Below are 56034 nucleotides of genomic sequence, written 5' to 3'. Positions count from 1 at the left end.
ATATTCCCGATCGCACCCATCGCGCGGCTGGACGAACAGCCCACGCGGCGCGGCGTGATCGTCGACCTCACCTGCGACTCCGACGGCCGCATCGACCACTACGTGGACGCCGAGGGCGTGGACGTCTCGCTGCCGCTGCACGCGCTGCAGGACGGCGAGAGCTACCGCCTCGGCATCTTCATGGTCGGTGCCTACCAGGAGACGCTGGGCGACATCCACAACCTGTTCGGCGACACCGACGCGGTGAACGTGCGCGTGGACGGCGACGGCTGGGTGTTCGCGCACAGGCGTCGCGGCGACACCACCGACCTGATGCTGGACTACGTGGGCTACGACCTCGCCGCGCTGCGCGCCAGCTACCGCGAGCGCATCGCCGCCGCCGGCGTCGCGGGCGGTGAGGCCGAGACGCTGTACGCCGCGCTGGACGGCGGCCTCACGGCCTACACCTATCTCGCCGACGACGCGGGCTGAATCCCCCGGTTCAGCGCCGCCGCTGGCGCGACGCCCCCAGCTTGCGCGTGAGCGTGTTGCGGCCCACGCCCAGCGCCATGGCCGCGTTCTGCCGGTGCCCGTCGTGCGCGGCCAGCGCCGCCTCCAGCAGCACGCGATCCAGCGTTTCGCGGGCGCGGGTGTGGATGTCGGCTTCGCCGTCGGCCAGCGCCTGCGCGGCCCACGTGCGCAGCGCGTCGCTCCAGTCGCCCGCGATGCCGGGCGACGGCGAGGCGCCGAGGTCGGCGGGCAGGATTTCCGCGCCGGGCGCGATCACCGCGAGGCGGCGGCAGAGGTTTTCCAGTTCGCGCACGTTGCCGGGAAAGTCGCGTTGCGCCAGCGCCTTCAGCGCGGCCTTGGCGTAGCGCTTGGGCGGCAGCTTGAGCTCCTGCACGGCGGCGGCGAGAAAATGCTGTGCGAGGAGCGGGATGTCCTCGCGCCGCTCGCGCAGCGGCGGCAGCGCGATGCGCACCACGTCGAGGCGGTGCTTGAGGTCGGCGCGGAACTGCCCGCCCGCCACGCGCGCGTCGAGATCCTGGTGGGTGGCGGCCACGATACGCACGTTGCAGCGGATCAGCTCGCGCCCGCCCACGCGGTAGAACTCGCCGCCGGCCAGCACGCGCAGCAGGCGCGTCTGCAGCGCCAGCGGCATGTCGCCGATCTCGTCGAGGAACAGCGTGCCGCCCTCGGCCTGCTCGAAGCGGCCGGCCACGCGCCGCGTGGCGCCGGTGAAGGCGCCGGCCTCGTGGCCGAACAGCTCGCTCTCCAGCAGCTCGGCGGGAATCGCCGCGGTGTTGAGCGCCACGAAGGCCTGGTTGCGCCGCGCGCTTTCCTCGTGCAGCGCGCGCGCCACCAGTTCCTTGCCGGTGCCGGTTTCGCCGGTGACCAGCACGTTGAGGTCGCTGGCCGCCACGCGGCCGATCAGGCGGAACACCTCGCGCATCGCCGCGCTCTCGCCGAGCAGCGCATGCGTGGATGCCGCCGCCGGTTCGGCTGGCGCCGCAGCCTGCGCGCCGTCGGCCAGCACGCGGCGCACGGTGGCCACCGCGTGGTCGAGGTCGAAGGGCTTGGCGAGGTAGTCCGCCGCGCCCGCGCGATAGGCCGCCGCGGTGGTGGCCACGTCGGTGAATGCGCTCATCACGATCACCGGGCCGATGCCTTGCGCCTGGAGTTCTTCGAGCAGGGCCAGCCCGCTTTCGCCCGGCATGCGCACGTCGGTGAGCAGTAGCGCGGGGCGCGCCTTGCGCAGGGCAGCGCGCACCGCATCGGCCGCGTCGAATTCGCGCACGGCGAGGCCGGCGTCGCGCAGCGCCGCGGCCAGCACGAAGCGCACGCCGCGGTCGTCGTCGGCGATCCAGATGTCGTTACCCATGTCCACGCTCCAGCGGCAGGTACAGCGAGAACACCGTCTCGCCCGGACGGCTGGCGCAGCGCAGTTCGCCGCCGTGTTCCAGGGCGATCTCGCGCGACAGCGCCAGGCCCAGGCCGGTGCCGTCGGCGCGGCCGGACACCAGCGGCTCGAACAGCGTGTCGTGCAGTTCCGCGGGCACGCCGGGGCCGTCGTCGATCACGTCCACGCGCAGGGCGCTGCGCAGCACGCGCGGGCCGGCGCGCACGCCATGCTCGGCGCGCGTGCGCAGCACCAGCGTGCGCGCGCCCGCTTCCACCGCGTTGCGCGCGAGGTTGAGCAGCACCTGCTGCAGGCGATCCGCGTCGCCGCGCACGTCGGGCAGGCTGGGATCGTAGTCGTGGCGCAGGCGCGGCGGCCTGGGTTCGGCCTGCAGCAATTCGCTCAGGCGGTCGAGCAGCTGGTGGATGGCCACCGCGCCCAGCCGCGCGGCGCCGTCGTGGTGCAACAGCCGGTTCGCCAGCACGGCGAGGCGATCCGCCTCGTCGATGATGAGCCCGGCCAGCGCCTGCAGTTCCGCGCAGTCGACGCGGCGCTGCAGCAGCTGCGCTGCGCCGCGCAGGCCGGCCAGCGGGTTCTTCACCTCGTGCGCGAAGCCGCGCAGCGTGGCGGACAGCGGCGAGGCCGTGCGCGTGCGTTCGGCCAGCGCATGCACCTCGACCAGCAGGCCGCCTTCGCCGTCCGGCTGCAGGCCGACGTCGGCTTCGAGCGTGCGCTCGTCGAACGCGAACAGCGCGGCCTCGCGCAACTGCACGAAGCGCGACTCGTCCAGCGCGCGCCGCGCCTGCGCCAGGTCGTCGGGCGAACACAGCCACAGCGCCAGCGGCTGGCCGACCGCGCTGCGCATGCCGCTGCCCAGCAGTTCCGCCAGCGCGCCGTTGAGCCAGCGCACGCGCAGGCCGGCGTCGACCCAGGCCACCCCGGTCGCCAGCCGCTCCGCCCATGCCTGCCATGCTTCGTCGTGCATTGCACCATCATGGGACGTGCGCGAAATTGGTGCAATGATTATTTCATCAGCGGCAGCACGAGTTCGTCGTGGCCGGGGCGCGGAGCGTAGTAGCGCATGCGCAGGAAGCGGCCGTCCGGATCGATGCGGATGCTGCGGCCGCCGCCTTGGCGCAAGGCTGGCAAAGCCTGGGCCAGTTGCCGCTGCCAATCCGCTGCGCTGGTGGCGCGGGTGCGCAGCAGCCAGGCCGTCACGCGCAGGCCGGCGGCATAGTCCTCGTTGCGCGCCGCGTATTGCGTGTAGGCCGGCGTGGCGATGCGCGCGAGGACGAGGCCTACGGGATTGGAAACGGCGTCGAAGAAGTCGTAGCGCACCGCCGACATCTCCGGCATGGGAATCGGCCGGTCGGCGAGTGCGGCCTCCTGCACGTCCCGCCGGCAGGCCCAGGCGAATGCGGGCGCGAGCAGGCGCCGGAAGCCGCGTGCATCGAACAGCACGGCCGTCTGCAGCCGCTTGAAACCGTGCTGCCGGTCGGGATCCATTGCCGCCACGGCAGCCGCAGTCCCTTCGAACTCGTATCGCATCGGCGCACACAGGCTGACGTCCGCCGGCGCGGGTGGCGCGAAGGCTTGCGTGCACGCATCCGGTACGGCCTGGCCGGCCGGCAGCTCGCGTAGCATGCCGGCCAGCACGCGCTCGTCGGCTTCCATCCAGGCGTTCGCGATCATCGCGGTGATCAGCGTGTTGGTCTGCGCGTGCAGGCGGCGTACGCCGGCGGCCTGCCGGCAGGTGGCGGCCAAGGCCTGCGCTTGCCGACCGTCCACGAAATCCACCGCGGCGGCGGTGAGCAGCAGGTCTTCCGTGTTGGCGAAGCCGGGCAACTGCGCGTACATGAAGTTGCCGGCCGGCAAGTCGTCCCACAGCGCGTCGGCGGCGTTGATGGATTCGACCTGCGCCAGCCGGCCGGCCTGGCGCGCCAGCAGGTCGCGCAGGGGTTGGCCTCCGGCGCGCGCCTTGGCGAGGCAGTCGTCCTCGCGGCTGGCGCACAGCAGCTTGTGTTCGGCCATGTCGATGGCGGGCCGCTTCGGATAATGCGCGGCGACCAGCGGCTGGTAGATGAGCGCTGTCGTCGAGGGGCTGGCCGGCATCTGGCTGATCCAGTCCCGCATGTGCGCGCGCTCCTGCGCGTACACCGCGTCGATGCGGTCGGCGGGCACGTCGTAGTCCAGCAGCCACAGCCTGGGCCAGGCATTCTGGCCGGCAGGCACGGGCTTGGGTTGCAGCAGCGCGAGCGCCTCGGCCTGCGCAGGCGTGGGCGGGCGCAACCGGCCCCAGGCGAATGCCGCGGCCAGCACGGCGAGCAAGGCGCCGACGAGCCTCGCCGTGATCCTCAAGGCGTTCCGCATGGCATCCATCCCTTCCTTTCGCCAGTATTCCGGCAGGTTTGCATGTGCCGGGCGCGGCTCACCACGCGTAGCCCAGCCGCTGCATCATCGGTTGCAGGATCGGCCGCACCGGCTCGAAATGCTCGCGATAGGCCTGCCAGCGGCCGACCGCGTTGCGGTGGATGCCCTGCGTCACCTGCGCATAGCTGGGCGTGCTGATATAGCCCTTCGCTTTCGCATGATCGGCGAAGCCCGCCAGGGGCGCGGTGTCCTCGATGCCGAGGAAATCGCCCAGCCGCGCGACGTGCTCGTCGAAGCGGCTCACCACCGATTCGTAGCGCCACTCCAGCACGCGCGGCGCGAACACTTCCACGTGCGCGAGCCATTGCTCGAAGGCCTGCACGTAGCCGCGCGCCAGCCGCGGCAGGGACGAGCACAGCGTCATGAAGGACGGTGAGCGGAACGGCAGCATGTAGCAGCTCAGCAGCACGTCGCAGGGATGGCGCAGGCACAGGATGAAGCGCGCCTCGGGATATAGCCGCGCCATCATCGGCAGAGTCAGCATGTTGAGCGGGTTCTTGTCCACCAGGCGGGCGCGGCCGAGGTCGGGCAGCACCTTGGCGACCATGCCGTCGTAGGCCTGCCGCAGCATGCGCGTCTCGTCGGCCTGCAGGCTGGCCAGGGCCTCGGGATAGGCTTGGCCGACGTGCTCCATGCGTTCGATCAGGTCGTAGATGAAGGCGCGCTCGTCCATCGAACGGAAGTCCGGATGCGCGTCGATCATCTGCTCCAGCAAGGTGGTGCCGGAGCGCGGGAAGCCGACCACGAACACCGGGCTCTGCTCGGCGCGCGGCGCGGGCAGCGCCGTCCAGGCGTCGCGCGCGCTTCGCGTGACGCGGTGATCGACCATGGGCAGCGACTGGGCCCGCTCGTCCAGCAGTTGCGGCACGATGTGGCGCACGCTTTCGCATTGCAGCGCATGCGCCATTTGCAGCGCCTCCCACGCCTGCGCGTGCTGGCGCAGCTTGTCCCGCGCGGCGGCAAGGCCGAAGGCGGCGGGGACGCGCAGTTCGGCGAGCGGCGCATGGTCGAGCATGTGCTGCCAGAGTTCGGCGGCGCCGCGGTGATCGCCAGCGCGCGCCAGGAGCGTGGCGCGCACGCTCCAGACGCGGCAGCGCACGGCTTCGTGTTCGTCGGGCAAGGCGGCGATGGCGTCCATCGGCAGCTTCGCCAGCTCGGCCTTGGCCTGTTCCAGCTGGTTGCCGCGCTCGTGCAGGGACGCGCGCATGGCGGCGATGCGCCAGGCGAGGAAGCGGCCTTCTTCGCCAGTGGGCAGAACGGCCTTGTCCAGCACCTCGAACGCCACGGCCTGCTCCCCACGCGTGGAGAGCATGGTGGCCAGCGACAACGCCTGCTCGGCGGGCTGCGGCGGCCAATGCGCCACGTCCTGCAGCATGGCTTCCTCGCCTGGCAGGTCGCCGCAGACGTGGCAGGCGAGCGCGCCCTGCAAGCGGGCATCGATGAAGCCGGGCGCCCGTTCCACCGCATCGAACTGGCATTGCCGCGCCTCGCGCCAGCGCCCTTGCCGGGCCAGCAGCAGGCCGTGGTTGTGGTGGAACTGCGCGTTGCCGGGCGCCAGCGACAACGCTTGCCGGAATGCGTGTGCGGCCTCGTCCAGCGCCCCGCCCAGCTGCGTGGTGATGGCGAGGTTGTTCCAGTAGTCGGGGGTCGCCGGGTGCTCGCGCACCAGCTGGCGGAAGCAGGCGGCGGCCTCGTCGTTGCGCCCGCTCGCATGCAGCGCCAGGCCGAGCAGCAGTCGCGCGGTTTCGTGCGCGGCGACGGGTACAGGCAGGGATTGCGCCTGTGCGATGACCGCCGCCATGTCGCCGTTCCGGTACGCGGCCGCGATGCGTTGCAGGGCTTGCTCGCCGGCGGGTGACGGAGACGACGCGTGATCGGTCATGGCGGGCGGATGTGTTGGGTCGTGCTGCCATCATGCAGCAAAAAGCGGGGGCAGGCCCCCGCTTCGTTGCGACCGCCGTCCATGGCGTGCGTGCTTCCGATGGCCGCTGGCGCGATCAGAACTTCAGCGTGGCGCGTGCCCAGTAGTAGCGGCCCAGCGTGTCGTAGGTGGCCGTGTCGACGTTGTAGTTCACGCCGTTCTGGTAGATCAGCGGCGGCAGGCGGTTGGTCAGGTTGTCCACGCCCACGTCGAACGTCATGTGGATGGCCGGCGCGGTGTAGCCCAGCTTGATCGAGTCGTAGGTGGCCGAAGAACGCGGGATGCTGCCCGGCACGTCGTAGTACGCGTTGAGCAGGGTGAAGTGGCCGATGTAGCGCGTCTGCCACTGGGCGTTCCAGTTGCCGCGCACCCAGTTCAGCGTGGCCGATCCGCGCCAGCGGGCGATGTTGCCGAACTGCGCCGAATAGGTGCCGGCGTAGTCCTGGGTCGGCGTGCCCGGCATGCCGATGCGGTAGGTGTCGGTGTAGGTGCTGTTGAACGTGAGCTTGAAGCGGCCCGGGTCGAAGGCGCCGAGGTCGAAGTGCGGGATCACGTAGCTGACGTTGAAGTCGATGCCGCTGGTGCTCAGGTTGCCCAGGTTCACTTCCGGCGTGTAGATGTAGTACAGCGCGCCGGGCGTGGCGCTGTTGGCCGGGTTGCGGTTGATGTAGGCGCAGTAGGGGCTGCCGTCGTCGCCCGCGCAGACGTTCAGCACCGTCTGCGCGCTGACCGCCTGCAGGTAGTCGGACAGGTTGATGCGCCAGAAGTCCAGCGTGCTCGACAGGCCGGTGGCCCAGCTCGGCGAATACACCAGGCCGAAGTCGAAGGACTTGCCCTGCTCCGGGCGCAGTCGGGTGCCGGCGTTCGCGCCGCCCTGGTACAGGGCGGTGATCTGCGCGGCATAGCCCACCGAGTAGCCGACCGGGACGTTCTTGCAGAGGTTGGCGTGCTGCGCCAGCTCGGCCGCGCTGAGGTTCTGGCAAGGGTCGGTGACGGTCGGGTTCAGCACGGTCAGGCCGTCGTACAGCTCGTCCAGGTTCGGCGCGCGGAACACCTGCGAGACGGTGCCGCGCACCAGCAGGTCGTCGAACGGCTTCCACTCGATGGCCACCTTCTTGTTGGTGGTGGTGCCGGTGGTGTTGTAGTCGGACGAGCGGATGCCCAGGTCGAGGTTCAGCGACTTGGCGAACGGCGCGTCGCTGAGCAGCGGGATGAAGGCTTCGGCGTACAGCTCCTTCACGTTGAAGCTGCCGCGGCCCGGCGAGGCGCAACCTTCGGCGGCGATGCCGCAGTTGAGCGTCTCCGGATCGAGGATGGCGTCGCTGGTGACCTGGTAATCCATCTGCTCCTTGCGGTACAGCGCACCCGCGGAGAGCTGCACGGCGCCGGCCGGCAGATCCCACAGCTCGCCGGAGGCGTTGAACGAGATCTGCTTGGAGCTGTTGTTCTTCGAGTAGACCGGATTGTCCGTCACCGAGGTGGGCAGCGTGGTCTGGTCGAAGATGTTGGCGCCCGCGTCGATGGCGGCCTGCAGGCCGGCGACGTTGAGTTCGTTGTAGTCCTTCTGCACGCGCTCGGAGTGGCCGTAGTCGACGTCCAGATCCCACGTCCAGGTGCTCTGGCCGAAGTTGCCGCGCAGGCCCGTGATCACGTCGTAGGTGTTGGTGGCGTAGGTGTGCAGGCGGTTGCCCGCGCCGGTCAGTCGCGTGTTGTAGGCGCCGCCGGTGCAGCTGGCCAGGCTGGTGTTGCAGAACGGAATGCCGAAGGGGTTGTTGGGGTTGTCGGCGGCGATCGTCCAGCCGTCGCTGGTGCTGGTCGGTTCCGGCGCGTCCTGGCCCGCCGAATCGGTGTGGTTGTAGAACGCGTCGACGTACCAGGTGAGGCTGTCGCTGATCTTGTAGTTGCCCAGCACGAAGGCGCTGGTGCGCTCCTGCGAGGTCTGGATGTAGTTGTAGGCGTTGTAGTTGTAATAGTCCGCGTTGGCGAAGCAGCGGTAATCGCCGAGCGACGAACCGGAGCCCGAGCCGCGCGTGAGGCGGCTGCAGCCGAACTGATCCTGCAGCGCGCCGGCGGGCAGCGTCACCTTGCCGGTGGGGATGTTGGACGAGCCTTCCTGCTGCAGGCCGGAGCTGTACAGGTAGTACTGGTGCGAGGAGTAGCCGCGCTGGCTGGCCAGCACCGCGTCGTACTTGTTGTAGTTGAGGCCGCCGACGATGTTGCCCTGGTCGCCGCTGGCGCCCACGGTGAAGCTGGCGCCGTGGCGCTGGCCGTCGCCGTGGCTGGAGACGCCGTCGTTGATGCTCAGTTCGCCGCCGCTGAAATCCTTGCGCAGGATGAAGTTGGCGACGCCGCCGATGGCGTCGGAGCCGTAGGCCGTGGTGGCGCCTTCGGCCAGCACGTCCACGCGCTCGATCATGTTGGACGGGATCATGTTGAGGTCGGGGTTGGCTAGGCGTTGGCCGTCGACCAGCATCAAGGTGCGGGTGAACCCGAGGCCGCGCAGCGACAGGCGGGAGGCGCCGTCGCCGCCTTCCAGGGTGGGGCTGGCGATGCCGCCGCCGTTGCTGTTGTTCGAGGGGTTGGTGGCCAGGCCCGAAAAACTAGGCAACGCCTGCAGCACGCTGCCCAGGGTGGGATTGCCGTTGTTGGCCAGTGCGGCGCTGTCCAGGGTCACCACCGGGCTGGCCGTTTCGGCATCCACGCGGCGGATCAGCGAGCCGGTGACCACCACGGCCTGCAGGTTCTTGGCCTCGCTCGATTTGGCCTGGGCGGTGCCGCCGTCCTGTGTGTTCTTCTGTTGCCCACTCCCCGCGCCCTGGCTGGCGTCCTGCGCCCATGAAAGGCCCGCGGTTGAAACAAGTCCAAACGACAACGCCAAACGCACAGCCACGGAAAGGCGGTTCTGGTTTCGCATGATTGTTCCCCTCAAATGGTTGGGGCAACGCGTCCGCGTTGCCCCAACACCGCTCCAACAGGCGCGGACAGGCCGCGTCCGCGCCGCCTGTCACAAAGCGTAGTACATCTGGAATTCGAGCGGGTGCGTGCTGGCGCGGTAGCGGGTGACTTCCTGCATCTTCACCGCGATGTAGGCGTCGATGAAGTCATCGGTGAACACGCCGCCGGCCTTGAGGAAGTCGCGATCCTTGTCCAGCGCTTCCAGCGCCTGGTCGAGGCTGGAGCACACCTGCGGGATGTTCTTCTCTTCTTCCGGCGGCAGGTCGTAGAGATCCTTGTCGGCCGGCGCGCCCGGGTCGATCTTGTTGAGGATGCCGTCGAGGCCGGCCATCATCAGCGCGGTGAACACCAGGTAGCCGGAGTTCATCGGGTCGGGGAAGCGCACCTCGATGCGGCGGCCCTTGGGGCTGGCCACGTAGGGGATGCGGCAGCTCGCCGAGCGGTTGCGCGCGGAGTAGGCCAGCATCACCGGCGCCTCGAAGCCCGGCACCAGGCGCTTGTAGCTGTTGGTGGTGGAGTTGGCGAAGGCGTTGATCGCCTTGGCGTGCTTGAAGATGCCGCCGATGTACCACAGCGCGGTCTGGCTGAGGCCGCCGTACAGGTCGCCGGCGAACAGGTTCTCGCCGTTCTTCGCCAGCGACTGGTGCACGTGCATGCCCGAGCCGTTGTCGCCCACGATGGGCTTGGGCATGAAGGTCACGGTCTTGCCGTTCTGGTGCGCCACGTTCTTGATGACGTACTTCATCGTCAGCAGCTCGTCGGCCTTCTTCACCAGCGTGTTGAACTTCACGCCGATCTCGCACTGGCCGGCGTTCGCCACTTCATGGTGGTGCACTTCCACCACCTGGCCCAGCGACTCCAGCACCTTGCACATGTCGGCGCGCAGGTCGCCCAGGGTGTCCACGGGCGACACCGGGAAGTAGCCGCCCTTCACCCCGGGACGATGGCCCATGTTGCCGTCTTCGTACTTGAAGCGCGTGCTCCATGCGGCCTCGTTGGACTCGATCTCGTAGAACACGCGGCCCATGTCGTTCTGCCAGCGAACCGAGTCGAAGATGAAGAACTCCGGCTCCGGCCCGAAGAAGGCGGTGTCGGCAATGCCGGTGGACTTGAGGTAGGCCTCGCCGCGCTTGGCGATCGAGCGCGGGTCGCGGCCGTAGGCCTGCAGGGTGCTCGGCTCCAGCACGTCGCAATGCAGCACCAGCTGGGTGTGCTGGCTGAACGGGTCGAGGTAGGCGGTGTCCGGGTCGGGCATCAGGATCATGTCCGACTCGTTGATGCCCTTCCAGCCGGTGATCGACGAACCGTCGAACATCTTGCCGTCCTCGAACGTGCCCTCGTCGATGGCATGTGCGGGGAAGGTGACGTGGTGGTGCTTGCCGAGCATGTCGGCAAAACGGAAGTCGACGAACTCGACCTCGTGTTCAACGATCAGGTCGAGCACTTTCTTGGCGGACATGGCAAACCTCGTGGGTGGATGACGGATGACCCACAGCAAACGACATGCCAAACGAACAAGCCCTGCTGTTGAGCCAATTCGCCGGTGCGGGCGGCGCCGCGACCGGTTCATTTGCCCAAAAGTAGCGCATTGATTTGCCCGATGTCACCGGATTGGTGCAATCAGAATGCCTTGGCGACACTCAGCAGCACGGTGGCACGGCCGAGGTAGTCGCCCTGGGCGTTGGTGTATGCGGCGCGGGAGGCGTTGGTGTCGTGCCAGTCCAGCGCCAGCGACCAGCCCGGCCCGAAGGCGCGACTCACGCCGAGTTGCCAGTCGGTGTAGTTCGCGCCGGGGTGCCCGGCCACGCGTTGCCGCCCCAGGTGCGCCGCAAGTGTCCAGTCCGGCGCCAGCGGCTGCTGCCAGGCCAGTTCGAGATAGCCGCTGCCGTGGCTGTCGGCCACGCCGAACAGGTTGCCGAAGCTGCGGGAATATTTCAGCGTCAGCGTCTGCCAGCCCAGTGCGGCATAGCCTTCCAGCGTGTGCGGACGGGTGTAGCCGGACGGATAGTCGCCCGGGTAGGCGTATTCGTACAGGCCGGCGTCGTAGCGCCAGCCGCCGCCCAGGTTGCCGCGCCAGCCGGTGTAGGCGTCCAGTTCCACGCTGCTGGATACCGGTCGCGACGGCGTCGATCCGTCCGACAGCCAGCTGATGTTGCTTCCCCAGCCGCCGAGGTACCAGCCGCTGTCGCCGCCGTATTCGACGCCGGCTTGCACGGCGGGATGGCGGTCGGTTTGCGAGATGCCGCGGAACAGGTAGTCGCTCGTCAGCGTGAGGTTGCCGGTGAGCGCATCTGCCGCGTCTGCCGTGGTTGCGGCAAGCGCGAGGGCGAACACGAGGATCGTGCATCGGTGCATCGTCGTCTCCTTCAGTGGCGTGGCGCTTGATGGATGGACGTCTGGACGTCCATATGCACGGTTTCACCTGGAGGCAGGCCGCATGGCGCATGCCGGGCGGGCAAGGTCAGCAAGTTGCATGCCGATGCTCCGGGCGCGCCGCGATGCGGCCTTGCACGGGTTGCGGGCTGGCGCGTGCGCCAGCGCGGGGAAAGCGCAGCCTCGCGATGGTGCAAGCGCCGCCGCGGGCCAGCGCAAGATGAAGCGCCGGCAAACGGCCCGCCTTTTGCCCTGCGTCACGCCTTGCTCCGGCTCCGTCCGGCTCCGGGCAGGCTTTAAGCTATGCCGTCTTCCGGCCGGCCGAGCTTGTTCCGGCGCCATCCCCGCAATGGATCAGTACTTGTGACCGACCTGCTCAACGTCATCCTGCTCGGCATCATCGAAGGCATCACCGAGTTCCTGCCGATCTCTTCCACCGGCCACCTGCTGATCGCCGAGCATTGGCTGGGCGCGCGTTCCGACCTGTTCAACGTGGGCATCCAGGCCGGCGCGATCCTGGCGATCACCCTGGTGTACTGGAAGCGCATCTGGCAGTTGCTGACGCAATGGCGCGACCCGGCCACGCGCGACTACCTGTTCAAGCTGGCGGTGGCCTTCCTGATCACCTGCGTGCTTGGCCTGGTGGTCACGCATTACGGCTTCAAGCTGCCGGAGACGGTGACGCCGATCGCCTGGGCGCTGATCATCGGCGGCTTCTGGATGATCGGGGCCGAGGCGCTGGCCGCGCGCCAGCCGGATCGCCGCGAGGTGACCTGGACGGTGGCGATCCTGGTCGGCATCGCGCAGATGGTGGCGGGCGTGTTCCCCGGCACTTCGCGCTCGGGCGCCACCATCTTCGCCGCGATGCTGTTCGGCACCAGCAACCGCGCCGCCGCCACCGAATTCGCCTTCCTGGTGGGCATCCCCACCATGTACGCGGCCACCGGCTACGAGCTGCTCAAGGTATGGAAGGGCGGCGGCGCGGCGCACGAGGATTGGGCCGCGCTGGGCGTGGGCTTCCTCGTTTCGCTGGTCGTTGGCTTCATCGCGGTGAAGTGGCTGCTGGGCTACATCCGCACCCACCGCTTCACGGCCTTCGCGGTCTACCGCATCGTGCTGGGCGCGGCCTTGCTGCTGCTGATGCCGGCCGGCGTCTGAGCGGCGCCGATGTTGATGCCGCCGGGCGCCTGAACGGCGCCCTTGGACGGTAGCGCCATGCCCAGCTTGCACGCCGGCAGGTTGGTGCGCTCGAACAGCTCGTGCACCCATTCCAGGAAGGCCTGCACGCGCGCGGAGAGGTGCTTCTTCTGCGGATAGACGATCCACACCGGCGAACCGGTGCAGATGGTGTCCTCCATGATCACCTTGAGCTTGCCGTAGCCGATCGCGCCGGCGGCCAGCCAGTGCGGCACCTGGATGATGCCCAGCCCGGCGATCGCCGCCTGGATCACCGACTCGCCGTCGTTGATCAGCAGGTGCGCGTCCACGTCCAGCGCGATGCGCCCGTCGGGCGTGTCGAACTGCCACTGGTAGGCGCGTCCGCTGGTGGGGTAGATGTAGTTGATGCAGCGGTGCTGCTTGAGGTCTTCGATGGTGACCGGCGTGCCGTGGCGCTCCAGGTAGGCCGGCGCGGCGCACAGCACGTTGCTGAAGTAGCCGAGCTTGCGCGCGACCAGGTTGGAATCCTCCAGCTCGCCCATGCGGATCGCGCAGTCGATGCCTTCCTCGATCAGGCCGATGTTGCGCTCGCTCATCGACAGCTCGAGCCGGATGTCCGGGTATTTGGTCTCGAAGTCGGCCAGGTTGGGGATCAGTGCGGCGCGCCCCACCGACACGTTCATCGCCACGCGCAGCTTGCCCTTGGGCTTGTTGCGCGCATAGTTCAGCGCGTCCACTGCCTCGCCGAGGTCGGCCAGGATCGCCTTGCAGCGCTGGTAGAACGATTCGCCGTCGTCGGTGAGCCTGAGCGCCCGCGTGCTGCGGAACAGCAAGCGCACGCCGATCTGCTCCTCCAGCCGCGACACCGCGCGGCTCACTCCGGACGGGGTCATGCCCAGTTGCACGGCGGCAGCCGCGAAACTTCGGGCCTCCACCACGCGGACGAAGCTCGATATTGCTGAGAAATCTTCCATGACGGGCATTGTGTCGCCATTCATGCCTGGCTGTCACGAGTGGAGTTCATGAAATAGGGTTTTTCTGTACCAGTCGGTATACCTATTATTCGCCTCCCCATCGTGCTGCAGCGCCGCACGATCCGACCTCAGGGAGCGTGAACATGAAGAAGAACCTGATCCTGTCCGGCCTCGCCGTCGCGACCATCGCCGGCAGCTGGGCCTTGCTCGGCGAGCACGGCGGCAGCCATGCCCAGGGCGTCGGCGCCGGCACCGCCCTGCCCGAAGTGACCGTGGCCCGCGCCCTGCTGCGCCCGGTGAGCAACAGCGCCGATTTCACCGGCCGCGTGCAGGCGGTGGACAGCGTGGAGCTGCGCCCGCGGGTGGGCGGCTACGTGGAATCCGTGGCGTTCAAGGAAGGCGCGCTGGTGCACAAGGGCGACGTGCTGTTCCGCATCGACCCGCGGCCGTTCCAGGCCGAGGTGGATCGGCTCACCGCCATCCGCACCCAGGCGTTCGCCGAACAGGCGCTGGCCGAAGCCAACGCCCTGCGCGCGCGCCGCCTGCTCGACCAGCGCGCGATCTCGCAGCAGGAAGCCGACCGCCTTGCCACCGCCGCGCAAAGCGCCAGCGCGGCGCTCGCCGCCGCCGATGCCGCGCTCGCCACCGCCAAGCTCAATCTCGGCTACACCGAGGTGCGCTCGCCCATCGACGGCCGCGTCAGCAACGTGCGCATCACCCCCGGCAACCTGGTCGGCAGCGGCGACGTGCTGACCAGCGTGGTTTCGGTGAACCCGGTCTACGTGTACTTCGACGTGGACGAGCACACCTGGCTGAAGTTGGATCACCTGCGCGCCAAGGCCGCGCACGACGGCAGCAGCCCGCGCATCGAGGCCGCGATGGAACTGGCCGACGAGAGCGGCTACCCGCACACCGGCCGCATCGACTTCGTCGACAACCAGCTGCATACCGACTCCGGCACGATGCGGCTGCGCGCGGTGTTCGACGACAAGGGCAGCCTGTTCACTCCCGGCCTGTATGCGCGCATCCGCCTGCAGAGCGGCCAACCCCAGCCGCGCCTGCTGATCGACGACCGCGCGGTGGGCACCGACCTCGGCAACCAGTTCGTCTACGTGGTCGATGCCCAGCACAAGGTGGAATACCGCAAGGTCAGCACCGGCGCGCTGTTCCACGGCCTGCGCGTGATCGACAGCGGCCTCGCACCCGGCGACGTGGTGGTGGTGAACGGCCTGCAGCGCGTGCGCCCCGGCGCCGAGGTGAACCCGCAGCAGGTGGCGATGGATTACCGCCTCGACGCGCGGGACAAGGCGGTGGTGGAGGCGGGCGGGCATGACGATTCGCGCACCGCGATGACTGCACCGCCCAAGCCGCACGAACCGCAAGGCTGAACTTGCCCTTCCTCCTCTCCCCTCCGGGGAGAGGATCGAGGTGAGGGGCCAATCTTGCGCAAGCGCTGCCTACCCATCGAAACCTGAAAAACGCATTGCCGAAGCCCGAGCGCTTCGGCAAGCCCCCGACCCCTCACCCCAACCCTCTTCCTCGCTCCTCAAAGCAGGGCCATCCATGGCCCTTCCCCGCGTCCCGGAGGGGAGAGGGGGTCGGCACCCTGGAGTCATCGAGACAAACCATGAAAAACATCGCCCAGTTTTTCGTCGACCGGCCGATCATGGCCGCTGTGCTGTCGCTGCTGTTCGTGATCACCGGCTCCATCGCGGTGTTCCAACTGCCGATCAGCGAATACCCCGAAGTGGTGCCGCCCACCGTGGTGGTGCGCGCCAACTACCCCGGCGCCAACCCCAAGGTGATCGCCGAGACCGTCGCCACCCCGCTGGAAACGCAGATCAACGGCGTGGAAGGCATGCTCTACACCTCCTCGCAGGCCACCAGCGATGGCGTGATGACGCTTACCGTCACCTTTGCGCTGGGCACCAACCTCAACGAGGCGCAGGTGGAGGTGCAGAACCGCGTGGCGCAAGCCTTGCCGCGGCTGCCGGAGGAAGTGCAGCGGCTGGGCGTGACCACGCAGAAGAGCTCGCCCGACCTCACCATGGTCGTGCACCTCACCTCGCCCGACCAGCGCTACGACATGCTGTACCTGTCGAACTACGCGCGGTTGCACGTGAAGGACGTGCTGGGCCGCCTGAACGGCGTGGGCGACGTGCAGATCTTCGGCGCCGGCGAATACTCCATGCGCGTGTGGCTCAACCCGGACAAGCTGGCCCAGCGCGGCCTCACCACCGGCGACGTGGCCAACGCGATCCGCGAGCAGAACGTGCAGGTGGCGGCCGGCGCGCTGAACGCGCCGCCGGTGCGCGGCAACGCCGATTTCCAGCTCAACATCAACACCCAGGGCCGGCTCAGCACGGTCGACGACTTCCGCAACATCGTGCTGCGCACCGACGCCGACGGCGCCGTGGTGCACCTGGGCGACGTGGCGCGGGTGGAGCTGGGCTCCGACCAGTACGCGCTGCGCAGCCTGCTGGACAACCAGCCGGCGGTGGCGATCCCGATCTTCGCGCGCCCCGGCTCGAACGCCATCCAGATCTCCGACGAGGTGCGCGCCACCATGGCGCAGCTGAAGAAGGAGTTCCCGCAGGGCATCGACTACCACATCGTGTACGACCCCACGGTGTTCGTGCGCGGCTCCATCGAGGCGGTGGCGCACACCCTGCTGGAAGCGATCCTGCTGGTGGTGCTGGTGGTGATCCTGTTCCTGCAGACCTGGCGTGCGTCCGTCATCCCGCTGATCGCGGTGCCGGTGTCGCTGATCGGCACCTTCGCGGTGATGTACCTGGTCGGCTTTTCGCTCAACGCGTTGAGCCTGTTCGGCATGGTGCTGGCGATCGGCATCGTGGTGGACGACGCCATCGTGGTGGTGGAGAACGTGGAGCGCCACATCGAACTGGGCCAGTCGCCGAAGGAAGCCACGCGCAAGGCGATGCACGAGGTCACCGGGCCGATCGTGGCCACCGCGCTGGTGCTGTGCGCGGTGTTCATCCCCACCGCCTTCATCAGCGGCCTCACCGGCGAGTTCTACCGCCAGTTCGCGCTGACCATCGCGATCTCCACGGTGATCTCGGCGTTCAACTCGCTGACCCTGAGCCCGGCGCTGGCGGCGATCCTGCTGCTGCCGCACGGCGCGCCAAAGGATCGCCTCACCCGCGCCATCGACCGCCTGTTCGGCTGGCTGTTCCGTCCGTTCAACCGCCTGTTCCACCGCGGCGCGGAGCGTTACGTGGCCGGCACGCGCAAGCTGCAGGGCAAGGGCGGCGCCGCGCTGGTGGTGTACGCGGCGCTGATCGCGCTCACCGCGTTCGGTTTCTGGCACGTGCCCACCGGCTTCGTGCCCACGCAGGACAAGCAGTATCTGGTGTCGTTCGCGCAGCTGCCCGACGCCGCCTCGCTGGATCGCACCGAGGACGTGATCAAGCGCATGAGCGCGATCGCGCTGAAGCAGCCCGGCGTGCAGAGCGCGGTGGCTTTCCCCGGCCTGTCGGTGAACGGCTTCACCAACAGCAGCAACGCCGGCATCGTGTTCGTCACGCTGAAGCCGTTCGACGAACGGCGCAGCGCGGATCTTTCCGCCGGCGCCATCGCGGGCGCATTGAACGCGAAGTTCGCGTCCATCCAGGACGCCTACATCGCGATCTTCCCGCCGCCGCCGGTGATGGGCCTGGGCACGATCGGCGGCTTCCGCATGCAGGTGGAAGACCGCGGCCAGCTCGGCTTCGACGAGCTGTACAAGCAGACACAGAACCTGATCGCGGCCAGCCGCAAGGATCCCGCGCTGGCCGGGCTGTTCTCCAGCTTCCAGGTCAACGTGCCGCAGGTGGACGTGGATGTGGATCGCGAGAAGGCCAAGGCCGAGGGCGTGAACCTGGGCGACGTCTACCAGACCATGCAGGCCTACCTCGGCTCGCTCTACGTCAACGACTTCAACCGCTTCGGCCGCACCTACCAAGTGAACCTGTCCGCCGAGCCGAAGTTCCGCAGCGACCTGCAGGACATCAGCCAGTTGAAGACGCGCAATGCGCGCGGCGAGATGGTGCCGCTGGGCTCCTTCGTCACCGTGACGCACGGCGCCGGCCCGGATCGCGTGCAGCACTACAACGCCTATCCCACCGCCGAGATCAACGGCGGCCCGGCGCCTGGCTACAGCTCGGGCCAGGCCCAGGCCGAAATGGAGAAGCTGGCGCGCCAGGTGCTGCCGAACGGCATGAGCTTCGAGTGGACCGACCTCACCTACCAGCAGATCCTCGCCGGCAACACCGCGGTGCTAGTGTTCCCGCTGTGCGTGCTGCTGGTGTTCCTGGTGCTGTCCTCGCTGTACGAGAGCTGGTCGCTGCCGCTGGCGGTGATCCTGATCGTGCCGATGGTGCTGCTCTCCGCGATCGCCGGCGTGTGGCTGTCGGGCGGCGACAACAACATCTTCACCCAGATCGGCCTGATCGTGCTGGTGGGCCTGGCCTGCAAGAACGCGATCCTGATCGTGGAGTTCGCCCGCGAACGCCAGCATGAAGGCATGAGCCGCCACGAGGCGGTGCTGGAAGCCGCACGGCTGCGCTTGCGCCCGATCCTGATGACCTCGATCGCCTTCATCATGGGCGTGGTGCCGCTGGTGACCTCGCACGGCGCCGGCGCGGAGATGCGCCACGCGATGGGCGTGGCGGTGTTCTCCGGCATGCTCGGCGTCACCCTGTTCGGGCTGATCTACACCCCGCTGTTCTACGTCGTGATCCGCGCCCTGGTGGAGCGCCGCGAAGCGCGCAAGCGTGCGCAGGCGAACGGTCTGCCGGCGCTGGAGGGACATTGAGATGAAATCAAACATGATTGATTCGCAGCGTGTCGCTCTTGCTCGTCATCCCGGCGAAGGCCGGGATCCAGCGACTTTGAATGACCGCAAGCACAGGCACTGGATCCCGGCCTACGCCGGGATGACGAGCATGCTGAGGCACTCCCTGCTGTTCGCTGCGCTTGTACTGGCCGGTTGCGTCAGCGTGGGGCCGAACTACAAGGCACCGGTCACGCCCGCGCCGCAACTGCAGGCCCTGGATGCGGCGCGCGAAAGCGCCGCGCAGTTCCAGGCGCAGTGGTGGAAGCAGTTCGGCGATCCCACCCTGGATGCGTTGATCCGGCGCGCCGCCGCCGGCAACCTCGACCTGCGCATCGCGCAGGCGCGGCTGGCCGAGTCGCGCGCCCTGCTCGGGGGCGCCAGGTCGCAATACCTGCCCGACGTGCAGGCCGATGCTTCGTACAGCCGCAGTCGCGAGCAGTCGCCCGGCTTCAGCGACCAGCGCAGCACGGTGACCGCCTACCAGGCAGGCTTCGACGCGAACTGGGAGATCGACGTGTTCGGCGGCGTGCGCCGCTCGGTGGAAGCCGCGCGCGCCGACCTCGGCGCCAGCGAGGCGCAGCTGCAGGGCGCGCAGGTGAGCCTGTTCGCCGAAGTGGCGCGCAACTACTTCGACCTGCGCGGCACGCAGCAGCGGCAGGCGATCGCCCAGCGCGACATCGCCAACCAGCAGGACACGCTGAAGCTGATCCGCGCCCGCGCCGAAGTGGGCACGGCCTCCGACCAGGACGTGGCCAGCGCCGAGGCGCAACTCAGCGCGGCGCAGGCGCAATTGCCTTTGCTCGACATGCAGGCGCACGCCGATGCCAATCGCCTCGCCGTGCTGCTGGGCGAACAGCCCGGCGCGCTGGACGTCGACGTCTCGCCACAGACGTTCAAGCCCATCGACGCCGTGCTGCCGATCGGTGCCGCGGGCGACGTGCTGGCGCGGCGGCCCGACGTGCGCATCGCCGAACGCGAATACGCCGCCGCCACCGCGCGCATCGGCGTGGCCAAGGCGGACTTCTTCCCGCATGTCTCGTTGGGCGGCTTCCTCGGTTTCCTCGCCGGGCGCAGCAACGACTTCGGCGGGCCGTCCTCGCGGGCCTGGTCGATCGCGCCCAGCATCACCTGGAACGGCCTCAACGTGCAGCGCGTGCGCAGCGAACTGCATGCCGCCGAGGCACGCACCGATGCCGCGCAGGCCAACTACCAGCGCACCGTGCTGGAAGCCGTCGAGGACGTGGACAACGCCGTGGTCGGCTACAACCTGCAGCACGAGCGCGTGGAGAAGCTGCGTGCGCAGGCGCAGCAGAGCCGCCACGCCGCCGAACTGGCCAAGGTGCGCTACGAACAGGGCGCCACCGGCTACCTCGAACTGCTCGACGCCCAGCGCGTGCAGCTTGCCGCGGACGACGCGCTGGCGCAGGCGCAGGCCGCCATCGACACCCGTGCGGTGGCGCTGTACAAGGCGCTGGGCGGCGGCTGGCAGGCCTGCGGCGACGACGTGCATTGCGCGCCGGTCGCCACGCCGGTGGCCGCCGTGCCATGAGCGCCTGCACTCCGAGCCCCGGCTTTTCCAAAGCTCGTCATCCCGGCGGAAGCCCACTGCTGTCCGGAATAATCCGGGGATGGTGTCGAAGGATGAAGGCCCGCGCCGCTTGCAAGAAGCATTGCGAGAAGGCGACTTCATTTCCGATAACGACCACCTATCCAGACCGTCATCCCGGCGAAGGCCGGGATCCAGTAGCGACCATGTTCGCTCAGGCCGCACGGCCACTGGATGACTCGCTTCGCTCGCCCCTTCGGGGCCGCCCTGCGGGCGTTCTGCGCGCTTCGCGCTTGTCCGGCCTGCGCCGGAATGACGAATCGGGAGTCTGAGGTACTGCCATGAGCACGGCGCGCCGCCGGTCGACTGTGCAAGCGTCGAAGCCATCACCTGTGCATCGCGTGGCCCTGGTCACCGGGGCCAACCGCGGACTGGGCTTCGAGGTGGCGCGCCAGCTCGCCGCGCGTGGCTACAGCGTGCTGTTGGGTACGCGCGATCTCGCCAAGGGCCGACAGGCGACGAAGCAGATCGTCGGCGACGCCGTCGCGGTGCCGCTCGATGTCACCGCCCCCCAGCAGATCGCCGAACTCGCCGCCTGGATCGAGCGCGAGCACGGCCGCCTCGACGTGCTGGTGAACAACGCCGGCGGCCACGCCGACAGTGATGGACGCGCCGAGAATGCCGCGCCCGCCGACGTGCGCGCCGCGCTGGAAACCAACCTGCTCGGCGCCTGGCAATTGACCAGCGCATTGCTGCCGCTGATGCGCCGGCGTCGCTACGGCCGCATCGTCAACGTCACCAGCGGCTGCGCCGGTGCCACCGCGCCCGACGCCATCGGCTATCCCGCCTACCGCGTCTCCAAGGCCGCGCTCAACGCCTATACCCGCGCGCTCGCCGCCGAACTCGCCGGCAGCGGCATCCTGGTCAACGCGGTCTGCCCCGGCTGGCTCGCCACCGGCCTGGGCGGCCCCGGCGGCGGCCCGGTGGAACGTGGTGCCGCCGGCGTGGTCGCTGCCGCCTGCCAGCCCGAGCCGGGCATCAACGGCGCACTGCTGCGCGACGGCCAGCGCATCGCGTGGTGAGGCTCAGTTCTCGCCAAGCCTGGTGTGCGCCGAATACAGCGCGCGCCAGCGGCCATCGACGTAGACGAACACGTCCGAGGAATACAGCTTGCCCTTGGTCGCGGGCGCGCTGCTGACGAAGCTGAGGATCGCGGTGTCGCCCTGCAGCGCCACCTGCTGCTCCACCGGATGTGCCGCCTGCCATGCGGCCACCTGCTGCTTCATCTTGTCCGAGCCGCGGTTCTCCGCGGCATGCGCCAGGATGGCGGCCTTGGTCGCGAACGTGCCCGCCACGCCCACCGAGCGGTAGCCCGGCAGCAGCATGCCGTCCAGCCAGGCGGCATCGCCGTTCTCCTCGGCCTCCAGCCAGTGCTGATCCACCGCCTTCACCGCGGCGGCGGTGTGCGCGGTTTCGTCCGCGCCCGTATCGGCAGCAACGGCAGGTGAGCCGATCGTGGCGACGCCCAGCAACAAGCCGATGCAGGCAAGGCACCCACGGGCACGGCGGCAAGTTGGATATGGCATGACGTAGTCCTGTTGATGCGGCGACAGTGCCGCGGCAACAGCCTGCGCGGCGCGTGCGCGGCGTGCTCCGGTCCCGGGGCGAGCGACGGCATGGCCGTGACGAACGGCCGCCGCGGGCAGGCCGGCGGCGGGCTGCAGCCTCCCGTCCGGCCGCACACGCCGCTGGTCACGGCAAGCGGCCCGGCCATCACGCGGCGCGCGACAGCCGTTGCCGCCTGCGCCAGCTTGCCTCCACAGGTGCGCCCAGCGCGGACGCATCACCGGCCAGGAGAGATGGCGATGCGCCCGTCCACAGCGTTTGCGGCATGGCTGAGTCTTGCGGCTGCGGCGGCGACGGCCGGTCACGCACCGACGACGGCCGTACCCGCGATCTTCGCCCCGAATGCGATTCCCACCAGTGCCGACGATGGCGCGGCCGCGTTCGCGCCGAGCGGCGCTGCGGTCTATTTCATGCGCGCCACCGGCGACGGCTCGACGCTGATGGAGTCGCATCGCCGCGACGGCCGCTGGTCGCCGCCAACGGTGGCGCCTTTCTCCGGCCGCTGGCACGATCTCGACCCGTCGATGGCGCCGGATGGTTCGTACCTGCTGTTCGCCTCCAACCGCCCGGCCGCGCCAGGCGACCCGCCGCTCGACGCGGTGCATGGCGGCAAGCGCCTTGTCGGGCAGGGCATGAACCTGTGGCGGGTGGATCGGCAAGGCGACCACTGGGGCACGCCGGTGCGCCTGCCCGATGTCGTCAACCGCTGTTCGCTGATCGCCTCCCCAAGCATTGCCGGCGACGGCAGCCTCTACTTCATCGGCTGCGCCGGGCCGCGCGGCGACTTCGCGCTGCTGCGCTCCGCGTACTGCAACGGCCACTACGCGACGCCTCGCGTGGTGGCGCTGGGCGATGCGGACGCCACGATCCGCGATCCTGCCATCGCGCCCGACGGCTCGTTCATCGTGGTCAGCATCAGGCACGCCGCACAGCAGCCTTATCGCCTCGCCATCGCGTTCCGCACGCCGGACGGCTGGAGCGCCCCGCAGGATCTTGGCGACGCGGTCAACGGCGGCAAGGAAAGCATGGGTGCCCAGCTCGGCCCCACCGCCGCACGCTGACCTTCTACAGCAACCGCGCCGCCACTGGCACGCAAGCGAAGGCGGCGTGGAACAACGGCCACGACCACATCTGGCAGGTGTCGCTGGCGCCGTGGTTGGACGCGCACGGCGGGCGCGCCCGTTGAGATTCTGGCATCCTTCCTTCCCTCCGCGAGGAGCAGTTCATGCATTGCCGATACCTGGCTCCGACCCTCGCGCTGGCCCTGGGCATCACTGTCGCCACACCGCCGGCGCGGGCAGCCGCGGATGCCGTGACGCTCCCCGCCGCCGGCCCCTGGACGGCAGCGCACGACGCCTCGCCCGCCTTCGCACCGGATGGCGACACGGTGGTGTTCACCCGCGGCGTCGGCATGGCACGTCGCCTGTACGTGGCCCATCGTCGCGACGGTGCGTGGTCGTCGCCGGTGCGCGCGCCGTTCTCCGACCGCTGGATGGATTTCGAGCCGGCGATGGCGCCGGACGGCAGCTACCTGGTGTTCGTTTCCAACCGTCCGGCGAACGGCGAAGGCAAGGCGCTGGACGGCGACTGGGGCAGCAAGCCGCAACCGGGTCGTGGCGGCAACCTATGGCGGGTGGATCGCCGCGGCGACGACTGGGGCACGCCGGTGCGCCTGTCCGGGAGCGTGAACGCCAGCAACTCCACCTTCTCGCCCGCGGTGGGCAAGGACGGCAGCCTCATCTTCGTGCGGGTGAACCCCGGCAACGGCGCGTTCCGGCTCTACCGCAGCCGCTGCGAGCAGGCCGCCTGCCAGCCGGCGCGGCCACTGGAACTCGGCGCGGGCGGGGATCGCTCGGACTACGACCCGGCGGTGGCGCCGAACCAGTCCTTCCTCGTCTTCAGCTCCGACCGGCCGCCAGCGCCGTCGAATGGCGGCGACCTGTTCATCGCTTTCGCCACGCCGGACGGCTGGAGCGCGCCGACCGACCTCGGCGTCGCCGGAGACGAGGCGCGCCTGGGCCCGGATCACGCCACGCTGTACTACAGCGCGTCCGACCACCGCATCCATCGCCTCACGCTCACGCCCTGGCTGGCGCGTCATGCGGGAGCGAAGCCATGATCCGTCCGCGATCGCCCCGCGCGCGGCGCGGAGCATCCGTCGCCCTTGCCGTGCTGGCGGGCGCAACCGGCGTGCTCGCCGGCACCGCACCCGCGTATGCCGACACGACGCCGGCGCTGGCGCCGCTGGCCTGGTTCGCCGGGCATTGGCGCTGCACGGGACGGTTCGCGAACGGCAAGCCGATCACTTCCCGCGAAACGTTCGCCGTCGAACTCGGCGGCCAGTGGCTGCACATGCGGCACGCGGACGATCCGCCGAACCGTTACCTCGCGGATTCGTGGTGGGGCTACGACAAGGCCGCGAAGCATTTCACCGCGACGGTGTTCGACAACTTCGGCGGCGACCGGCGCTACGCCTCGCCCGGCTGGGCGGGCGACACGCTGACGCTGGAGAACATCGCGACCAGCGGCTACCTCGACCGCTTCGCGTTCCAGCGCCGTGGCGACGATGCCTACCGCGTCACCTACACCTACCGCGACCGCAGCGGCGCGTGGCGGCTGGGCGACGCGCAGACGTGCACGCGCGACACGCGGATGCCGCGATCCTAGGCCGGTGCCGGCAATGTCTTCAGGCACTGTCGCGCATCGCCGTCGCCGCGCACACTGGGCCGCCATTGGGCGGTACGCCAGCGAGGATCCCGTGCCTGACCGCAGCGCAGCGCAGCGACTGAAAACCTGGGGACTGATCTTCGGCTTCTGGACGCTCCTGGCGCTGTCCTATGCGCTCAGCGGCGGGCTGTCGTCGATCAGCGAGGGCGATCCGCCGAACTGGCTGCGCAACCTGGCCTGGAACCTCGGCAATTTCTGGCTGTGGATGGCGCTGGTGCCGCTGCTGGGCCGGCTGGGACGGCAGACCGCGGGGCGTGGCTGGCGGCGCTTCTGCGCCGTGCACGTGCCGGCCTCGCTGGCGGTGGGGCTGGCGCAGATGCTCGCGCACCTGGTGCTGTTCTGGTTCCTGTGCGGCCCCGGGCGCATGCCGGTGCACACGCTGGGCCAGTACCTGCGCATGGAATTCGCCTACAGCTATCACCTGGCGGTGCTCACCTACTGGATCGTGCTGGCGGCGCTGCGCGGGCTGGAGTCGCGTCGTCGCCTGCGCGACGAGCAACTGCGCAACGTGCTGCTGGAGTCGCAGCTGGCGCAGGCGCAACTGCAGGCATTGCGCATGCAGCTGCAGCCGCACTTCCTGTTCAACACGCTCAACGCGATCTCCGCGCTGGCGCTGGCCGACCCGCTGCAGGCGCGGCTGATGATCGCCCGGCTCAGCGACTTCCTGCGCCTCACGCTGGAGGAACGCCACGCGCCGCAGGTGCCGCTGGCGCGCGAGCTGGAGTTCCTGCGCTGCTACCTCGACATCCAGCAGGTGCGCTTCCAGGATCGGCTCAGCACGCGGCTGGAGGTAGCCGAGGACGCGCTGCGCGCCGCCGTGCCCAACCTGATCCTGCAGCCGCTGGTGGAGAACGCGCTGCGCCACGGCCTGCTGGCCAAGGCCGAACCCGGCAGCCTGCAGGTGGCCGGTCATCGCGAGGGCGACGAACTGGTGCTGCGCGTGGACGACGACGGCCTGGGCCTGCCGCCCGACGGCGCCAGCGAAGGCATCGGCCTCGCCAACACCCGCGCACGGCTGGCGATGCTGTTCGGCGCCGACGCACGCATGGAGCTGCAGCGCCGCGACGGCGGCGGCACGCGGGTGGAACTGCGCCTGCCGTTCCGCGAGCTGGCCGCATGAGCGCCGCGGCCATCCGCGCCCTGCTGGTCGACGACGAAGTGCTGGCGCGCCTTGCGTTGCGCCAGGCGCTGGCCGCGCATGCCGACGTGGAGATCGTCGGCGAATGCGGCAACGCCGCCGAGGCGCAGCAGGCGATCCAGGCGCTGGCGCCCGACCTGCTGTTCCTCGACATCCGCATGCCCGGCATGGACGGCTTCAAGCTGCTGTACCAGCTCAAGCCGCAGTCGCTGCCGATGGTGGTGTTCACCACCGCCTACGGCCAGCACGCGCTGCGCGCCTTCGACGCCGGCGCGCTGGACTACGTGCTGAAGCCCATCGACCAGGCCCGCTTCGACCAGGCGATGGAGCGCGTGCGCCGGCACTGGCACGGACTGCAGTCGCCCGCAGTCACATCGGCGCACACCGCCCACCTGCAGCGCATCAGCGTGCGCGTGGGCGAGCACATCCGGGTGGTGGCGGTGGATGCCATCGACTGGATCCGCGCCGACGGCAACTACGTGCAGATCCACGCCGACGGCGCGCATTACCTGCACCGCGAGACGCTGAGCCATCTGCTGGCGGCGCTCGACCCCGCGCGCTTCCTGCGCATCCACCGCGGCGTGATCGTCAACGTGGAACGCATCCGCGAAGTGCACCCGCTGTTCAACGGCAATGCGGAGATCGTGCTGCGCGACGGCACGCGGCTGGATTTGAGTCGGCGGTTCCGGGCCGGGGCACGGGCGGTGCTGGGGTTGCCTTGATGGGGCGGGCGTCGATTCGCCCAGGCGGAGGTATCGGCCGTGCGACGTGAGGTGATCGAGGACGCTGGCGAATAAAATTGAATTTGCGAAGAGGGATGGCCGCTTTAGACTCGAAGCGGATATCGCGTGGATTGTGAATATTAATACAGAGAGTACCGTATAGTTTCCGACAGGAGTGTGCACAACATGAAGTTTTGGATATCCGTCTTCGGCCTGTTTTCTTTTGCTTTGTCCTCTTCGCTTGCCCAGCCGGCTGATGCGGTCATACCGGCTCCGCGAGGGCTAAGTGCATGTGCCACCAATAGCACACTATCGAAAGCGTTAAAGCTTGTTGCGTTCAAGTCTGGCACGCTTGCTGGATGCTTTGTTTCTTCTGAGCAAGCGCCATTACACGGTATGGACAGGCCCCTGGAGTCGGCGTTTGCTATTACTCTTTTTCAAAGAGCATCAGGCCCGTATACCGTGGCTAGTGTCGATCAGTTCTATGCTACGACAGAGCATCAATGGAAAAACGTCACACCACTTTGGGACAAGGACAAATCGACGTATGAGCAACGCGTACGTAAGCTAATACAGGAAGTGTCTTCCTCCACTCCGGTGCAGGGCGGCATGTCGATCAGTCAGCCTGTGCTTGTTTCCATGCGACGCATCGATCCAAGCTCGTACACGGTTGTTTCAATAAGACGCCGCAAGATTTCCAAGGATGGAACCGCGTTCTCGTTAGATACTGCCGAAGGCTATGCGCTAATTCTCAACGACGGGAACCTCATGCGCTTGACGATTCAGCGGCAGCTGCGCGGGCAGCGTGATGTGGACTCAGTAAAGAGTGAAATCGCAGATTGGGTGCAAAAAATCAGTAAAGCGCCGCTAGCAAACAAGCAAAGATAGTGAGCGTCTGCTTTCGCCATCCAGAGCGGTCATTCAACATGTACTCGGCGACGGCACGCTAAGAGCATTACGTGCATCGAGTGAGTCTTTCATGGTGCCCGGCGGTCATCTTTATAGCGAGCCAATTTAACTATTGGCGAACGTGATTTCCCGCGACTCATCCCAAGGCTCAAGCCTGCCGGTAGTTGCTCAATGGCGATGAGCTCTACATTGTCAGTGATGATTTTGTTATCGGTCAGAACTGCGTATGACGGGAACCAAACCGCCGCTTCATTATCAAACTCATAGACTAATTGCCGCGCCACCATTCCTCGCGCTTTGAGCTTTGCAACCAATTGCGCAGCGTGGGTCGCCGCATTAGGTAGTGCGTCGTGCGCAGCATAGTTTTGTTTTACATTATTGCCTCGGAACAGAAATGATACTTGGCAGTTGTCGTGAAATGCGTGGATATCGACTACCGGGTTACGCCGGTCGGCCAGCTTTTCGAGTAGCTTACGGATCCACTTGTGGATCGCGGCATAAGTATCTTTGCCAGCCTCGGAAGCGACCGAGGTTACGAAAGGATTCCAGACGAGGGTGACAAAGAGAACGCCTACCCTGATCAACTCTTGTGAGGATTCTGCTGCGTTGTGCGAGAGTTCTGTGCTTTCGAGAGGGAGTGGGGCGTCGCTGACGACTTGTTCCAGCCACGTTCCATCGACTTCTCGGGGATCCGTTGCAAACTCAATCCAAAGGCCATCCGGCAACGTTGGAAGCATTTCCGGTGGCGGCGATGATACCTTTGTGTCGAGACCCAATCCTTGAAAGGCCAGTACTTCGCCGCCCGCGTAAAAACCCAAAATGGCAACAACAAACTTTTCGCCGCTTTCACTCTCGAAAATTGCGCCCTCTAGAACCTGACCTTTGGGTCTTCCGGGATCGTGGCCGTGTAGAAGGATCAGTGAAGTACTGTTGATTCGAGCTACGTATTCTACGGGGTCGACGGGTACTAAAAGTTCGCCGTCGTCGCCTCGTCTATCTGACCAGATCACTGCGGGCTTGAGTTTTCCAAATATTCCCTTCGAATGACGCCGAATCGCGTGGTCGGCCCACTCAAGGGCGGCAGGAGTATTCAACAAATCAGACATTGGTGTTTCCTCCGCATCATTTCTTTCTACCAGTCGAAAGATGGCTTAACGCGCACCCTACGACAGGATGTTCCCATCCAGTATTGCACTTCCGTATTGAGTTGCTCTATCCCGAAGGGAGTTCCTACATCATCGACGCTGATGGTGGTTAATTTAGTCACTGGTGAATGTCCGGAGTTGGCTGATTCCGGTCGCCGTTCAGTCCACCCGAACAACTCGTACCGTGCCGTACCGCTGTCGGCGTCGATGAGGCCGGCCAGGCCCACGCCGACCTCGGCGGGGCGCTCCACCCGTTCCCGCGGTACGCAGGCGATCCCGGCCAGCGCGTGTCTGGAAGCCAGGCGCTGTTTGGGCAGTGCGCAGGCCGGAAGCGGCCGGGTGACTCCGTCGGCATCGGCGTTGAGGCAAAAAGCCTCATCGGTGAGGTAGCGGGGGCTCAACGATGAGGCAAAAAGACTCATGCATGAGATCCGGCATGTCATCGCTGAGGCAAAAAGGCTCATCGATGAGCCAAAAAGACTCGCGCGTGAGCCTGTGCAGCCTCAACGTTGAGTATCCGCAGCCTCAGGCTTGAGTCTTTTCGGCTCAGCGTTGAGGCAAAAAGACTCATGCGTGAGCCAAAAAGCGTCATCGATGAGATCCGATGGCCTGATCGATGACACTCCGGGACTCAAGTGCCCATGAGAAAGCCTGATGGGGCACCCGGAGCGCGCGTCGCGCCAGGCGGAAGAGTTCAGCGGTGCGGGGCTGCGGCGGCGGCGACTGGCCTGCGGGCGCGCGCGTTCAGGCGGCGGGCGCAACGGCGAGGCGGCGGGCCTTGGCGAAGCGGATGGGCGGCTCGACGCCCCCCGGTTTGGAGTGGCACGGCGGTTTCAACTCCCATCCCGTCCGGTTTCGATGGCCGACCGCTGCGGCTGTCGTCCAGCCCCCTCGCCTGTCTGCAAGCGGCCGGCCGTAGGCATGCAGCGCACGACAGCATCCTGGCCTCGATGCCCGGATGTGGCCAGGCCACTCGCCCCGCGCCGGCGACCGCTGGTCACGAGCCGCCCCCGCTCGTCACGGAAGCGCGGCGTGCGGCGCAACCACGGCGCAGATTCCACGGCATCGCCATCTTGCCGAGGAATCTGCATGCTCCATCGCCTGCTTGCGCTGCTCGCCGGTCCGCTCGCCCTGATCGGCACGTTCGCCGCCGTTGGCCTCCACGCCGCCGAAGCGGCCTCGCCGCAGCCGGAGATCTTCGCGCCCGGCACGCTCTCCGGCCCCGCGAGCGTGGACTGCCTCACCTTCGCGCCGGACGGCGCCACGGTGTATTTCGACCAGCAGGCGGGTGCGAGCGGCTTCATCATGGAAGCGCATCGCGTGGGCAGCGGCTGGTCGGCGCCGCGCATCGCGTCGTTCTCCGGGCAGTGGCTGGATCACGACCCGGCGATGGCGCCGGACGGCTCCTACCTGGTGTTCACCTCGAACCGCCCCGACACGCCCGGCGGCGCGCCGGTGCATGGCGGCCACCTGTGGCGGGTGGATCGCCGCGGCAATGGCTGGGGCACGCCGGTGCGGTTGCCCGATGCGGTGAACGACGCCCCCGCGATCTACGCGCCCAGCGTGGCCGCGAACGGCGACGTGTATTACCAGCGTCGCGACGAACCCGCGCATCGCTTCCACCTCTACCGCAGCGCCTGGCGCGACGGCCGCTACCAGCCGCCGCAGCGGCTGGCGCTGGGCGACCCGGCGGCGGAGCAGCAGGATCCCGCGATCGCGCCGGACGGATCCTTCCTCGTGTTCGATGCCGACTACGCCGGCAAGGATCAGCCCCAGCATCTCTACATCGCCTTCCGCGAGGGCGACGGCTGGGGTGCACCGGTGGATCTCGGCGACGCGGTGGATCGCTACCAGCCCTGGGGTTCGCACCTGGGCCCCGACGCACGCACGTTGTATTTCACCAGCAACGCCACCTTGCCGGTGCATTACCCGCGCTCGCCCGCGCAAGCGCAGGCCGACCTGGCGCGCATGCGCGCGTGGGACAACGGCAACAACCACATCTGGCGCCTGTCGTTGGCGCCCTGGCTGGCCGCGCATCGCGCCGGCTGATTTCGCCGCGGCCTTCGCGGTTCCCTCAGGAGCAAGCATGTCCCCACGCCATTTCGTTCTTGCCGCCATCGCCATCGCCACGTTCGCCGCCCACGCGCAGACGCGCGGCGAACTGGTCGGCCCCGGCATCATCTCCACCGGCCTGCAGGAAACCTCGGCCGCGCTGACGCCGGATGGCGACGCGCTGTATTTCATGCGCTCCGACTTCGCCGAGCGCGACGACACCATCCTCGTCTCGCACCGCGTGGACGGGCATTGGGGCGCGCCGCAGGTGGCCGCGTTCTCGGGCCAGTGGCACGACTCCGAGCCCACGCTGTCGCCGGACGGGCGGCGGCTGTACTTCGTCTCCAACCGTCCGCTGCAGGCGGGTGGCGCACCGGTGACGGCGGAGATGGGCGGCCACCATTTCGCCGGCACCAACCTCTGGTTCGTGGAACGCCAGGCCGACGGGCGATGGGGCGCACCGCAGCACGTGGACGGCGCGCTCAACGACGGCGCGATGATCTACAACCCCTCGGTGGCGGCCAACGGCGACCTCTACTTCTCCGCGCACCGGCCGGACTCCGGCGCTGCCTACCAGATCTACGTGGCGCGCCGCACCGCACAGGGCTACGCGACGCCGCAGCGGGTGGATCTCGGCGACGTGTCGCGCAACCGCATGGATCCGGCGATCGATCCGCAGCAGCGCTTCCTGGTGTACGCCGGCAACGAGGGTGACTCGCTGGGCAGCGCCGACCTCTACATCGCGTTCCGCCAGCCGGACGGCCGCTGGAGCAAGCCGCTGCACTTGCCAGGCGACATCAACAGCACGGCGCTGGAGAACGCGCCCTCGCTGGGGCCGCGCTTCGGCGAGCTGTTCGTTTCCAGCAACCGCCGCGACGAGGTGGCCTTCCCCAAGCCGCGCGACAGCGCCGCCACCCTGCAACAGCGCCTGCAGCAGCCGTTGAACGGCTCGCGCAACCTGTGGCGCTTCGACATTGCCGATGTGCTGCGCGCACACGGCATCGAGCCCTGAGCCGGAGGCTGCATGATTTCCATCCACCTGCCCTGCGTTCTGCTGGCCGCGCTTTCGCTGCCTGTCGCCGCCGCCACTGCGGCGCCTGCCACGGCGCCCGCGCTGACGCCCGCCTTCCGCGCCGGCGCGAGCTTCGGCAACGTGTTCTCGCGCACCATCGACGTGCAGGCTCCGGGCTTCGACGAGGCGGTGCGCCGGATCAGCGGAACCGCGACCTACCGCGTGACCGACGCGGCATCCACGCCGGCGCGCCTGCGCATCGACTACCGCTACGACGGCCGACCCGCCGGCAGCGGCACGGTGGCCTTGCCCGACGGCGGCGCCAGTAACTGCTACGACGGCAAGTGCGCGCCCAACACCGACGCCAGCGGGCTGGCCTACAACCCGCGGCTGTGGGGCACGCCGCCAGCCACGCTGAAACTCGGCCAGCATTGGACGGTGGCGATCGCGGCGCCGTGGGAACTCGGCCCCGCCGGGCGGCAGACGGTGACCGTGGTGGCGCTTGATCCGGCCAGCCGCACCGTGACGCTGGAACGCGAGGGCGGCGGCGAGGGCGCGTGGCTCGACGAGAAGCCGCAAGTCACGCTGACCCGCGCCGGCCACCCGTACGCCATGACGCGGCAGGCCGGCCGCACACACTGGCGCGGCTGCACCACGTTCCGCGATGGCATCGTGCTCAGCGACGAACTGGTCAGCACGCGGCCGCTGACGCTGGTTTCCCCGCAGCTCGGTCGCATCGCTGCCGCCGAGCGCCAGTACATCCTGCTCAACGCGATGCCGGTGGAGGACGCACGATGACGCACACGATCCTGGCTCGCGGCCTGCTCGCCGCCGGCCTGCTGCTTGCCGTCGCCGGGGTGCGCGCCGCCAGCGTGCCGGCCGCCACGCCGCAGCCGGTCACCTTGGGCGGCATCATCCACCCCGACAGCGACGACACGCTGGCCTTCACGCCCGACGGCAACACGGTCTTCTTCGACCGCAGCGAAGGCAGCCGCAAGACCATCATGGTTGCGCACAAGGCCGGCGGGCGCTGGTCGCCGCCCGAGGTCGCGGGCTTTTCCGGCCGCTGGTTCGACCAGGATCCGGTGATCGCGCCCGACGGCAGCTACCTGCTGTTCGATTCGGATCGGCCGCCGATGCCGGGCGGGCGGCCGCTGACGCAGGACTACTTCGTCGGCGGCAGCGCGCCGGGCTCGAACATTTGGCGGGTGGATCGCCGGGGCGACGGCTGGGGCAAGCCCGTCTGGCTGGGCCCTGTCGTCAACGACGACGCCTTCGTCGATTTCGCCGGCATCGCCGCCGACGGCAGCCTGTACTTCATCCGCTGGGACAGGCGGGCGCGGGCCATGCACACCTGGCGCGCGGCCTGGCGCGACGGCCATTACCTGCCGCCCGTGCGCGTGGGCCTGGGCGACCCGGCCGTCTCCACCCACGATCCCGCGGTGGCGCCGGATCAATCCTTCATCGTGTTCGACTACGGCACGACCAAAGGCGGCCTGGGCCGTCTGTGCATCGCCTTCCGCGAAGGCGATCACTGGGGAAAACCGATCGACCTCGGCGACACGGTGAACAAGGACATGCCGTGGGGCTCCCACGTCGCGCCGGACGGCCGCAGCATCTACTTCACCGGGCAATCCGGCATCTGGCAACTCGACCTGTGGCCTTGGCTGCGCCAGCACGCGGCGGCGACGGCCTCGATGTAGCGCCGTCCGCTAGCGCTGCACCATGTGCCCGAACCATGCCCAGCCGCGCACGTGCTCGGTGATCAGCTTGACGCTGGTGAGCATGGGCACCGCGAGCAAGGCGCCGGGGATGCCCCACAGCCAGCCCCACACCAGCAGCCAGACCAGGATCGCGATCGGCGACAGGCGCATGCGCCGGCCCAGGATCAGCGGCGTCACCAGGTTGCCCTCGAACACGGTGAGCCCGGCGAAGCACACGGCGGGCAGCAGCGCGTGGCCGATGTCGTCGAAGTGCGCCAGCCCCACCAGCAGCAGCACGCTGGTGGTGAAGATAGCGCCCACGTAGGGAATGAAGTTCGCGAACATCGCAACCGCGCCCCACAGCAGCGGATCGGGCATGCGCAGCTGCCACAGGATGCCTGCGGTGAGCGCGCCCAGGGTGAAGTTGATCAGCAGGGTGGTGAGGATGTAGCGCGACACCTCGTGCTGGATGCCGCGCACCACCGACACCGCCTGGCGCTTGTAGCGGAAGTCCGGCCCGATCTCCACCAGCCGGCGCAGCAGCAGGTCGCCGTAGACCAGGAAGAAGAACACCAGCAGCACCACGGTGAGCACCGCCGCCAGCACCTTCGGCGCCGCCGACACCACGTCCCACGCGCTCACCGCCACGTCGGCCGGTTGCGGCCGCGCATAGGTCGGGCGGCCGTTGACCAGGGTCTGGGTGGCGCGGTTGGCCGCTTCCAGCGGCTGGGTGATGTGTTCGAGCTTGGGCACGAAGCGGCGGATCGTGGCCGGCGCCTCGTGGATCCAGCTCAGCGCCGGCGGCGCGAGCAGGCCGATGCCGGTGCCGATGCCGCCGATCAGCGCCAGCATCAGCACGCTGGCGCCCAGCCAGCGCGGCACGCCCCAGCGGGCGGCGCTGGCGACGACCGGGTTCAGCGCCAGGCCGATGAAGGCCGCCAGCACCAGCGGGATCAGCAGCGCCTTGCACAGCGTCACCGTGTACAGCAGCGCCAGCAGCAGCAGCGCATTGAGCAGCACGCGGATGGCGCGCAGGTGGCGGCGCATGCCGCGCACGTTGCGCCGCTCGAAGCGGTCGTGCGCATGCGCCGCCGCGACCTCGCCCGTGGCGCCGGCATCGGGCATGTTCATGCGGAAGCGTCGTCCGCCGCATTGGCGCCCAGTTCGGCGAACAGGCGCACGCCTTGCGCCACCATGCCGGCCAGGCCGCTGCGCAGCAGCGCATCCAGCCCCGGCACGCGCAACGGCGATGCATCGACGCTGCCCAGCACGAAACCGGCGCCGCCCGCCGCGCCCAGCATCAGCAGCGGATGCCGCTGCCCGCGCGCCAGCAGCGCCGACGCCGGCGCAGCCAGTTCCGCGCGCTGCGCCGCCACCCGCGCCTGCGCGGCGCGTACTTTGTCGATCTGCCTGGGCAGGCTCATGGCGCGTCCCCGTCTGTGCCGTCGCGCTTCGCGCGCTGCAGCGTCTCGCGCATCATCGCACTCCATTCGTGGCGTGTGGCGGGCAGGCTCATCCAGTGCATGCAGCGGCGGAACAGCGCGATGGAGCCCGCCAGCAGCAAGGCTTGCAGCAAGGCCAGCGCCAGCAGCGCCCAGATCCACGAGTGGAACCACGACGCCAGCAGCGCGCCGACCAGCCCGAGCAGGGTCAGGCCCAGCGCCACGCCGGCCACGGTGGCGACTAGCGCGGACGCGAGCAGCCACGACACCGCGCTGCGCGCCAGCCCCAATTCGGCGGCCAGCAGGTGCAGTTGCGCGCCGAACAGGCGCCGCACCGCGCTGGCGAGCCGGTTCAGCTCGTCCAGCAGAGACGAGGACGGCGCCGGGTTCTCCGGCGCCGCCGCGCGATCCTGGTCGCGCGCCGATTCCTCCTGCATGCGCGGTCAGCGCCGCAGCAGGCGGCCGAGCAGCCAGCCCGCGCCCAGCGCGATGGCGATCGACTGCACCGGCTTCTCGCGCACGTAGTCGCGCACCTGCCCCAGCCATTCGTCGGCGCGATCCATGGTGGCGTCGTAGGCGGCGCGGCCGCGCTCGCTGGCGTCGTCGAAGGCATCGCTGGCGTGGTGCGCGCCGGCGGCCAGCTTGTCGGTGGTGCGGTGCAGGCTGGCCTCGACGTGGTCGGCGGCGCGGCCCACGGCCTCCTTGGTGCCTTCCACCGCGTTGGAGGTGGCCTGCTTGATGCGCTCGGCGCTCTCGTCGATGCGGCTGCCGTTGCCGGTGGTGGCGGGATGCTTGCTCATGCTGCCTCCTTGGAGTTCGTGCTGGGGTTGGGTCGATTCACTTCGCGCGACGCAGGAACGAAACGATCGCCAGGATCAGGAATGCGACGAACAGGATCTTCGCTACCAGCGCCGCCGCGCCGCCGATGAAGCCACCGAAGCCCAGCGCTGCGGCCACGATGGCGACGATCAGGAAAACCAGCGCGTAGTGAAGCATGACCTTGCCCTCTTGAACGAATGCCGACCACGGTCGCCATTCATCCACAACGGCCGCCATTCCAGCGTGAAGGCGCTTGCTGCCTTGCCGCGCGTTGTCACATGGCGCGTATGGCGTATGTGCCCGTCAACTCGGCCTCCGCAAGCACATGGCCGCGCATCGCCTCGCGCAATTCAGCCAGCGTGAAGCCCTTGTGCAGTTCCAGTTTCGCCGCGTCCAGCGCATGGATGCGGAAGCGGTAGTGGTGCACGATGCTGTCGTTCCACGGCGGGCACGGGCCGTCGTAGCCGAGGTAGTCGCCGCCCATCTCGGCGTCGCCCGCAAACCAGCCGGTGTAGTCGTTCAGGCCCTGCACGCTGCCCGGCGGGCCGATGGGATCGCGCTTGCCGCGCGGCGTGATGCCGTCGCAGCACGAGCCCTCGGCCAGTTCGCCGCACTCCTCGGGGATGTTGGCCATCAGCCAGTGCACGAATTCCACCCGCGGCAGGTCGGCGGGCACCACGCGGCCCTGCTTGTTCACGCCGTCGCCGCGGCTGGGCACGTCGGCGTCGATGCAGGTGAGCACGAAGGAACGCGTGCCCTCCGGCGCGTCGCGCCATGCCAGGTGCGGATTGCGGTTGTCCGACAGCGCCACCGGCGTGCCGGGTTTGCCGAAGGCGTTGGCGGCGGGGATGGGCTGGTTGTCGCTGAAGTTGTCGCTGCGCAGTTGCATGGGGAACTCCGGAACAAGGGATACGCGGAAGCATGCCGCATGGGATGCGGCAGCGCACCCGCTAGTCGCGGCCGTCGTAGGTCACCCGGTACACCGCGCCGGCCAGGTCGTCGCTCACCAGCACGCTGCCGTCGGGCAGGGGCTGCACGTCCACCGGGCGGCCCCAGGCTTTTTCGTCCTGCTCGAAGCCGGTGATGAAGGGCTGGTACGCGGCCACCTTGTCGCCGGCCAGCCGCACCATCATCACGCGGTAGCCGGATTTCTTCGTGCGATTCCACGAGCCGTGTTCGGCCACCAGGATCGCGCCGCGGTAGCTGGCAGGGAACATGCGGCCCCCGTAGAAACGCATGCCCAGCGAGGCCACGTGCGCGCCCAGCTTCAGCACAGGCGGCGTGTAGTCCTTGCAGGAATGGCCCTTGCCGAACTCGGGGTCGAGGATGTCGCCCTCGTGGCAGTAGGGATAGCCGAAATGCTCGCCCACGCGCGAGAGGCGGTTCAACTCGTCGCTGGGCACGTCGTCGCCCAGCAGGTCGCGGCCGTTGTCGGTGAACCACAGCTGGTGCGAGCCGGGGCGCCAGTCGAAGCCCACGGTGTTGCGGATGCCGTAGGCCACGTCCTGCATGTCGCTGCCGTCGGCGTTCATGCGGGTGAGCTTGGCGTAGGCCTTGCCCTTGTCGCAGATGTTGCACGGCGCGCCGATCGGCACGTAGAGCTTGCCGTCCGGGCCGAAGGCGATGAAGCGCCAGCCGTGGTGCGTCTCGCTCGGCAGCTTGTCGGTGACGAGCTCTGGCTTGGGCGGATCGTCGAGGTGATCCTCGATGTCGCGCAGCACATAGATGCGGCTCACCGCCGAGACGTAGAGGTCGCCGTGGCGGAAGGCCACGCCCACCGGCATCTCCAGCCCGCTGGCGAGCACGCGCACCTTGTCGGCATGGCCGTCGTGCTTCGTGTCGGTGAGCGCGTAGACCTTGCCCGCGCCCATCGAGCCCACGAACACCGTGCCCTTCGCGCCCAGTGCGATCTCGCGCGCGTTCGGCACCTGGTCGGAATACACGGCGATGTGGAAGCCCTTGGGCAGCGTGAGCTTGTCCAGTTGCACCGCGGCGGATGCGGGCGCGGCGAGCAGCATCAGCGGAACCAGCAGCGACAGGAACGGCGGCAGGCGCATGGCACGACTCCGGATCGGCGGAAACCCAAGCCTATACCCATGCCGTGCCGTGCGGCGGCCCTGCTAAGGTGCGCGCTCCGACGGAGGACGCATGAGCGAACTGCAAGACCTCACCACCCTGGTGCGCGCCGCCACGCCGCTGCTGGTGATCGAGACGGTGGACGAACAGCGCGTGATCGAGTGCTTCCGCCACGTGATCGCGCAGGCGCTGCGCCCGCTGTGGCGCTGGACGCTGACCGACGGCCTGCAGCGCCTGGACTTCGCGCGGCGCGATGCGCCGTCGTCCGCCGACGTCACCAGCACGCTGGAGGCGATCCGCGCCGAGGCCGAGCGCGGCATCTACCTGCTGTTCGACTTCCACGGCCTGCTCGGCTACGCGATGAGCCAGCGCATGCTGCGCGAGATCGTGCAGCGGCAACGCAGCGCCGCGCACACCCTCGTGCTGGTGGGCGCGAAGGTGGAGCTGCCGGAAGAGCTTGAGGCGCTGGCGCTGCGCGTGCCGCTGGCGCTGCCCGATCTCAAGGCGCTGGCCGCGATCATGCGCGGCGAGGCGCTGGCGTGGCAGCGCGAGCACGGCCGCCGGCTGGAGGTGGACAACGACGCCGCGCGCACCATCGTGCGCAACCTGCTCGGCCTGTCCGCGCCCGACGCGCGGCGCATCGTGCGCAAGCTGATCTACAACGACGGCGCGCTGGGGCCGCAGGATCTGCCCGAGCTGATGCAGTCCAAGTTCGAATTGCTGAACCGTTCGGGCCTGCTGCATTACGAGTACGCCACCGCCAGCTTCGCCGACATCGCCGGCGTGTCGCGCGTGCGCGAATGGGTGCAGCGGCGGCGCGCGGTGTTCCTCGCCGCCGAGCCCGACCCGGTGCTCGATCCGCCCAAGGGCGTGCTGCTGCTCGGCGTGCAGGGCTGCGGCAAGAGCCTCGCCGCCAAGGCCATCGCCGGCGGTTTCGGCGTGCCGCTGGTGCGGCTGGATTTCGGCGCGCTGTACGACAAGTACCAGGGCGAGACGGAGAAGAACCTGCGCGAGGCGCTGGCCAGCGCTGAACTGCTGTCGCCCTGCGTGCTGTGGATCGACGAGATCGAGAAGGGCCTGGCCAGCGGCGGCGAGGACGGCGGCGTGTCGCGCCGCGTGCTCGGCTACCTGCTGACCTGGATGGCCGAACGCAAGTCCAAGGTGTTCGTGGTGGCCACCGCCAACGCGGTGCACGAGCTGCCCGCCGAGCTGCTGCGCAAGGGCCGCTTCGACGAGATCTTCTTCGTCGACTTGCCGCGCGCTGAAGTGCGCGAGGCCATCTTCGCCATGCACCTCAAGCGCCGCCAGCTCGATGCCGCGGCGTTCGACCTGCCCGCGCTCGCCGAAGCCAGCGAAGGCTTCTCCGGCGCCGAGATCGAGCAGGCCATCGTCAGCGCGCTGTACGACGTCGCCGGCCGCGGTGCGCTGGATCAGGCCGCGCTGCGCGCCGCACTGGCGCAGACCCGCCCGCTGTCGGTGCTGATGCGCGAGCAGGTGGACGCGCTGCGCGCGTGGGCGCAGGGGCGTTGCGTGGCGGCGGACTGATGGAAGCCGACGACCTCAAGCGCCTGGTGACGATGCGCATGCCGTTCGGCAAGTACCAGGGCCACCTGCTCGCCGACCTGCCCGGCGCCTATCTCGCGTGGTTCGCGCGCAAGGGCTTCCCGCCCGGCGAACTCGGCCGCCTGCTCGCGCTGATGCTGGAGATCGACCACAACGGCCTGAAGCGCCTGCTCGATCCCTTGCGGCAGCGTTGAGCGGCGCCCGTCAGCGCGGCCAGCGCGCCGGCCCCCAGTAGCCGATGCGGCGGCGGATCTTCAGCTTGCGCCACAGGTTGCCCGGCTTGGCGCGGCGGTTCCTGCCGCCGCGGGCGACGAAGGTGTCGATGGCGTCCAGCACGCGCTCGCTGGAGCGGCCGTCGCGGTAGGGGTGGATGGCGTCGGCGTAGGCGCGGATCGCCTGCATCAGCTCGGTCGGCCGGCTCAGCGCGCGTTCGATCGCGGGCTCGAAATCCCTGGCGTCGTGGATGTCGATCAGCTGCGGGCCAGGGCGGCGGTTGTCGAAGGTCACCACCGGCTTGCCGGTGAGCAGGAACTCGTTGAGCGCGGAGCTGGTGTCCGAGCACATCATGTCCACCTGGCCGAACAGTTCCAGGATGTTGTCGTTCTCGGCGAAGGTGAGGTGCTCGTTCTGCAGCGCCTTGAACTTGGCCACCGTCTCCGGGTTCATCTTCGGATGGAAGCTCACGATCCAGCGCCAGCGACCGTCGCGCGACAGCCGCTTCACTTCCTCGTACAGCGTCTCCGCAGCGCTCCACGAGGGCGAGAAGGTGGAGTGGTAGAGGATCACCGGCGGGGTGCGCACCGGCGGAACGGCGCCGCCGAGATCGCGCATGAAGGGGTCGATCTTGGGGAAGCCGGTCTCGATCACGCTGAAGTGGCCGAGCTGGTCGGCCAGTGCCTGGAACTGCGCGGTGTCGCGCGGCCCGGTGGTGCAGTACAGGTCGAAGAAGCCGCGCACGTAGATGTGGCGCGGCTTGCCCGCGTCGAAGCCGTGGAAGGTTTCCACCTTCACGCCCGGGAAGAAGTGCGGCACCGCGTTGGACGAGGTGATCACCGCCAGTGGCTTCCATGCGCGCACTTCGGCCACCGTCAGCAGGCGCTCGTCGGCGTGCAGGTCTTCCGCGCCGGGGCCGTCGAAGAACCACGCCGCCTCGTCGCCGCGCGCGCGGATCGCCGCCTGGATCGGGCGCAGGATGGCCAGCGCGTAGCGTTCGGAGCCGTAGAGGAGGTAGTGCTTGGGCATGGGTGTGGGTGATCGGGACAGGTGGATAGCTTAGCTTTTCTCCCTCTCCCCTTCGGGGAGAGGGTCGGGGTGAGGGGCGGTTCTTGCGACGTCTTGCATCGGAGCGAAGCGCACTTCGACAGGGGGCGAGGCCAGTCTTGGCCCCTCACCTCAATCCTCTCCCCGGAGGGGAGAGGAGGTGAACGTGCCGAGCGGGCTCGCAGCCTTTGACCTTGGCGGTCGCGTGGAACATCAACGTTCGATGTAGTGCTTTTCCAATGCGTCGGCCGCTTCCGCGACCGACGCGGGGTTGTTCGCCATCTCGTAGTAGCGCATACGCTTGTACAGCGCGTAGCTGGCCGCGGTCTGCGCGATCAGGAAACCGCGCCAGCCGTCGAGGCAGGCCAGCCGGAACACGTAGTCCTTGAGGAAGGCCAGCAGGTACACGAACGGTGCCTGCCACATGCGCACCGGCTTGCGCTTGTCCAGCCAGTCGCGGCACTTCAGTTCCGAGTAGCGCAGCACCTTGAGCTGCTTGTGCACCAGGGTGGGGTTGTTGGCGTGCTCGAACGGCGCCCTGAACAGCGGCGCACGGCCGTCGAAGCGTAGCGATTCGTGCACGCGCGCATCCGTCCAGCGCGCGCGGCCGCGATGGTAGACGCGCGCCAGCTTCTCGCCCACGCTGGGGCGGTACCAGCGCAGCGGCCGGCCCATGTAGATGGTGCGGCGGCGCAGGGTCGCACCGGCCGCGTCGCCGGCCATCAAGGCGGGCAGCTCACGTTGCAGTTCGGCGGCGAGCTCGGGCGACAGCCATTCGTCGGCATCCAGCACCAGGATCCAGTCGTGGCTGCATTGCGTGGTGGCGAAGTTGCGCTGCGGGCCGAAACCCAGCCAGTCCTGATGCACCACCCGCGCGCCGTGCGCCTGCGCGATGGCTACGGTGTCGTCGTCGCTGCCGGAATCCACCACCAGCTTCTCCGCCGCGAACGGCACGCTGTCCAGGCAGCGCGCGATCACTGCGGCCTCGTTGCGGGCGATGACGGCAAGGGTGAGCGACAGGGTGGGCATGGCGGCGGATTCTAGCCGAAGCGGCAACCCCGGCCGCCGCGTTCCGCGCTGGTGCAAGCCGGGGCGCGGTTTTGTTCGGCTATCATGCAACACGGCAATACAGGGGGAGACGGGTGGCAACCTCAGTTCACGAAAAGGTGGCGCAAGCGCCCGCGCGGGCCGTTGCCGGCGTGCGTTTCGCCGTGGTCGTGACGAGCTACAACTACCGCGACTACGTGGTCGAGGCGGTGGAAAGCGCACTGGCGCAAAGCCGTCGTCCGGCGCAGGTGATCGTGGTGGACGACGGCTCCACCGACGGTTCGGGCGCCTTGCTGCGCGAGCGTTACGCCGCCGATCCGCGCGTCGACCTCGTGTGCACGGACAATGGCGGGCAGTTGGCGGCTTTCCAGGTCGGCGTCGCGCGGGTGGACGCGGACGTCGTCTGCTTCATGGATTCCGACGACCGTTGGAAGCCGGATTACCTCGAACGCATCGGGGCGTTCTACGACGCGCGCCCCGAAGTCGATTTCGTGTTCACCGACATGCGCACGTTCGGCCAGCGCGACGACACGATCCGCTTCCACGAACGCGAGGTGGATCTCGGCTACACCGCCATCAGCACGTATGCGCTGAACGTCTGGTACGGCGTGCCGACCTCGGCGATCTCGATGCGCGCGGACTGGGCGCGGAAGACGGTGGATCTGCCCGATTCCTTCCGTGCCGTCTGGCGCACCTCGCCGGACAACTGCCTCGTCTACGGCGCCAGCGTGCTGGGCGCGCACAAGTACTACCTGCCGACCGGCAGCGTGGACTACCGCATCCACGGCAACAACGCCTGGTCTTCCAACCGCAGCGCGCGGCAGGCGTACAAGAACCTGCTGCACACCCGCGCGCTGATCGCCCATTACGCCGCGGTCGCCGGCATCGACGACGCCAGCTGCAGCATCGAGATGTGCAAGCTGGAATACCGCACCAAGCCGAATCCGCCCTGGTCGGAAACCTGGCGTTACGTGCGCCTGGTGATGGTGCGCCGGGTGTGGCCGCCGTGGCGCAAGTGGGAGCGCGCGCTCAGCGTGCTCGCGCGTGGCTGGAGATCGCGCCGTGCGTGACCATTCGGCCGTACACCACGACAAGCGCCGCATGCGCATCAGCGTGGTGGTGCTCACCTACAACTGGCCGCAGGCGCTGGAACTGGTGCTGCGGGCGCTGGCGAACCAGACCGAGCTGCCGTTCGAGGTGATCGTCACCGACGACGGCTCGCGGCAGGACACGCGCGAGCTGCTCGAACGCATGGCGGCGGATTACCCGGTGCGGCTGGCGCACGTGTGGCAGCCCGACGACGGCGCTCGCATGAGCCGTGCGCGCAACCGCGCGATCGCGGCGGCGCAGGGCGATTACCTGATCCTGCTCGACGGCGACATGGTGGCCGGGCGGCATTTCGTGGCGGATCACCGCCGCTTCGCGCGGCGCGGCTGCTTCGCGCAGGGTTCGCGCGTGCTCACCGATGCGGAGGCGACCCGGCGGATGCTCGAACACGGGGCGAAACCGCCGGGCTTTTTCAACCGCGGCATCGAACGGCGGCGGCACACCTTGCGCCTGCCCTGGCTGGCGTGCCTGTATGCGCGCCCGGGCACCAAGCGGCGCGGCATCAAGAGCTGCAACATGGCGTTCTGGCGGGACGACCTGCTGCGCCTGAACGGATTCAACGAAACCATGACCGGTTGGGGACGCGAAGACACCGAACTGGCCCTGCGCGCGTTCCATGCGGGCCTGTTGCGGCGCGACCTGCGTTTCAGTGCGCTGGCCACGCACCTGTACCACCGTACGCGCAAGCACGTGGTGGGCAATCCCAACGACCGTGTGGTGGAGGACACCCGCGCGCGCCGGCTGGTGCGCTGCGAACTGGGCGTCGATGGGCACCTGGCCGACTTCGCGACGCCGCCGGCCGACTTGCGCGGGGCGCCGCGCACCGCGCCGGTTTCGGCATCGGGTGTGTCCGGGGATTGCCTTTACGTGCCGTGAACGATCGTGCGCCACCGCACTCGATATGGACGGTTGAGCGGGGGATCGTGGGCGGCGATTCAAGGTGGCTTCGGTAAACTGCGCATCCCCGAACATCTTCGCTGGATGTTTCCCCCATGCTCCTCCAGCCGAAGTTCCTGACCAGGATGGCCCGAACCGGATGAACTCCATCTTCCCCCGCATGCGCGCGACGCTGCTCGTTGCCGGGCGGTGGTGCGCCGTGGCCAGCCTGTTCGTGGTGCCGTTGAACAAGCCCGCGACCAACGTGGCGGTGGTGCTGAGCGTGCTGTTCTCGCTGCTGGGCAGCGATGCGCGCGAACGCTGGGTTGCCGCGTCGCGCAGCCCGATCGCGCGCGGCGCTTTGCTGTGGTGGGCCATGCTCATGCTGGCCTGGTTCCATGCCTGGTTCGCGACGGGCGTGCGGCCGGTCGCCGGCACCGTGATCTGGGCATGCTGGTACCCCCTGGTGTTCGCCTCGCTGCTGCCGACGTCGCAGTGGCGGCGCCGCGCGTTGCTGGCGCTGGCGGTTTCGGTGAGCCTGGTGATGCTGGCTTCCTACGGCATGGATCTCGGCCTGATCCCGCAGCGCGCCGTGGTGCACGATACGCCGGCGATGCGCAACACCGTGTTCAAGGAATACACGCAACAGGGCCTGTCCACGCTGATCCTGGGCGCGATGGCGCTGTCGGCCGCCCTCGTCGCGTCGGGCCGGAAGCGCCGCATCGCATTGGCTGCGCTTGCGGTGCTGGCGCTGGCGAACGTGCTGCTGGTGATCGAAAGCCGCACCGCGTACCTGGTGCTGGTTCCGCTGGCGCTGTACTGGGTCTGGCGCTGGGCCCGCCGCGAACGCCGGGGTCTGCTGGCGCTGGGCGCGCTTGTCATTGCCGTCCCCGCGATTGCCTGGTGCACGCCGATCATCCATCAGCGGCTGCTGCATTCGATGGAGGACGGCGTCCATGCCTACGTCAGCGAGCGCGAGCCCACCTCGGTCGGCATCCGTCTCGAACTGTGGCGCCGCACGATTCCCATCGTCGAATCGGCGCCGCTGTTCGGCCATGGCTACCGGCAATGGGAGCCGCTGTACCGGCAATCCATCCTGGGGCTGCCGGACTTCGACCGCTTCATGATGGGCCATCCGCATCAGGAGATGTTGTGGATCCTGTCGGAACAGGGGCTGGCGGGCCTGCTCGTGTGGCTGGGCCTGCTGGTTGCGCTGGCACGCTACATCGCGCGGCTGGATGCGCCAGAGCGCGGCATCTACGCCAGCGCGCTGCTGATCTATTTCGTGGCGGGCCTCGGCAACTGCCTTTGGGTAGACTTCTCGCATCGGCACCTGTTCATCCTGCTGCTGGCCTGCATTCCGCCAGTGGCCGGACGCCTGCCGGCCGGCCGCTCTGCGCATGGATGAGGCACACATGGATCAGCACGTCCTGGAACAGGTGACCGTGGTCTGCGTGACGCACCAGAGCCGTGCGCTGCTCGACGCGATGGCGCAGACCCTGCGGCCGTTGCCCAGGGTGATCGTGGTCGACAACGCCAGCAGCGACGGTACGGCAGCGGCGTTGCGCCAGCGGATTCCGCACGCGACCGTGCTCGAACGCGCGAGCAATGGCGGCTTCGGCAGCGCCAACAACGAGGCGATGGCGCAGGTTCGCACGCCCTACGCGCTGCTGCTCAACCCCGATTGCGAGGTGCGGCCGGGCGACTTGCGCACCCTGCTCGCCACGCTGCAGCGCTACCCCGCCGCCGCCATGGTGGCGCCGCAGAGCGTGGATGCCGAACGCAGGCCGCAGAAGAGCTATCGCCAGGCGTTCTACGAAAAATTGCCGAAGGCGCCGTACCGCGTGCCGGACGCCACCTGCAGCACATCGTGGTTGCGCGGCTGCTGCCTGCTGGTGCGCACGGAGGTTTTCGCGGCCCTGGGCGGCTTCGACCCGGGATTCTTCCTGTACTACGAAGACGACGACTTGTGCCTGCGCGCGCGCGCCGCCGGTTACGAATGCCTGCTCGAGCCGGCTGCGGTGGTGCTGCATGCGGGGGGGCAATCCACGGCGTCTGGCCTGCAGATGCGCTTCCGCAAGCACTTCCACTACGCGCGGTCGCGCCATCTCGTGATCCGCCGCTACCAGGGCAAGTGGGCGGCCAGGCGCTACCTCGGCAAGACCATGCTGTGCGCCGTGCCGGCGGCGTTGATCTACCTGCTGCTGCTGCAGGGCAAGCTTGCGGTCAGGTGGCTGGCGTGGGGCGCCTCGGCGCTGGCATCGACGCTTTCGCCGCCTCCGGAGCGGCCCTCGTTCGAGCCAGGACACCGTTACGGCGGTTACGGGGCGGTCTGCCCCGCGTCCGGGTCGCCATCCGGCGACTGATCCACCTGCGCGCCCGGCAGGCAGCCGGGCACCAGCGCATCGGCCTTGAACATCCACCAGTCGCGCTGGTTGGCGTGGCCGAGGGAAATCGCCTTCGTGCGATCCACGCAGTCGCCCATCGCCGGCTGCTGCACGAACAGCCAGCGCGTGGCCGGCGCCTGCGCCTGCCACTGCACGGCATGCGCGAACTGGAGATGCCACGGCTGCTTGAAGCCGAAGTCGGCGGCGGGACGATCGAGCATCAGCAGATCCTGTTCGACCCACGCCACTAGGCCGACTTCGTCATGCGGGCCGAGATGGTCGCGCACTTCGGCCATCAGCGCGGATGCGGAACTGGAAGGATTGAGCAGCGGCACCGCCCGGTATCCCCACGCCAGCCACAGCGCGGCCATGCCGCCGCACACCGCCCACACGGCGCGGCGCACGCGCAGCGTGGCGACCAGGGCCAGCTGCACCACGCCCAGCGCCACGCACATCCACCACAGCGCGGCGCCGCCGTCGGCGAGGCCGCGCTGCGCGGCGAACTGCGCCACCCTGGACGAGTGCGCCAGCAGCGCGTAGTCGCCCAGCGCCAGCATCGCCGCGCCGAGCACGGCGACGAAGGCGAGGCCGGCCACGCGCAGCCAGCGCTTCGGCAGCAGTTCGTCCACGAACGGCGCACAGGCCAGCGCCAGCATCGGCAGCGCGGGCAGGATGTACACATCGCGCTTGCCCGCCGAGGCGCTGAAGAACAGCAGCACCAGTAGCACCCAGCCCAGCGGTAGCAGCACGCGCGCCTCGCCCTGCTGCAGCGCCCGCCGCCAGCGCGGCAGGCAGCCGGGGTAAAGCAGGGATAGCGGCAGCCAGCTGAACAGGAAGATCGGCACGTAGTACCACCACGGATGGATGTGGTGCCACGCGTGCGCGTAGCGCTTCGCGGTCTGGTGGAACAGGATGTCGTCGACGTAGGCCGGGTAGGCGGGATCGCCGGCACGCGCGTGCGCGGCGAGCAGCATCGGCAGCAGCCACAGCGCAATCGCCGCCAGCGCGGCCACCAGGCCCAGCAGCCAGCGCCACCACGCACCGCGGCCGGGCCGCGCCACGCCGTTCCAGCCGCGCCGCGCGGCCCAGGCGTACGGCACCAGCATCAGCAGCGCCAGGAAGCCCACGCCCTTGGTGATCACGCCCAGCCCCGCGCAGAAGCAGCCGAACCAGTACATCGGCCAGTTCGCCGGCCTGCCGCCGTCGGGCGGCGCCAGCAGGTGGCGCAGCAGGCCCCAGTTCGCCGCGGTGATGAAGAACACCACCAGCGGATCGATCTGCGCCCGCTGACTCTGGTAGACGAACTGGAACGCCAGCAGCAGCCCGCCCGCCGCGTACAGGCCGGTGCGGCGGTTCCACAGCCGGCGGCTGAGGTCGTAGACCAGCAGCAGCGTGCCCAGCCCCGCCAGCAGCGAAGGCAGCATGAAGGCCAGGCGCCACCAGCGCACCAGCTCGAAGCTGGCCGCCTCCAGCCACATCAGCATCGGCGGCTTGTCCGCGTACAGCTCGCTGCCGCGGTGCGGGAACAGCCAGTCGCCGCTCTCCACCATCTGCTTCGCAGCCAGCGTGAAGCGCGGCTCGTCCGAGGGCCAGGGGTCGCGCAGGCCGATACCGGCACCGAGTATCACCAGCGCGATGAGCAGCAGCAGCCAGAAGCGGCGGCGTTCCTGCGAGGTGGCCTGGGAGAAAGCGGACATGAAACCTTGCCTGCGCGAAAAATGGCCGTCATTCCTGCGCAAGCAGGAATCCGGCGACTTCAACCTACGGGAGCCAGGGCGTTGGATCCCGGCCTGCGCCAGGATGACAGGCAAGGCCATGGCGACCCCGCCGCGTCATTCAGCGCTTTTCGAGCACCGCATAGTACATGCCGTCGAGATCGCCATCGCCGGGCAGGATCTGCCAGCCCGCGGTGGCGGCCTGCCCCGCAGGCAGCGTGAACGGCACGGCGTGCGCGTCGGCATGGGCGTCGAGGAAGGGCCCCACCACCGCCTCGTTCTCCGCGCGCAGCAACGAGCAGGTGATGTAGAGCAGCCGCCCGCCCGGCGCCAGCAACGGCCACAGCGCGGCGAGGATGCGCCGCTGTTGCGCGGCCAGCGCGGGAATGTCGTCGGCGCGCCGGTGCAGGCGCACGTCCGGGCGGCGGCGCAGCACGCCAGTGGCGGAACAGGGTGCGTCGACCAGGATGCGGTCGAAGGGCTTGCCGTCCCACCATGCGGAGGGATCGCCGGCGTCGCCCACGACCAGATTGGCTTGAAGATGCAGGCGGTCGAGGTTTTCGCGGATGCGTTCGGCGCGCATGGGCTCGAATTCCAGCGCGGTGAGCGCGACGTCCGCGCGTTCCAGCAGGTGGCAGGCCTTGCCGCCGGGAGCGGCGCAGGCGTCGAGCACGCGCTGGTCGTCGCGTACCTCGGCAAGATCGGCGGCGACCTGCGCCGCGCCGTCCTGTACCGCGAACAGGCCGTCGGCGAAGCCGGGCAGGCGGGTCACGTCGGTGCTGTGTGGCAGCACGATGGCGTCGGCCAGCCATGGATGCGGTTCGGCCGTCTGGCCGTCCAGACGCAGGCGCTCGGCCAAGGCGTTGCGATCCGTGCGGCGGCGGTTCGCGCGCAGCATCAGCGGCGGTTCGCGGTTGTCCGCCGCCATGACCGCGTCGGCCTGCGCGGGCCAGTCGCGCGCGATGGCGTCGGCCAGCCAGCGCGGGTGGGCGTGGCGGGTTTCCGGCTTCGCGTCGAGCGCGGCGAGGTGCGCGGCGCGTTCGCGCTGCCAGCGGCGCAGCACCGCGTTCACCAGGCCCGCAAGCTGGGGCCGCTTCAGTGCGCGCACCGCCTCCACCGTAGCCGCCACCGCGGCGTAGTCGGCCAGTTCCAGCACTTCCAGCTGCACCAGGCCCAGCACCAGCAGCGCGTGCACCGCGGGCTCCTTCCTGCGCAGCGGGCGCTCCAGCAGGCGATCCAGCGCGGCGTCGAAGCGCGGCCACCAGCGCGCGCCATCGCTGACCAGCGCCATCAGCAGGGCGCGGTCGCGCGGGTCGGGGAGTTTCCGCGCGTGGCGATCCATCGCTTCGCGCAGCGAGGCGCCGTGCAGGGTGATGTCGGCGAGGGATTGCGCGGCCAGCGCGCGGGTGTCGGTCATGGCGCCCGCGCGGAACGCAGTTCGGGTCGCGCGTTGAGGTAGTCCGCCGCGCTGATGCGCCGGCCGCCCGCGCGCTGCAGCGCGGTGATGCGCAGCGCGCCTTCGTCGCAGGCGACGACGATACCTTCGCGGCCGGCTTCGATCACGGTGCCCGTGACGGCTGCGGCCGGAAGCTCGATGGCGCGCGCGGCCCAGACGCGCAGCCGCTCGCCGGCGATTTCCGCGTCGCTGCCGGGCCACGGGTCGAAGGCGCGCACCTGGCGTTCCAGTTCGATCGCGGGGCGGGCGAAGTCCAGCGCCGATTCGGCCTTGTCCAGCTTGCGCGCGTAGACGATGCCGTCGACGGCTTGCGGCATGGCGACCAACGTCTCGCCGGCCAGCACGCGGCGCAGCCCTTCGGCCAGGGCCTCGGCGCCCAGCGCGGCCAGACGGTCGTGCAGTGAGCCGCCGGTGTCGTCGCGGGTGATGGGCGTGCGCCTTTCCAGCAGTACCGGGCCGGTGTCCAGGCCGGCCTCCATCTGCATCAGGCCCACGCCGGTCTCGGCGTCGCCGGCGAGGATGGCGCGCTGGATCGGCGCCGCGCCGCGCCAGCGCGGCAGCAGGCTGGCGTGCACGTTCCAGCAGCCCAGGCGCGGGATGGCCAGCACCTTGCGCGGCAGGATCAGGCCGTAGGCCACCACCACCATCAGGTCGGGTCGATACGAGGCCAGCGTGGCCTGCGCCTCGGCGCCTTTCAGCGATTCGGGCTGCTCGACCGCGATGCCGGCGGCCAACGCGGCCTGCTTCACCGGGCTGGGCGCGAGCTTGCGGCCGCGGCCGGCGGGGCGGTCGGGCTGGGTGTAGGCGGCCACCACCTCGGCGCCGCTGGCGCGGCAGGCTTCGAGGCAGGGGACGGAGAATTCCGGGGTGCCGGCGAAGACGACCCGCAAGGGCCGGGCGCTCAAGTGCCGGCCGCCTGCTTGCGCTGCTTTTCCAGGCGCTTGAGCAGCAGCGAGCGCTTCAGCGGCGAGAGGTAGTCCACGAACACCTTGCCGGCGAGGTGATCCAGCTCGTGCTGCACGGCCACGGCCAGCGGGCCTTCGGCCTCGTAGACGAACGCCTTGCCGTCGGTGTCCTGCGCCTTCACCTTCACCTTCAGCGCGCGGGTGACGTCGGCGTAGACGCCGGGGAAGGACAGGCAGCCCTCCTGGTACACCTGGGCACCGTCCTTCTCCACGATCTCGGCGTTGATCAGCACCAGCGGCTGGTTGCGCTCGTCGCTCATGTCGATCACCAGCACCTGCTGGTGCACGTTGACCTGGGTGGCGGCCAGACCCACGCCGTTGGCGGCGTACATGGTCTCGAACATGTCGGCGACGAGCTGTTTCAGCCCGGCGTCGAACACGGTGACCGGCGCGGCCTTGGTGCGCAGGCGGGGATCGGGGAATTCGAGGATGGCAAGCGTGGACATGGGCGTATTGTAATACGCTGCCTGCCGCGGCGATGGCCGCCGATTCTGCGAACCGCTGCCGATTGCACGGCTTAATGCTTCGGTTACACTCGCCACAATTGCTGGGGAGAGGGGATCCCGCCCATGTTCAAGAAAGCCTTCACGGTGCTGGCTGGCACCATGGTCGCGGCAGCAGTGTGCGCCGCCGGCGCTTCGCAACTGCGCAGCACCCATCCCGACAATTACACCGTGCGCCGCGGCGACACGCTGTGGGGCATCTCGGCGAAGTTCCTGGTCAAGCCGTGGCTGTGGCCGGAGATCTGGCAGGCCAACCCGCAGGTGAAGAACCCGCACCTGATCTACCCGGGCGACGTGCTCAACCTGTCCTTCATCAACGGCGGCCCGGCGGTGAAGCTGGAGCCAAGCGCGCAGCGCGAAGGCAGTGCCGTACCGGCGATCCCGCTGGACGCGGTGCAGACCTTCCTCAAAGACCTGCGCGTGATGGACTCCAGCGTTGTCAGCAAGGCGCCTTACGTGGTGGGCCTCGAAGAAAACCAGCTGCGCGGCACTTCGGGCCAGAACATCTACGTACGCGGCCTGGACAGCCAGCCCGGCCAGCATTGGGCCATCGTGCGGCCGGAACACGCGTTCCGCGGCTACGACGACGGCAACGGCGGCACCGCCGAGTACGGCGACGAGCTGTGGGCCAACGCCGCCATGGTGAAGTCACCGTGGGAGGAAGACTTCGACAACGGCTCCGGCCACTACCGCCGCGGCAAGGACATGGGCGTCGAGGTGAAGGTGATCGGCACCGCCGAAATGCTGCGCAGCGGCGACCCGTCCACCCTGCTGGTGCTGGATTCCACCTCGGAAATCCGCAGCGGCGACCGCCTGATGCCGGTGGACGACCATCCCTACGACCCGTACTTCTTCCCGCACGCGCCCAAGGCCCTGCCCAAGGATGGCCGCGTGATCGCCTTCGCCGACGCCATGGACGCCGTGGGTCCGCACCAGGTGGTGGCGCTGTCGGTGGGCTCGGCCGACGGCGTGGACAACGGCACCACCTTCTCGATCTGGCAGCCCGGCGAGAACATCCACGACGACGTGGCCAGCAACAGTTGGGATCGCGGCGTGGGCAAGCGGGTGACCCTGCCGGACGAATACATCGGCCACGTGATGGTGTTCCGCACCTTCGACCACGTCAGCTACGGCCTGGTGATGGATGGCCTGCGCCCTGTGAAGATGGGCGACAAGCTGCAGCTTCCCGAGTGAGGCCTTTCCCCTCTTCCCGCGGGGAAGGGGAATTCACCCACACGACGGCGCGGCGATCCCGCGCCGTCGCCGTCTGCGGCGACCGCTAGACTCGCCGCATGGACGAAACCGACGAACTGCGCGCCTGGCTGGTGGCCCTGCGCACGCCGGGCCTGGGGCCGGGCGGGCTGCGCGAGGCGCTGGCCGCGGGCGATGGCCGTATCGACGCCGCGCTGGCATTGCTGCGCCGGCAGGCCGGCGCGCTGGGCGATGGCGCCGCCGCGTGGCTGGATGCGCCTGATGAAGCCCGCCTGGCCGCCGACCTCGCCTGGCTGGCCGAACCCGGCCATCGCCTGCTGCGTTGCGCCGATGCGGATTTCCCGCCGCTGCTGGAAACCATCCCGCAGCCGCCGGCCGCGCTGTTCGTGGCCGGCGACGCCGGCCTGCTGCTGCACCCTCAGGTGGCCGTGGTGGGCTCGCGCGGCGCAAGCCCGGCGGGGCTGGAGCACGCGCGCCGTTTCGCCCGTGCACTGGCGCTGGCGGGTTTCGTCGTCACCAGCGGCATGGCCGAGGGCATCGACGGCGCCGCCCACGAGGCCGCGCTGGACGCGGGCGCGGCCACCGTCGCCGTGGTCGGCACCGGGCCGGATCGGGTCTACCCGCGCAAGCACCACGCGCTGGCGCAGCGCATTGCGACGCAGGGCGCGCTGGTCAGCGAATTCCCGCCGGGCACGGCGGCGCGGGCCGACCACTTCCCGCGCCGCAACCGCCTCATCTCGGGGCTGTCGCTGGGCACCGTGGTGGTGGAGGCGGATCTCCAGTCCGGCTCGCTGATCACCGCGCGGCTGGCCGGCGAGCAGGGGCGCGAGGTGTTCGCCCTGCCCGGCTCCATCGCCAACCCGCTGGCGCGCGGCTGCCACCGGCTGATCCGCGACGGCGCACGCCTGGTGGAGGAGCCGGCCGAAGTAGCCGAGGCGCTGGCGCCCGCGGCCCGCGCCCTGGGCGTGGAACTGGCCGCACGGCTGGCCCTGCCCGGCGATGCCCCCGCCCCGACCCCCGGTGGCTGGCGCGACGACCCGGAATACGCGCGCCTGCTGGCCGCGCTGGGCCACGATCCGGCCACGCTGGACGAGCTGGTGGCGCGCAGCGGCCTGGCCGCGCCTGCGCTGTCCTCGATGCTGCTGATGCTGGAGCTGGAAGGCCGGGTGGCCGGCCTGCCCGGCAACCGTTACCAGCGTCTTCCAGGCTAGGCCGTCCGTCCAGGAACCCGCGCCGCAGCGCGCTTTCACGCATTCCGGCTTGACAGTCCGCCAGCCGGCGTGGTCTGACTAGATATATAGGCATGCCGCAGTGCGGCATGGAACTGCCCCACCCACCACAAGAGATTCATGGCCAAGAACCTGCTCATCGTCGAATCGCCCGCCAAGGCCAAGACGATCAACAAATACCTCGGCAAGGACTTCCAGGTTCTCGCCTCCTACGGCCATGTGCGCGACCTCAAGCCGAAGGAGGGCGCGGTCGATCCCGAACGCCACTTCGCGATGCACTACGAGATCATCGAGCGCAACGAGAAGCACGTCGACGCCATCGCCAAGGCGGCCAAGCTCGCCGACGACATCTATCTCGCCACCGACTTGGATCGCGAAGGCGAGGCGATCAGCTGGCACATCAGCGAGATCCTCAAGGATCGCGGGCTGACCAAGGGCAAGGCGCTGCACCGCGTGGTGTTCTCCGAGATCACGCCCAAGGCGATCAAGGCCGCGGTGGCCGCGCCGCGCCAGCTCTCGCACGACCTGGTGGATGCCCAGCAGGCGCGCCGCGCACTGGACTACCTGGTGGGCTTCAACCTCTCGCCGGTGCTGTGGCGCAAGGTGCAGCGCGGCTTGTCCGCCGGCCGCGTGCAGTCGCCGGCGCTGCGCATGATCGTGGAGCGCGAAGAAGAGATCGAGGCGTTCAAGGCGCGCGAATACTGGACGGTGGAGGCGCAGCTGCGCCACGCCGACGGCGAATTCAGCGCCAGGCTCACCAAGCTCCACGGCAAGAAGTTCGAGCAGTTCGACCTCACCAACGAGGCCGACGCGCTGGCCGCGCGCGCCGCGCTGAAGGAGGCTGCGCACGGCCGCCTCACCGTCAGCGAGGTGGGCAGCAAAGAGCGCAAGCGCCGGCCCGCGCCGCCGTTCACCACCTCCACCCTGCAGCAGGAGGCCGCGCGCAAGCTCGGCTTCACCACCAGCCGCACGATGAAGGTGGCGCAGGGCCTGTACGAAGGCGTGAGCCTCGGCAGCGAAGGCAACGTCGGCCTGATCACCTACATGCGTACCGACTCGGTGGCCTTGTCCGACGACGCGCTGGGCGAGCTGCGCGCGCTGATCGCGCGCGACTACGGCCAGAAGGCGCTGCCCGACCACGCGCAGTTCTACAAGGCCAAGAGCAAGAACGCGCAGGAAGCGCACGAGGCGATCCGCCCGACCTCCGCCATGCGCACGCCGCGCGAAGTGGCCGCCTTCCTCAACGACGAGCAGCGCAAGCTGTACGAGCTGATCTGGAAGCGCGCCGTGGCCTGCCAGATGATCCACGCCACGCTCAACACCGTGTCGGTGGACTTCGACCTGCCGCACGTCGCCGGCGGCCCCGCCGCGTTCCGCGCCACCGGCACCACCGTGGTCGATCCCGGCTTCCTCGCCGTGTACGAGGAAGGCCGCGACCAGAAGAACGCGGACGAGGACGACGAAGGCCGCCGCCTGCCGAAGCTGGAAAAGGGCGAGGACGTGCCGCTGCACGACATCGCCGCCGACCAACACTTCACCGAGCCGCCGCCGCGCTACTCGGAAGCCTCGCTGGTGAAGGCGCTGGAGGAATACGGCATCGGCCGTCCCTCCACCTACGCCAGCATCATCCAGGTGCTGCTCAACCGCGAGTACGTGCTGCTCGACAGCCGCCGCTTCAAGCCCACCGACATCGGCCGCGCGGTGGGCAAGTTCCTCACCCAGCACTTCACCCGCTACGTGGACTATGACTTCACCGCCAAGCTCGAGGACGAACTCGACGCGGTGAGCCGCGGCGAGGAAGCCTGGGTGCCGCTGATGCAGCGCTTCTGGCAGCCGTTCAAGCAGCAGGTGGAGGAGAAGACCGAGTCGGTGGATCGCAGCGAGGCCACCGGCGCGCGCGAGCTGGGCAGCGATCCCAAGAGCGGCAAGCCGGTGTTCGTGCGGTTGGGCCGCTTCGGGCCGTACGCCGCGATCGGCGACAAGGACAGCGACGAGAAGCTGCAGTTCGCCAGCCTGCGTCCCGGCCAGAGCATGCACACCATCACGCTCGAAGAGGCGCTGGAGCTGTTCAAGCTGCCGCGCCAGCTGGGCGCCGCGCCCAACGGCGACGAGGTGAGCGTGGGCATCGGCCGCTTCGGCCCGTTCGTGAAGCAGGGCGGCACCTATGCCTCGCTCAAGCCCGAGGACGACCCCTACACCATCGAGTTGCCGCGCGCGCTGCAACTGGTGGAAGAGAAGCTCACCATGCTGGCCAACCGCGTGATCGCGGATTTCGGCAACGGCGTGCAGGTGCTCAACGGCCGCTACGGCCCCTACATCACCGACGGCGAGAAGAACGCGCGCATCCCCAAGGACACCGAGCCGAAGGAGCTCACCGAGGCGCAGTGCCTCGAGCTGCTCGCCGCCGCGCCGGTGAAGAAGGGCGGCCGCTTTGGCAAGAAGACCGCGGCCGCTAAGAAGACCGCGGCGAAGAAGGAACCCGCCGCCAAGAAGACCGCGGTGAAGAAGGCCGCAGCCAAGAAGGCGCCGGCGAAGAAAACGGCGGCCAAGAAGGCTGCAACCAAGAAGGCCGTTGCGAAGAAAGCCACCACGAAGAAGACGCCGGCCTGATGCTGCAGATCTTCACGCCCGACGAGCTGGAAGACGCCGCCCTGCTGCTGCGCCGGGGCGGCGTGTTGGCCTATCCCACCGAGGCGGTCTACGGCCTCGGCTGCGATCCGCGCGACCGCGAGGCCTTCGACAGGATCTTCGCGCTCAAGCAGCGCCCCGCTACCCAGGGCGTGCTGCTGATCGCAGCCGATTTCGAGCAGGTGCGCCGCTACATCGACCTCGGCAAGGTGCCGCCGACCGTGCTGGCGGATGTGCGCGCGAGCTGGCCCGGGCCGAACACCTGGATCTTCCCGCGCAGCGCCGCCGTGCCCGAATGGGTGGCCGGTGCGCATGCGGGCATCGCGCTGCGCGTCACCGCGCACGAACCGGCCGCCGCGTTGTGCCGCGCCTTCGGCAGCGCGCTCGTCTCCACCAGCGCCAACCCGCACGGCGAGCCGCCGGCGAAGGGTGCGCAGGCCGTGCGCGACTACTTCGGCGACGCGCTGGACGGCGTGCTCGACGCCCCGCTGGGCGCGCAGGATCGCCCCTCCACGATCCGCGACGCGCTCACCGGCGCTATCATCCGCGCCTGACCTGCCGGTGAATCGCGGTCGCTTCGGCCACCTACAATTCAGCGGCGCGAGCAAGGGGAATCCCTAGCATCACGGAAACCGCCCACGCCGG

50 protein-coding genes (1 of these 50 only partly in view) are annotated in these 56034 nt (G+C 69.0%); 26 read left to right on the top strand and 24 right to left on the bottom strand.

The genetic code is table 11. From position 1 onward, the window contains the following. Positions 1-471, top strand: the 3' end of a protein-coding gene (speA, locus tag ACZ5Z2_RS17465; RefSeq protein WP_464759854.1) for an arginine decarboxylase. 1419 nt of this gene lie to the left of the window's left edge; only the last 471 of its 1890 coding nucleotides appear in the window; its start codon lies beyond the left edge, outside the window; its stop codon occupies positions 469-471. Between the two features lie 10 nt (positions 472-481). Here speA and ntrC read toward each other — a convergent pair whose 3' ends face one another. The 7 genes from ntrC to ACZ5Z2_RS17430 all read right to left on the bottom strand — a co-directional run bounded on the left by ntrC (position 482) and on the right by ACZ5Z2_RS17430 (position 11540). Continuing rightward, complete coding sequence (ntrC, locus tag ACZ5Z2_RS17460) at positions 482-1861, bottom strand: nitrogen regulation protein NR(I) (protein WP_464759853.1); 1380 nt, start codon at positions 1859-1861, stop codon at positions 482-484. Then, the gene (locus ACZ5Z2_RS17455) at positions 1854-2864 is read right to left on the bottom strand and encodes a two-component system sensor histidine kinase NtrB (RefSeq protein ID WP_464759852.1); all 1011 of its coding nucleotides are present in this window, start codon (positions 2862-2864) and stop codon (positions 1854-1856) included. The genes ntrC and ACZ5Z2_RS17455 overlap by 8 nt, the downstream gene beginning before the upstream one ends. 38 nt (positions 2865-2902) lie before the next feature. Beyond that, positions 2903-4249: a hypothetical protein gene (locus ACZ5Z2_RS17450; RefSeq protein ID WP_464759851.1), complete on the bottom strand. Its 1347-nt coding sequence runs from the start codon at positions 4247-4249 to the stop codon at positions 2903-2905. Positions 4250-4307: 58 nt separating this feature from the next. Next, positions 4308-6110: a tetratricopeptide repeat-containing sulfotransferase family protein gene (locus ACZ5Z2_RS17445; protein WP_464759850.1), complete on the bottom strand. Its 1803-nt coding sequence runs from the start codon at positions 6108-6110 to the stop codon at positions 4308-4310. Between the two features lie 196 nt (positions 6111-6306). Continuing rightward, on the bottom strand, positions 6307-9144 hold the full coding sequence (locus tag ACZ5Z2_RS17440; RefSeq protein WP_464759849.1) for a TonB-dependent receptor plug domain-containing protein: 2838 nt from the start codon (positions 9142-9144) through the stop codon (positions 6307-6309). Positions 9145-9234: 90 nt separating this feature from the next. Beyond that, positions 9235-10644 carry a type I glutamate--ammonia ligase gene (gene glnA / locus ACZ5Z2_RS17435; protein WP_464759848.1) on the bottom strand — a complete coding sequence of 470 codons (1410 nt, stop codon included), beginning with the start codon at positions 10642-10644 and terminating at the stop codon, positions 9235-9237. Positions 10645-10805: 161 nt separating this feature from the next. After that, the gene (locus tag ACZ5Z2_RS17430; protein ID WP_464759846.1) at positions 10806-11540 is read right to left on the bottom strand and encodes a TorF family putative porin; all 735 of its coding nucleotides are present in this window, start codon (positions 11538-11540) and stop codon (positions 10806-10808) included. A gap of 381 nt (positions 11541-11921) precedes the next feature. Here ACZ5Z2_RS17430 and ACZ5Z2_RS17425 point away from each other — a divergent pair, with 381 nt between their 5' ends. Beyond that, complete coding sequence (locus ACZ5Z2_RS17425; protein WP_464759845.1) at positions 11922-12716, top strand: undecaprenyl-diphosphate phosphatase; 795 nt, start codon at positions 11922-11924, stop codon at positions 12714-12716. Here the strand turns inward: ACZ5Z2_RS17425 and ACZ5Z2_RS17420 are convergent. Next, positions 12662-13690, bottom strand: coding sequence for a LysR family transcriptional regulator (locus tag ACZ5Z2_RS17420; RefSeq protein ID WP_464759844.1), 1029 nt, complete (start codon positions 13688-13690; stop codon positions 12662-12664). The two genes, ACZ5Z2_RS17425 and ACZ5Z2_RS17420, sit on opposite strands and share 55 nt — an antisense overlap. 143 nt (positions 13691-13833) lie before the next feature. Between ACZ5Z2_RS17420 and ACZ5Z2_RS17415 the strand changes: the two genes are divergently transcribed. The 4 genes from ACZ5Z2_RS17415 (at position 13834) to ACZ5Z2_RS17400 (ending at position 21152) form a co-directional block, all read left to right on the top strand. Further along, positions 13834-15078 (top strand): efflux RND transporter periplasmic adaptor subunit, encoded by a 1245-nt coding sequence (locus ACZ5Z2_RS17415; protein ID WP_464759842.1) that lies wholly within the window; start codon positions 13834-13836, stop codon positions 15076-15078. A 239-nt stretch (positions 15079-15317) separates the two neighbouring features. Further along, positions 15318-18503 (top strand): efflux RND transporter permease subunit, encoded by a 3186-nt coding sequence (locus ACZ5Z2_RS17410; RefSeq protein WP_464759840.1) that lies wholly within the window; start codon positions 15318-15320, stop codon positions 18501-18503. A 121-nt stretch (positions 18504-18624) separates the two neighbouring features. Beyond that, complete coding sequence (locus ACZ5Z2_RS17405) at positions 18625-20073, top strand: efflux transporter outer membrane subunit (protein WP_464761736.1); 1449 nt, start codon at positions 18625-18627, stop codon at positions 20071-20073. 398 nt (positions 20074-20471) lie between these two features. Then, positions 20472-21152 carry an SDR family NAD(P)-dependent oxidoreductase gene (locus tag ACZ5Z2_RS17400; protein ID WP_464759839.1) on the top strand — a complete coding sequence of 227 codons (681 nt, stop codon included), beginning with the start codon at positions 20472-20474 and terminating at the stop codon, positions 21150-21152. Positions 21153-21155: 3 nt separating this feature from the next. Here the strand turns inward: ACZ5Z2_RS17400 and ACZ5Z2_RS17395 are convergent, their stop codons facing one another. After that, positions 21156-21656, bottom strand: a complete 501-nt coding sequence (locus tag ACZ5Z2_RS17395; protein WP_464759837.1) for a nuclear transport factor 2 family protein — start codon at positions 21654-21656, stop codon at positions 21156-21158. 279 nt (positions 21657-21935) lie between these two features. On the opposite strand from ACZ5Z2_RS17395, the gene ACZ5Z2_RS17390 reads away from it, so the two are divergent. The 6 genes from ACZ5Z2_RS17390 to ACZ5Z2_RS17365 all read left to right on the top strand — a co-directional run bounded on the left by ACZ5Z2_RS17390 (position 21936) and on the right by ACZ5Z2_RS17365 (position 27171). Further along, entirely contained in the window at positions 21936-22757 is an 822-nt protein-coding gene (locus tag ACZ5Z2_RS17390; RefSeq protein ID WP_464759835.1) for a TolB family protein, read from the top strand. A gap of 164 nt (positions 22758-22921) precedes the next feature. Beyond that, positions 22922-23815, top strand: a complete 894-nt coding sequence (locus tag ACZ5Z2_RS17385) for a TolB family protein (RefSeq protein WP_464759834.1) — start codon at positions 22922-22924, stop codon at positions 23813-23815. Next, positions 23812-24363: a hypothetical protein gene (locus tag ACZ5Z2_RS17380; RefSeq protein WP_464759833.1), complete on the top strand. Its 552-nt coding sequence runs from the start codon at positions 23812-23814 to the stop codon at positions 24361-24363. Before ACZ5Z2_RS17385 ends, ACZ5Z2_RS17380 begins: the two co-directional genes overlap by 4 nt. 91 nt (positions 24364-24454) lie before the next feature. Next, positions 24455-25543 (top strand): sensor histidine kinase, encoded by a 1089-nt coding sequence (locus ACZ5Z2_RS17375; protein WP_464759832.1) that lies wholly within the window; start codon positions 24455-24457, stop codon positions 25541-25543. Then, positions 25540-26283: a LytR/AlgR family response regulator transcription factor gene (locus ACZ5Z2_RS17370; protein WP_464759830.1), complete on the top strand. Its 744-nt coding sequence runs from the start codon at positions 25540-25542 to the stop codon at positions 26281-26283. The genes ACZ5Z2_RS17375 and ACZ5Z2_RS17370 overlap by 4 nt, the downstream gene beginning before the upstream one ends. A gap of 186 nt (positions 26284-26469) precedes the next feature. Continuing rightward, positions 26470-27171: a hypothetical protein gene (locus ACZ5Z2_RS17365; protein WP_464759829.1), complete on the top strand. Its 702-nt coding sequence runs from the start codon at positions 26470-26472 to the stop codon at positions 27169-27171. Positions 27172-27260: 89 nt separating this feature from the next. Here ACZ5Z2_RS17365 and ACZ5Z2_RS17360 read toward each other — a convergent pair whose 3' ends face one another. Beyond that, positions 27261-28298 (bottom strand): hypothetical protein, encoded by a 1038-nt coding sequence (locus tag ACZ5Z2_RS17360; protein ID WP_464759827.1) that lies wholly within the window; start codon positions 28296-28298, stop codon positions 27261-27263. 26 nt (positions 28299-28324) lie between these two features. After that, positions 28325-28759 (bottom strand): hypothetical protein, encoded by a 435-nt coding sequence (locus ACZ5Z2_RS17355; protein WP_464759826.1) that lies wholly within the window; start codon positions 28757-28759, stop codon positions 28325-28327. A 667-nt stretch (positions 28760-29426) separates the two neighbouring features. On the opposite strand from ACZ5Z2_RS17355, the gene ACZ5Z2_RS17350 reads away from it, so the two are divergent. From ACZ5Z2_RS17350 to ACZ5Z2_RS17335, 4 genes are read left to right on the top strand one after another with little or no spacing between them, the layout of a single operon-like run. Then, positions 29427-30386 carry a TolB family protein gene (locus ACZ5Z2_RS17350; protein ID WP_464759825.1) on the top strand — a complete coding sequence of 320 codons (960 nt, stop codon included), beginning with the start codon at positions 29427-29429 and terminating at the stop codon, positions 30384-30386. Between the two features lie 37 nt (positions 30387-30423). Beyond that, the gene (locus ACZ5Z2_RS17345; RefSeq protein WP_464759823.1) at positions 30424-31401 is read left to right on the top strand and encodes a TolB family protein; all 978 of its coding nucleotides are present in this window, start codon (positions 30424-30426) and stop codon (positions 31399-31401) included. Between the two features lie 12 nt (positions 31402-31413). Further along, on the top strand, positions 31414-32199 hold the full coding sequence (locus ACZ5Z2_RS17340; RefSeq protein WP_464759821.1) for a hypothetical protein: 786 nt from the start codon (positions 31414-31416) through the stop codon (positions 32197-32199). Then, complete coding sequence (locus tag ACZ5Z2_RS17335) at positions 32196-33104, top strand: TolB-like translocation protein (protein WP_464759819.1); 909 nt, start codon at positions 32196-32198, stop codon at positions 33102-33104. Before ACZ5Z2_RS17340 ends, ACZ5Z2_RS17335 begins: the two co-directional genes overlap by 4 nt. Before the next feature lie 9 nt (positions 33105-33113). Here the strand turns inward: ACZ5Z2_RS17335 and ACZ5Z2_RS17330 are convergent, their stop codons facing one another. The 7 genes from ACZ5Z2_RS17330 to ACZ5Z2_RS17300 all read right to left on the bottom strand — a co-directional run bounded on the left by ACZ5Z2_RS17330 (position 33114) and on the right by ACZ5Z2_RS17300 (position 37422). Beyond that, positions 33114-34235 (bottom strand): AI-2E family transporter, encoded by a 1122-nt coding sequence (locus ACZ5Z2_RS17330; RefSeq protein WP_464759817.1) that lies wholly within the window; start codon positions 34233-34235, stop codon positions 33114-33116. Then, on the bottom strand, positions 34232-34528 hold the full coding sequence (locus tag ACZ5Z2_RS17325) for a hypothetical protein (protein WP_464759816.1): 297 nt from the start codon (positions 34526-34528) through the stop codon (positions 34232-34234). The genes ACZ5Z2_RS17330 and ACZ5Z2_RS17325 overlap by 4 nt, the downstream gene beginning before the upstream one ends. Further along, the gene (locus ACZ5Z2_RS17320) at positions 34525-34983 is read right to left on the bottom strand and encodes an ABC transporter ATP-binding protein (RefSeq protein ID WP_464759815.1); all 459 of its coding nucleotides are present in this window, start codon (positions 34981-34983) and stop codon (positions 34525-34527) included. The genes ACZ5Z2_RS17325 and ACZ5Z2_RS17320 overlap by 4 nt, the downstream gene beginning before the upstream one ends. Positions 34984-34989: 6 nt before the next feature. Then, positions 34990-35346: an ElaB/YgaM/YqjD family protein gene (locus tag ACZ5Z2_RS17315; protein WP_464759814.1), complete on the bottom strand. Its 357-nt coding sequence runs from the start codon at positions 35344-35346 to the stop codon at positions 34990-34992. Positions 35347-35383: 37 nt separating this feature from the next. Next, positions 35384-35542, bottom strand: a complete 159-nt coding sequence (locus ACZ5Z2_RS17310) for a DUF1328 family protein (protein WP_464761735.1) — start codon at positions 35540-35542, stop codon at positions 35384-35386. A 97-nt stretch (positions 35543-35639) separates the two neighbouring features. Then, the gene (locus ACZ5Z2_RS17305) at positions 35640-36254 is read right to left on the bottom strand and encodes a YbhB/YbcL family Raf kinase inhibitor-like protein (RefSeq protein WP_464759813.1); all 615 of its coding nucleotides are present in this window, start codon (positions 36252-36254) and stop codon (positions 35640-35642) included. A 61-nt stretch (positions 36255-36315) separates the two neighbouring features. After that, a complete protein-coding gene (locus tag ACZ5Z2_RS17300; RefSeq protein ID WP_464759812.1) occupies positions 36316-37422 on the bottom strand; it encodes a PQQ-dependent sugar dehydrogenase in 1107 nt (368 codons plus the stop codon). 91 nt (positions 37423-37513) lie between these two features. Here ACZ5Z2_RS17300 and ACZ5Z2_RS17295 point away from each other — a divergent pair, with 91 nt between their 5' ends. Together ACZ5Z2_RS17295 and ACZ5Z2_RS17290 are read left to right on the top strand one after the other, a co-directional pair. Then, entirely contained in the window at positions 37514-38986 is a 1473-nt protein-coding gene (locus tag ACZ5Z2_RS17295) for an AAA family ATPase (RefSeq protein WP_464759811.1), read from the top strand. Beyond that, the gene (locus ACZ5Z2_RS17290) at positions 38986-39198 is read left to right on the top strand and encodes a DUF3820 family protein (protein WP_464759810.1); all 213 of its coding nucleotides are present in this window, start codon (positions 38986-38988) and stop codon (positions 39196-39198) included. Before ACZ5Z2_RS17295 ends, ACZ5Z2_RS17290 begins: the two co-directional genes overlap by 1 nt. 10 nt (positions 39199-39208) lie before the next feature. On the opposite strand, the gene ACZ5Z2_RS17285 is transcribed toward ACZ5Z2_RS17290, so the two are convergent. Both ACZ5Z2_RS17285 and ACZ5Z2_RS17280 read right to left on the bottom strand, forming a co-directional pair. Continuing rightward, positions 39209-40246, bottom strand: a complete 1038-nt coding sequence (locus ACZ5Z2_RS17285) for a CDP-glycerol glycerophosphotransferase family protein (RefSeq protein ID WP_464759809.1) — start codon at positions 40244-40246, stop codon at positions 39209-39211. A gap of 231 nt (positions 40247-40477) precedes the next feature. Next, entirely contained in the window at positions 40478-41293 is an 816-nt protein-coding gene (locus ACZ5Z2_RS17280) for a glycosyltransferase family 2 protein (protein WP_464759808.1), read from the bottom strand. Between the two features lie 113 nt (positions 41294-41406). On the opposite strand from ACZ5Z2_RS17280, the gene ACZ5Z2_RS17275 reads away from it, so the two are divergent. The 4 genes from ACZ5Z2_RS17275 to ACZ5Z2_RS17260 all read left to right on the top strand — a co-directional run bounded on the left by ACZ5Z2_RS17275 (position 41407) and on the right by ACZ5Z2_RS17260 (position 45660). Continuing rightward, positions 41407-42381 carry a glycosyltransferase family 2 protein gene (locus ACZ5Z2_RS17275; RefSeq protein WP_464759807.1) on the top strand — a complete coding sequence of 325 codons (975 nt, stop codon included), beginning with the start codon at positions 41407-41409 and terminating at the stop codon, positions 42379-42381. Between the two features lie 31 nt (positions 42382-42412). Beyond that, entirely contained in the window at positions 42413-43294 is an 882-nt protein-coding gene (locus ACZ5Z2_RS17270) for a glycosyltransferase family 2 protein (protein WP_464761734.1), read from the top strand. Between the two features lie 160 nt (positions 43295-43454). Next, positions 43455-44702 (top strand): O-antigen ligase family protein, encoded by a 1248-nt coding sequence (locus tag ACZ5Z2_RS17265; RefSeq protein WP_464759806.1) that lies wholly within the window; start codon positions 43455-43457, stop codon positions 44700-44702. A 7-nt stretch (positions 44703-44709) separates the two neighbouring features. Then, a complete protein-coding gene (locus ACZ5Z2_RS17260) occupies positions 44710-45660 on the top strand; it encodes a glycosyltransferase family 2 protein (protein ID WP_464759805.1) in 951 nt (316 codons plus the stop codon). Here ACZ5Z2_RS17260 and ACZ5Z2_RS17255 read toward each other — a convergent pair. The 4 genes from ACZ5Z2_RS17255 to def form a co-directional block, all read right to left on the bottom strand. Then, on the bottom strand, positions 45615-47378 hold the full coding sequence (locus ACZ5Z2_RS17255; protein ID WP_464759804.1) for an ArnT family glycosyltransferase: 1764 nt from the start codon (positions 47376-47378) through the stop codon (positions 45615-45617). The two genes, ACZ5Z2_RS17260 and ACZ5Z2_RS17255, sit on opposite strands and share 46 nt — an antisense overlap. Positions 47379-47517: 139 nt before the next feature. Continuing rightward, complete coding sequence (gene rsmB, locus ACZ5Z2_RS17250) at positions 47518-48813, bottom strand: 16S rRNA (cytosine(967)-C(5))-methyltransferase RsmB (protein WP_464759803.1); 1296 nt, start codon at positions 48811-48813, stop codon at positions 47518-47520. Next, positions 48810-49757: a methionyl-tRNA formyltransferase gene (gene fmt / locus ACZ5Z2_RS17245; RefSeq protein ID WP_464759802.1), complete on the bottom strand. Its 948-nt coding sequence runs from the start codon at positions 49755-49757 to the stop codon at positions 48810-48812. Before fmt ends, rsmB begins: the two co-directional genes overlap by 4 nt. After that, positions 49754-50263, bottom strand: a complete 510-nt coding sequence (gene def, locus ACZ5Z2_RS17240) for a peptide deformylase (RefSeq protein WP_464759801.1) — start codon at positions 50261-50263, stop codon at positions 49754-49756. Before def ends, fmt begins: the two co-directional genes overlap by 4 nt. A gap of 123 nt (positions 50264-50386) precedes the next feature. Here def and ACZ5Z2_RS17235 point away from each other — a divergent pair, with 123 nt between their 5' ends. The 4 genes from ACZ5Z2_RS17235 (at position 50387) to tsaC (ending at position 55943) form a co-directional block, all read left to right on the top strand. Further along, positions 50387-51514 carry a LysM peptidoglycan-binding domain-containing protein gene (locus ACZ5Z2_RS17235; RefSeq protein WP_464759800.1) on the top strand — a complete coding sequence of 376 codons (1128 nt, stop codon included), beginning with the start codon at positions 50387-50389 and terminating at the stop codon, positions 51512-51514. Positions 51515-51612: 98 nt separating this feature from the next. Then, positions 51613-52743, top strand: coding sequence for a DNA-processing protein DprA (gene dprA, locus ACZ5Z2_RS17230; protein ID WP_464759799.1), 1131 nt, complete (start codon positions 51613-51615; stop codon positions 52741-52743). Between the two features lie 138 nt (positions 52744-52881). Beyond that, complete coding sequence (locus tag ACZ5Z2_RS17225; RefSeq protein ID WP_464759798.1) at positions 52882-55371, top strand: DNA topoisomerase I; 2490 nt, start codon at positions 52882-52884, stop codon at positions 55369-55371. After that, complete coding sequence (tsaC, locus tag ACZ5Z2_RS17220) at positions 55371-55943, top strand: L-threonylcarbamoyladenylate synthase type 1 TsaC (RefSeq protein ID WP_464759797.1); 573 nt, start codon at positions 55371-55373, stop codon at positions 55941-55943. Before ACZ5Z2_RS17225 ends, tsaC begins: the two co-directional genes overlap by 1 nt. Positions 55944-56034: the final 91 nt, after the last annotated feature.

It is taken from the genome of Rhodanobacter sp. G1 (assembly GCF_055397855.1).
This window is presented reverse-complemented; position numbering and strand designations above follow the sequence as displayed.

Bases quoted from the DNA above. Each gene is read 5' to 3' on its own strand.
- ntrC (WP_464759853.1), bottom strand. From the start codon at position 1,861: ATGGGTAACGACATCTGGATCGCCGACGACGACCGCGGCGTGCGCTTC.
- ACZ5Z2_RS17455 (WP_464759852.1), bottom strand. From the start codon at position 2,864: ATGCACGACGAAGCATGGCAGGCATGGGCGGAGCGGCTGGCGACCGGG.
- ACZ5Z2_RS17450 (WP_464759851.1), bottom strand. From the start codon at position 4,249: ATGCGGAACGCCTTGAGGATCACGGCGAGGCTCGTCGGCGCCTTGCTC.
- ACZ5Z2_RS17445 (WP_464759850.1), bottom strand. From the start codon at position 6,110: ATGGCGGCGGTCATCGCACAGGCGCAATCCCTGCCTGTACCCGTCGCC.
- ACZ5Z2_RS17440 (WP_464759849.1), bottom strand. From the start codon at position 9,144: ATGCGAAACCAGAACCGCCTTTCCGTGGCTGTGCGTTTGGCGTTGTCG.
- glnA (WP_464759848.1), bottom strand. From the start codon at position 10,644: ATGTCCGCCAAGAAAGTGCTCGACCTGATCGTTGAACACGAGGTCGAG.
- ACZ5Z2_RS17430 (WP_464759846.1), bottom strand. From the start codon at position 11,540: ATGCACCGATGCACGATCCTCGTGTTCGCCCTCGCGCTTGCCGCAACC.
- ACZ5Z2_RS17420 (WP_464759844.1), bottom strand. From the start codon at position 13,690: ATGGAAGATTTCTCAGCAATATCGAGCTTCGTCCGCGTGGTGGAGGCC.
- ACZ5Z2_RS17415 (WP_464759842.1), top strand. From the start codon at position 13,834: ATGAAGAAGAACCTGATCCTGTCCGGCCTCGCCGTCGCGACCATCGCC.
- ACZ5Z2_RS17410 (WP_464759840.1), top strand. From the start codon at position 15,318: ATGAAAAACATCGCCCAGTTTTTCGTCGACCGGCCGATCATGGCCGCT.
- ACZ5Z2_RS17405 (WP_464761736.1), top strand. From the start codon at position 18,625: ATGACGAGCATGCTGAGGCACTCCCTGCTGTTCGCTGCGCTTGTACTG.
- ACZ5Z2_RS17395 (WP_464759837.1), bottom strand. From the start codon at position 21,656: ATGCCATATCCAACTTGCCGCCGTGCCCGTGGGTGCCTTGCCTGCATC.
- ACZ5Z2_RS17390 (WP_464759835.1), top strand. From the start codon at position 21,936: ATGCGCCCGTCCACAGCGTTTGCGGCATGGCTGAGTCTTGCGGCTGCG.
- ACZ5Z2_RS17385 (WP_464759834.1), top strand. From the start codon at position 22,922: ATGCATTGCCGATACCTGGCTCCGACCCTCGCGCTGGCCCTGGGCATC.
- ACZ5Z2_RS17380 (WP_464759833.1), top strand. From the start codon at position 23,812: ATGATCCGTCCGCGATCGCCCCGCGCGCGGCGCGGAGCATCCGTCGCC.
- ACZ5Z2_RS17370 (WP_464759830.1), top strand. From the start codon at position 25,540: ATGAGCGCCGCGGCCATCCGCGCCCTGCTGGTCGACGACGAAGTGCTG.
- ACZ5Z2_RS17365 (WP_464759829.1), top strand. From the start codon at position 26,470: ATGAAGTTTTGGATATCCGTCTTCGGCCTGTTTTCTTTTGCTTTGTCC.
- ACZ5Z2_RS17360 (WP_464759827.1), bottom strand. From the start codon at position 28,298: ATGTCTGATTTGTTGAATACTCCTGCCGCCCTTGAGTGGGCCGACCAC.
- ACZ5Z2_RS17355 (WP_464759826.1), bottom strand. From the start codon at position 28,759: ATGAGTCTTTTTGCCTCATCGTTGAGCCCCCGCTACCTCACCGATGAG.
- ACZ5Z2_RS17350 (WP_464759825.1), top strand. From the start codon at position 29,427: ATGCTCCATCGCCTGCTTGCGCTGCTCGCCGGTCCGCTCGCCCTGATC.
- ACZ5Z2_RS17345 (WP_464759823.1), top strand. From the start codon at position 30,424: ATGTCCCCACGCCATTTCGTTCTTGCCGCCATCGCCATCGCCACGTTC.
- ACZ5Z2_RS17340 (WP_464759821.1), top strand. From the start codon at position 31,414: ATGATTTCCATCCACCTGCCCTGCGTTCTGCTGGCCGCGCTTTCGCTG.
- ACZ5Z2_RS17335 (WP_464759819.1), top strand. From the start codon at position 32,196: ATGACGCACACGATCCTGGCTCGCGGCCTGCTCGCCGCCGGCCTGCTG.
- ACZ5Z2_RS17330 (WP_464759817.1), bottom strand. From the start codon at position 34,235: ATGAACATGCCCGATGCCGGCGCCACGGGCGAGGTCGCGGCGGCGCAT.
- ACZ5Z2_RS17325 (WP_464759816.1), bottom strand. From the start codon at position 34,528: ATGAGCCTGCCCAGGCAGATCGACAAAGTACGCGCCGCGCAGGCGCGG.
- ACZ5Z2_RS17320 (WP_464759815.1), bottom strand. From the start codon at position 34,983: ATGCAGGAGGAATCGGCGCGCGACCAGGATCGCGCGGCGGCGCCGGAG.
- ACZ5Z2_RS17315 (WP_464759814.1), bottom strand. From the start codon at position 35,346: ATGAGCAAGCATCCCGCCACCACCGGCAACGGCAGCCGCATCGACGAG.
- ACZ5Z2_RS17310 (WP_464761735.1), bottom strand. From the start codon at position 35,542: ATGCTTCACTACGCGCTGGTTTTCCTGATCGTCGCCATCGTGGCCGCA.
- ACZ5Z2_RS17305 (WP_464759813.1), bottom strand. From the start codon at position 36,254: ATGCAACTGCGCAGCGACAACTTCAGCGACAACCAGCCCATCCCCGCC.
- ACZ5Z2_RS17300 (WP_464759812.1), bottom strand. From the start codon at position 37,422: ATGCGCCTGCCGCCGTTCCTGTCGCTGCTGGTTCCGCTGATGCTGCTC.
- ACZ5Z2_RS17295 (WP_464759811.1), top strand. From the start codon at position 37,514: ATGAGCGAACTGCAAGACCTCACCACCCTGGTGCGCGCCGCCACGCCG.
- ACZ5Z2_RS17290 (WP_464759810.1), top strand. From the start codon at position 38,986: ATGGAAGCCGACGACCTCAAGCGCCTGGTGACGATGCGCATGCCGTTC.
- ACZ5Z2_RS17285 (WP_464759809.1), bottom strand. From the start codon at position 40,246: ATGCCCAAGCACTACCTCCTCTACGGCTCCGAACGCTACGCGCTGGCC.
- ACZ5Z2_RS17280 (WP_464759808.1), bottom strand. From the start codon at position 41,293: ATGCCCACCCTGTCGCTCACCCTTGCCGTCATCGCCCGCAACGAGGCC.
- ACZ5Z2_RS17270 (WP_464761734.1), top strand. From the start codon at position 42,413: ATGCGCATCAGCGTGGTGGTGCTCACCTACAACTGGCCGCAGGCGCTG.
- ACZ5Z2_RS17265 (WP_464759806.1), top strand. From the start codon at position 43,455: ATGAACTCCATCTTCCCCCGCATGCGCGCGACGCTGCTCGTTGCCGGG.
- ACZ5Z2_RS17260 (WP_464759805.1), top strand. From the start codon at position 44,710: ATGGATCAGCACGTCCTGGAACAGGTGACCGTGGTCTGCGTGACGCAC.
- ACZ5Z2_RS17255 (WP_464759804.1), bottom strand. From the start codon at position 47,378: ATGTCCGCTTTCTCCCAGGCCACCTCGCAGGAACGCCGCCGCTTCTGG.
- rsmB (WP_464759803.1), bottom strand. From the start codon at position 48,813: ATGACCGACACCCGCGCGCTGGCCGCGCAATCCCTCGCCGACATCACC.
- def (WP_464759801.1), bottom strand. From the start codon at position 50,263: ATGTCCACGCTTGCCATCCTCGAATTCCCCGATCCCCGCCTGCGCACC.
- ACZ5Z2_RS17235 (WP_464759800.1), top strand. From the start codon at position 50,387: ATGTTCAAGAAAGCCTTCACGGTGCTGGCTGGCACCATGGTCGCGGCA.
- dprA (WP_464759799.1), top strand. From the start codon at position 51,613: ATGGACGAAACCGACGAACTGCGCGCCTGGCTGGTGGCCCTGCGCACG.
- ACZ5Z2_RS17225 (WP_464759798.1), top strand. From the start codon at position 52,882: ATGGCCAAGAACCTGCTCATCGTCGAATCGCCCGCCAAGGCCAAGACG.
- tsaC (WP_464759797.1), top strand. From the start codon at position 55,371: ATGCTGCAGATCTTCACGCCCGACGAGCTGGAAGACGCCGCCCTGCTG.